Origin of the sequence: Sphingomonas parva (ex Maeng et al. 2020), assembly GCF_004564275.1 — a bacterium.
Lineage (GTDB): Bacteria > Pseudomonadota > Alphaproteobacteria > Sphingomonadales > Sphingomonadaceae > Allosphingosinicella > Allosphingosinicella parva.
Genome location: NZ_SPDV01000008.1, coordinates 112,915 through 166,804 on the forward strand (window position 1 = coordinate 112,915; position 53,890 = coordinate 166,804).

The window sequence follows — 53,890 nt, forward strand, 5'->3', positions numbered from 1 at the left end:
CCATTATGCCTGGGGCGGGCCGGGGGATGGCAGCCGCAGCCGAGAGGAGATGCGGGCGCTCGACGTGCTGGAGCTGGAGAGCGACGCCGGCTTTGAAGAGGTGAAGGCCGCCTATCGCCGCCTCGCCAAGCTCAACCATCCCGATGTCACGCCCGGCGATTCGGAGGCCGCCGCGCGTTTCCAGGCGATCCAGACCGCCTACGAGGTCCTGCGCAAGGCGGAGGAGCGGCGCGTCGGCTAGGTCGTGATCGTCCGAGGTGGAAGCGCAGGGCGCTTTCGGGAACGAACCATCGCGCGTCGTGTTGCCCGCATCATGACCGACACAGCCGATTACACGCCGCCCAAGATCTGGACCTGGGACCAGGAGAGCGGCGGCCGCTTCGCCAGCATAAACCGTCCCACCGCCGGGGCCACCCACGACAAGGCGCTGCCGGTCGGGAAGCACCCCCTGCAGCTTTATTCGCTGGGAACGCCGAACGGGGTGAAGGCGACGATCATGCTCGAGGAGCTGCTCGAAGCCGGTCATGAGGGGGCCGAATACGACGCCTGGCTGATCCGCATCCAGGAGGGGGAGCAATTCTCGAGCGGCTTCGTCGAGGCCAATCCGAATTCCAAGATCCCGGCGATGGTCGACCGCAGCGGCGCCGAGCCTGTCCGCGTGTTCGAATCCGGCGCGATCCTGGTCTATCTGGCCGAGAAGTTCGGCGCCTTCCTTCCCACCGAGCAGCCGGCCCGGGCCGAGACGCTGGCCTGGCTGTTCTGGCAGGTCGGCAGCGCGCCGTTTCTCGGCGGCGGCTTCGGCCATTTCTATGTCTACGCGCCGACGAAGATCGAATATGCGATCAACCGCTACGCGATGGAGGCGAAAAGGCAGCTCGACGTACTCGACCGACGCCTTGCGGAGAGCCGGTTCGTCGCCGGCGATGATTATACCGTCGCCGACATGGCGATCTGGCCCTGGTACGGCGTGCTCGCGCTCGGCGAGATCTACGAGGACGCCGCCACCTTCCTGCAGGTCCAGGACTATGGCCATCTGCAGCGCTGGGCCGCGGAGATCGCTGCCCGCCCGGCCGTCCGGCGCGGCAGGATGGTCAACCGTGTGACGGGCGAGCCGTCCAGCCAGCTCCACGAGCGTCACGACCGCGACGATTTCGAGACCCGCACCGAGGACAAGCTCCAGCGCGAGGGCGAGTGAGCATTGGCCGCGGAGGCATCGCGCGCCGCGTGATGCGGTGATTGCGGCTCGCAACTTGCCTGCCCTCGCCGAGCCTTGCTAGCCCTTCAGCCACGGACAGGCGGGGGGACCATGGCGCGCGCATCGGAATTGACGAAGACTTTTGGCGCCGTGCTGCTGGCGGTCTGCTCGACCGCGGCGCTGGCCGAGGAAGCGGCGACCTTTCGCTGCGTCAACAACGGCTTCAAGCAGGACTACAGGATCTCCTCCGAGGACTGGCTGGTGCGGGAGGCCGGGCAGGCGGACTGGAAGCCGATCGGCTGTGGCAAGGAGAGGCCGGACGCAGGGGCGGTGCTGCGGATCGATTGCTCGGTTCGGGACGGCAGCTTCGTCGTCGAACGGGTGAGCACCTATCCGGGCGGCAGCAGGATGGTGCTCCGCCGAACGGTCGACCCCTCGACGCTCGCTTATAGCGTCCAGTCCAACGCAGATGCCCCTGAAACGGGTGCCTGTGCGAAGCTGGAAAACGATGAGGCGCGGCCCGAGGATGGCTGGAGCCTCTCGCGCAAGCTCTCGCTCGGGTTGCCCTTCCTGCTCGTCACCGACGCAAGGAGCCTGCAGCTGCGGCCCGGCGAATGGACCTGGCCGAACGGCCGGTGGGTGATCATCGAGGGCAAGTATCACACCGACAGCGGCACCTGGGACGTCGGCGGCGTCGGCTTCAATCCTGGGCGGACCAACAGCGCGCACAGCTGCCCGCCGGACGCGCTGCGGGCGAAGACTCTGCCGCCGTGCGGGGGCATTCACCAGGCCGGCTACTCGATGGATCGCTGGTACCGGCCGGAGGAGCACGATCTGGTCGTCTACGGCCGCGTCTATCGCTACGACGAGGGCGGCGCCGTCTATTCCGAAGGCAAGCGCATCGGCCGGCTGATCGTCCCCGACCTTTGATTCGACCCGGGGCGGCGAAGCCTGCGCGTCAGCGCAGCTGGCTGTCCTTGCTGCCGCGGCGGTTGATGCCGATGCTTCGCGTCCTGCCGTCGCGCTCCCCCTGGCAGGGCACGCAGGTTCGTGCGCCCGGCAACGCGCGGCGCCGGCCCTCCGGTATCTCCTCGCCGCATTCCTCGCAGTGCGTCGTGCCTTCGCCGGCCGGCATGCGCGCGCGGGCGGAGAGCACTGCGTCGCTGACGGTATCGTCGATCTGGTCCTGAACCGCGCCGTCGCGCGCCCATCCTCCGGCCATGCTGCCCGATCCCTCTTTGCCGCGCCGCGGATCGATCCCGATCCGCAACGTCCTGAACGCGCCGGAGGCCGGGCAGGCTCCCAGGCGCCCTCCGGACGCTATTTGGTGAACATGAAGGTGCCGGTGACGTGCGCCACCGGATCGTCCGGATCGCCGTCATGCGCGACTCCCCGCACGAAGCCGATGCTGCGCGTGACGCGATAGCATTCTCCGCGTCCGACGATACGGCGGCCCGGCAGGGCAGGGCGGAGATAATCGACCCGCATGTCGAGAGTCGCCTGGTGTCGGAAGCGTCCGAGCTTCACCCAGATCGCCATGCTCGTCGCCATGTCCATCAGGCTGATGATCGGCCCGGAGGCGATGACTCCCGTCTCCACTACGCCGACAAGCTTCTCGGAATAACCGAGGCCGAGCTCGACCCAGTCTTCGCCATGATCGACATAGAGGATGCCGAGCGCGCCGCCGTGGCCGACCTGGCTGGCATATTGGGTGAACAGCTTCGGATCGAAGCCGGCCGAGAGGTCCGGTCGCTCGGTCACCCGGCGAGCCGCTCCGCGGTCTCGCGGATCAGGGCGATCATGTTGGGAATGCCCTGGGTGCGATTGGAGCTCAGCTGCGCGTTGAGGGCGAACGGTGCCAATTCCGCCTCGATGTTCGTGGCGACGATCTGCTGAGGCGTGCGGTCCTGCACGATCAGCAGGATCAGGGCGACGATGCCCTTGGTGATTGCCGCGTTGCTGTCGGCGAGGAAATGGAGCGTGCCGTCCTCGCGCGGGATCGGGTAGACCCAGACCGAGGCGGAGCAGCCGCGCACCAGCGTCGCGTCGGTCTTCAGTGGCTCCGGCATCGTCTCGAGGGCGCGACCGAGGTCGATCAGCAGGCGGTAGCGGTCGTCCGCCTCGAGCAGCTCGTAATCGGCATAGACATCGTCGATCTTGGTCATGGCAGCCCGCTACCAGAGCCGCCGCGGGCGGAGAAGCCCGTCAGGCGCGACCGTCGGCGATCGCCTCGAGCCGACGAATGCGGTCGCGTAGGGCCGCGAGCTCGGACCGGGCGCGGCTCGGCGCCTGGGGCGTCGAGAGCTCGAGCCGCTTCAGCTCCAGCCAGCCACGCCACCCGCGCAGCGCTGCCAGGCTGAAAAGCCCCGCGCCCAGAGTGCCGGCGCCCGCCACGGCGAGAAGGGAGAGCGGGTCGGTCACCGGTCCCTCAATTCCTCGATCTGGCGGGCAAGGCTGTTCTCGCGGTCGGTCGCGATCCGCTCGAGAACGGCGATCCGCTCCTTCAGCGTCTTGAGCTCCTCGCGCATCCGCAGCGTCTCGGCGCTCTCCTCATTCGTCATCCCCGGGCCGCTTTGGTGGCGATACCGCGCCTTGAGCACGGTCGCGACCATGACGATCAGAACGATCAGCACGACCATCGAATATTGGTTCATGTTCTTCTCTCTTTATCGGCTGCGGGCCGTGCATCGCTCAGTTGAGCGGCTCGTCGCGCAATTTCTCGATCTCGTCGGCGACGACGATGCCGCGATCGGTGACGATCCGCTCCAGCACCCGCACCCTCTGCTCGAGACGCTCGGTGTGCGCCGCATATTGCGCGGCCTTCTCGGCGGTCTGGTTGCCGAGCAGCTCCAGCTGTCGTTCCTTGAACTTCAGCTGGCGCTTGTAGACGTCGGCCAGGAGGCCCGCGACGACCGGAATCCCCACCACGATCAGGAAGAAGATCAGCATCGAATTCGGCATGGCGGGTTCCTCAGTTGCGCGGCGCGCGCAGCGCCTCGATTTCCTGGGTCAGGCGGTGGCCGTCGTCGGTGACGATCCGCTCGACCGTGGCAAGGCGATCCTTGATCGCGCCGAGCTCGGCGCGAAGCTGCGCATTTTCGCTCGACAGCAGCTTCACCCGCTCGGTCGTCTCCTCGCTGCTGCGCGGGTAGACAGCCTGGCCCCAGGCGCCGTCGAGAGGATAGCCGTGGCGGATCCTGAGCCACGTCGTGAGGATCCAGCCGCCGATGGCGAGCACGCCGAGAATGCCGATCAGCGGCGCCAGCTCGTGAAATTGAATGTCCATGTCTTTCCCCCTGGTTGCGGGCTCAGCGCAGCAGCTCGATCTCTCTCGACGTCCGCTCAGCCGGATCGACGGCGATCCGTTCGAGCACGTGCAGCCGGCTTTCGAGCTTGGCGACCTGCGCCTTCAGCGTCTCGTTTTCATTCTTGAGCGTCGTCACGGCGGCGGGCTGCAATTCCAGGGCCCGACGCTTGGTCCGGATCCAGCTCATCGAGATGGTGAGGATGAGGGCGGCGTTGATCGCGATCGCAAGGATCAGGAAAATCGCGAGATTGTCGTCCATTTTCCTGCCCTCCTAGCGGAGCTGCTCGATTTCGCGGGCGAGGCGCCCGTTCGAGCTGGTCACGTAGGTCTCGACCTCGGCGAGCCGGCGGTCGATCTCACGAAAACGCGAGCGAACGTCGCGGACGGTGCGGGCCGGCGAGGCGCGGACGCCCTGCCAGAACTTCGCCTGCTCCGGAGTCTCGTACTTGAGCTCGTGCGGCTTGGACGGCGCCATCCATGCGATGATGAAATAGGCGGCGATCGGCATGCCGGAGCCCATGAAGGTGAGCAGCAGCATGCCCAGGCGGATCAGGGTCACGTCGAGGCCGGTGTAATCGGCAATTCCGGCGCAGACCCCGAGCCACTTCTTGTTCTGCTTGTCGAGGTAGAATTTGGTGTGACGCGGTGTCATCGGCCGATCCTTCTCGGCTGGTTGGTGACGCTGGAATCGCTGCTCGTGCCGCCAAGCGCGGAGCGCCCGGTGCCACGATCCTCGAGGGCATCGGCGAGTGGGTCGCAGCCGACGGCGCGCCAGTTCGGATTCTCGGCGTTCATGATCCGCTCGATCGAGCAGAGACGATCGTCGAGGCGGCGCGCCATCTCGTGCAGCTCGTCGAGCAATTGCTCGTCCTCGCGGGTGAGGGTCGCCTGGCTCTTCCACCGCGTGATGTAGTGGAAGATCAGCCAGGGCAGGCCGATGAACAGGATCGGGACGATGACGATCGGAACGATGATGTCTTCCATCGCCTCAACCCTCCTGCGTCTTGCCGAGGCGGGCCTTCAGCGCCTCGAGCTCGGCATCGACCTTCTCCGCATTGCGGAGCTCGGCGATCTCCTCCTCGAGGGTCTTCGGCGGCGCCCCGAGGGCCAGCGCGTCGGCGCGGCCCTCGGCCATGTCGGCACGGCGCTCGAGCACGTCGAAGCGCGAGAAGGCGTCGTCGACCTTGGAGCCGGAATACATCTCGCGGAGGCGCATCCGGTTCTCGGCGCTCTCGAGCCGGCTCTGGATCGCGCTCTGCCGGGTCCGCGCCTCGCGGATCTTGCCCTGCAGCTTGGCGATGTCCGCCTCCGAGGCGCGCAGCGCGTCGTCCAGGACGTCGATCTCGGCCTTGAGGCTGTCGGCCATGTCGCCGGCCTTCTGCTTCTCGACCAGCGCCGCCTTGGCGAGATCCTCGCGGCCCTTGGACAACGCCAGCTCCGCTTTCTCGGTCCAGCTGTCCTGCAGCTTCTCGAGTCGGCCGATCTGCCGGCGCATCTCCTTCTGGTCGGCGATCGTGCGCGCGGCGGACGCGCGCACCTCGACCAGTGTCTCCTCCATCTCGAGGATGATCATCCGGATCATCTTCGCCGGGTCCTCCGCCTTGTCCAGGAGGTCGGCGAAATTGGCGGCGACGATGTCGCGTGTCCGCGAGAAAATACCCATTCGAAACTCCTTTGACCTGGCTCCGGCGGAAGCGACCGGGCGGCGCGGGGTGCTGCGCCGCGCCGGCCGTCCGCCCGGGATCAGGCGTAAGCCTGACCCGAAACCCCCGCCGCGACAAGACTGATCGGCGTGGTTTCGACCGCACGGGCCGGCCCGACCGCCGCGCCGACGGCGGTTGCCGTCAGCAGCAGGGCGGCGAGGGTGGCCACGGCGCTCTGTCCAATTCCGCTCAGTTTCATCTCGTATCTCCCTGTCACACATTCGCCCGTCCCATCGGGCTGTACGACCCAAGCTATCCAAGCTCCGTGCCAGATTGCGGAAGTGGCGGATTTCTGCGGTTTCTCGCTGACCGGGAGGTGGGGCAAAATCATAGTTCTTGCCAACAGCTAGGAAAAATGGCCAACAATCGGGAATGGAGCGCAGTACCCAGCTGGTCGGACAATCCTCGTCCTTTCTCGACGCGGTCGAGCGGGCCAGCCGCGCCGCGCCGCTCGACCGCCCGGTCCTGGTGATCGGCGAGCGGGGCACCGGCAAGGAGCTGATCGCCGAGCGTCTGCACCATCTGTCGGCACGGTGGGACGGCCCCCTGGTGGCGATGAACTGCGCCGCGCTTCCCGAGACCCTGATCGAGGCCGAATTGTTCGGCCACGAGGCGGGGGCCTTCACCGGCGCCGCCAAGGCGCGCGCCGGCCGCTTCGAGGAAGCCGACGGCGGCACCCTGTTCCTCGACGAGCTGGCGACGCTCAGCCAGGCCGCGCAGGAGCGCCTGCTGCGAGTCGTCGAATATGGCGAGGTCACCCGGATCGGGGCGTCGAAGCCGGTGCAGGTCGACGTCCGCATCGTCGCCGCCACCAACGAGGATCTGCCGAGACTCGCCGAGCGCAATCGCTTCCGCGCCGACCTCCTCGATCGTCTGTCGTTCGAGGTCGTCACCCTGCCGCCGCTGCGGCACCGCAGCAGCGACATTCCGATCCTCGCGGATCACTTCGCCCGGCGGATGGCGCTCGAGCTGGAATGGCCGCGCTGGACCGGCTTCTCGAGCCGCGCGCAGGATCGGCTGTTGGCCTATGACTGGCCGGGGAACGTCCGCGAGCTGCGCAACGTCGTGGAGCGCGCCGTCTATCGCTGGGAGCAGCCTGACGAGCCGGTCGACACCATCCAGTTCGATCCGTTCGAATCGCCGTGGCGGCCGAAAACCTCGCTGGCCGCCCCGACCGAGGCGTCGGCGGAGAGCGGGCCGGCGGCGCTGCCGCCGCCCGCGCAGGCCACGGCCTACGATCCTGCCTCTTGCGCCGATTTCCGTCTGGCGATCGCGGAATATGAGAAAGCGATTCTCGCTGCCGCGCTGGAGAAATGCCGCTGGAACCAGCGCGCTGCCGCGGCCGCGCTCAGCCTCAGCTACGATCAGCTCCGCCACGCCATGAAGCGGCACCAGCTCGCCGGCTGACCCGGCGGATTTACGGGCGCCCCTGCCGCGACTCGGCGCGATCTGCTAGACTGGCGGCTCCAGGAGGAGCTGGACCATGACCGGAAGATTCCTCTTCGCGCTGGCGGCGACCGCCGCCGCTTTTCCCGCCACCGCTGCCGTCACCGTGATCGGAAACAGCTCGGCACGCACCTGCTATCTCTCCGCCGAAAACCGTACGCGGCCGGGGCCTTCGGTGCTCGGCGATTGCGACCTCGCGCTGACGGCCGAAAACCTGGTGACCAGCGATCGCGTCGCCACCTTCGTCAATCGCGGCATCCTCAAGCTGCGCATGGGCCGCACCGATGCGGCGATCGCCGATTTCGATGCCGCGATCGCGCTCGATGGCGACGAGGGCGAAGCCTATCTCAACAAGGGGATGGCGCTGCTTCGGATGGACCAGGGCTGGCAGCAGGCGGTGGGCCTGTTCGACACCGCGCTGTCCAAGCGCACCCGCAAGCCCGAGGTCGCCTATTACGGGCGCGGGATCGCCAACGAGATCGGCGGCAAGATCCGCGCGGCCTATGACGATTATCGGCAGGCGAGCGCGCTCGCGCCGGAGTGGGCCGAGCCGAAGGCCGAACTCGCGCGCTTCACGGTGCGGCAGCCCTGACCACGTCGCGATTGCCCGAAGTTCGCGAGGCGAGGGGAGGCGACGCGCCTTTCCCCTTGCTCCCGGCGCGCTTTCCCGCTTGAGGCGGTAGCGCATCGCGGACCCGCCTGCGTCGTCCCGACTCCGCCCGAGCCGGAAACGCGCATGGGCCCGCGGCAGTGCGTTGTCGCGATCCAGACGAGGAGACACTTCCGATGCCGTTCATCCTTCCCGAGCTTCCCTTCGACAAAGGGGCCCTGGGCGACTTCATGTCCGCCGAGACGCTCGATTATCACCACGGCAAGCACCACAAGGCCTATGTCGACAAGGTCAACACGATGGTCGGCGACAAGGGGCTCGAGGGCGCGTCTCTGTCACAGGTGATCCGAGCGGCCGCCGATCGGGGCGACGCCGGGCTGTTCAACAATTCGGGCCAGATCTGGAACCACAATTTCTTCTGGCAGTGCCTTGCGCCGCCGCAGGGCCAGCGGCCGTCGGGCAAGCTCGCCGTGCTGATCGAGGAAGGCTTCGGCACCACCGAGGCGATGCTCGCCAAGCTGAAGGACGAGGCCGTCGGCCACTTCGCCAGCGGCTGGGCCTGGCTGGTGCTCGATCAGGACAAGCTTCGCATCACCTCGCTCCATGACGGCGACAGCCCGGTGACCCACGAGGGTATGAAGCCGCTGCTCACCGTCGACGTGTGGGAGCACGCTTATTACATCGACTATCGCAACCAGCGCCCGGCCTTCGTCGACGCGGTGCTCAACAATCTGATCAACTGGGAATTCGTCGCCCAGAACCTGGACGGCAACGGCATCGGCCGCGCCGACCAGCAAGGCTGATCCATTTCCTCCCCGAGCTTCGCTCGGGGAGGACCGCTACGATTTCAGCCGATAGCCGGTGCGGAAGATCCACCAGATCGTCGCCAGGCACAGCAGCAGGAAGGCGAAGGTCGCGGCGAGGCTCACCCCGACGCCGACGTCGGCGCTGCCGTAGAAGGTCCAGCGGAAGCCGCTGATCAGATAGACCACCGGGTTGAACAGGGTGATCGTCCGCCACGGCTCGGGCAGCACCTCGATCGAGTAGAAGGCGCCGCCGAGGAAGGTGAGCGGAGTCACGATCAGCATCGGGATGATCTGCAGCTGTTCGAAGCCCTTGGCCCAGATCCCGACGATGAAGCCGAACAGGCAGAAGGTCGTCGCGACCAGCACCAGGAAGGCGAGCATCCACCCCGGGTGGAGGATCGCGATGTCTACGAACAATGTCGCGGTGGCGAGGATGACCAGCGCCACCGACGTCGCCTTGGTCACGGCCGCGCCGACATAGCCGAGCACGATCTCGAACGGGGAGAGCGGCGCCGACAGCGGCTCGTAGATCGTCCCGAGGAAGCGCGGCATGTGGATGCCGAACGAGGCGTTGAAGATGCTCTCGTTGAACAGCGACAGCATCATCAGGCCGGGGACGATGAAGGCGCCGTAATCGACGCCGCCGATGTCGCTCATCCGCGATCCGATCGCCGATCCGAACACCACGAAGTAGAGGGAGGTGGTGATCACCGGCGTCGCGAGGCCGGTCCAGATCGTCCGCAGGAAGCGGTACATCTCGAACCGGTAGATCGCCCAGACGCCGCGATGGTTGAAGCTGCCGACGCTCATGCCGCGCGCTCCCTGCGATCGCTGGTCAGCGAGACGAAGATGTCCTCCAGCGAGCTCTGCTCGGTGGCGAGATCCTTGAAGCCGATCCCGAGGTCGCTCATCCGGCGCAGCAGCGACGGAACGCCGGTCCGCTCGGCATTGGCGTCGAACTCGTAGCGAAGCTCCGATCGGTCGTCGGAGAGGGTGAGGTCCCATTCGGAGAGGCCTTCGGGCACCGTCTCCATCGGCTCGGCGAGGTTCAGCGTCAGGCGCTTGCGGCCGAGCTTGCGCATCAGCGCATGCTTTTCCTCGACGAGGATCAGCTCACCCTTGGAGATCACGCCGACGCGGTCCGCCATCTCCTCCGCCTCCTCGATATAATGGGTGGTGAGGATGATGGTGACGCCGCTGTCGCGCAGCCGCCGGACGAGTGCCCACATGTCGCGGCGCAGCTCGACGTCGACGCCGGCGGTCGGCTCGTCCAGGAACAGGATGTCGGGCTCGTGGGCGAGCGCCTTGGCGATCATCACCCGGCGCTTCATGCCGCCGGAGAGCTCCTTGATCTTGGCCTTGCGCTTGTCCCAGAGCGACAGGTCGCGAAGGATCTGCTCGATCTTCGCGGAATCGGACGGCTTGCCGAACAGGCCGCGGCTGAACGCAACGGTCGACCAGACCGGTTCGAACGCATCGGTGTGGAGCTCCTGCGGGACCAGCCCGATCCTGGTGCGCGCTGCGCGATAGTCCCGCACGATGTCGTGGCCGTCGGCCTCGACGGTGCCGGCGCTCGGCGTGACGATGCCGCAGACGATGCTGATCAGCGTCGTCTTGCCGGCGCCGTTCGGGCCGAGCAGGGCAAAGATCTCGCCGCGCCTGATGTCGAGCGAGACATGCTTCAGCGCCTCGTGCCCGCCGGCATATCTTTTCGACAGGTTGCGGATCGAGATCACCGGCTGCATCGGGCGGCGGTCCTTCTTACTGCGTGGGAGGGATGGGCGGCTCTTCCTTGTCGTTGCCGAGCTGCAGGCCGTGGCGGACGAGCATCGGAACGTTGGCGGCAGCGAAGAGGAAGGTGGCCGGAATGAAGCCCCAGAGCTTGAAGCCGGCCCAGAAGCTGGTGCTGCTGTTGCGCCAGACGAGTTCGTTGGCCAGGGCCATGACCAGGAAGAAGATCGCCCAGTTGCGCGAGAGCAATTGCCAGCCGCGCTCCGACAGCCCCGGATAGGCGGTTCCCAGCGCCATCTTCAGCAGGTTGCGCTTCGTCGCCAGGCCGAAGGCGAGCAGGGCGGCGACGATCAGATAGTAGATCGTCGGCTTGATCTTGATGAACACCTCGCTGTGGAACCACAAGGTGGCGCCGCCGAGCACGATCACCATGACCGCCGAGAACCAGAGCAATGGCGAGACGTGGCGGTAGCGAGCCAGCGAAATTCCGACGGCGGCGGTGATCGCCACCATGAAGGCGCCCGTGGCGGCGAAGATGCCGAAGGCGAGGTTGGCGGCGAAGAACACCACCAGCGGCCCGAGATCGATCAGCAGGCGCTCGCCGGCGCCCGGCTCCTTGCGGGTCTCGCTCATGCCGGGAGCCCGGCAATCGCACGCGCCGTGACGCGCGGATCGAACGGGCGCAGGTCGTTCATCCCTTCGCCGATACCGATGGCGTGGATCGGCAGGCCGTAGCGCTCGGCCGCGGCAACCAGGACGCCGCCGCGCGCGGTGCCGTCCAGCTTGGTCATGATCAGTCCGGTCACGCCGGCCACCTCCTTGAACACCTCGATCTGGCTCAGCGCATTCTGCCCCGTCGTCGCGTCGAGGACGAGCACCACGTCGTGCGGCGCCGCCGGGTTGAGCCGGCCCAGCACGCGCCGGATCTTGGCGAGCTCGTCCATCAGATCCTTCTTGTTCTGGAGCCGGCCGGCGGTGTCGACGATCAGCGTGTCGATGCCTTCGGCGGTCGCCTTCTTCACGCCATCGAAGACGATCGCCGAGCTGTCGCCGCCCTCAGGTCCGGAGATGATCGGAACGCCGATCCGGTCCGCCCAGACCTTGAGCTGGCCGATCGCCGCAGCGCGGAACGTGTCGCCGGCGGCGAGCAGCACGCCGTAATCCTGCTCGAGGAAGAGATGGCCGAGCTTCGCGATCGTGGTGGTCTTGCCCGATCCGTTGACGCCGACGATCAGGATCACCTGCGGGCGCGGGAAGGCGTCGATCTCGAGCGGCTGCGCGACCGGCGCGAGGATCTTCTCGATCTCCTCGGCCACGATCTCGCGCACGGCGGTCTCCGTGAGGCCGAGCGGGAAGGTCTCGCCGGCCAGGCGGACGCGGATGCGCCCTGCGGTGGCGGGGCCGAGGTCCGAGGCGATCAGCGCCTCCTCGATCTCGTCGAGCGTCTGCTCGTCCAGGGCCGCACGGTTGAACAGCCCGGTGAGATTGTCGCCGAGCCGTTCCGAGGTCTTGCGGAAGCCCGCCTGGAGCCGGTCGAGCCAGGAAGCCTCGCTCATGCCGCTCTGCCCGTCAGCACGTCGCCGTCTATTCCGGTGATCACCACGTCCACGATCTGTCCTGCATCCTTGCTCTGGGCGAGGCGGACCGGTGCGAAGCTCTCCGCATGGCCCGGCGCGTCGCCGCGTTCGGTCAAAATTCTCTGGCGGCTGCCGACGAGGCCGGCCAGCCACGCGCGCCGCCGCCGCTCGCTGGCCTCGCGCAAATTCCGCGCCCGTTCCTTGATAAGGGGCGGCGGCACCTGCGGCATCCGGGCTGCCGGCGTGCCCTTCTTGGGCGAGAAGGGGAAGATGTGGCCCATCACGATGTCGCAATCGTCGATCAGCCGCAGGCTGTTCTCGGCCATCTTGTCGGTCTCGGTGGGAAAGCCCGCGATGAGATCGGCGCCGATCGCGATCTCCGGCCTTTTCGCCTTCAGCCGTTCCACGATCGCCACCGCCTCGCGGCGGCTGTGCCGGCGCTTCATCCGCTTGAGCACCATGTCGTCGCCCGCCTGGAAGCTCATGTGGAGGTGCGGCATGAAGCGCGGCTCGCCCGTCACGATCTCGAACATCCGGTCGTCGATCTCGATGCAGTCGAGCGACGACAGGCGCAGCCGCGGCAGCGCCGGCACGTGACGAAGGATCCTCTCGACCAGCAGGCCGAGCGACGGGGCGCCCGGGAGGTCCGGGCCGTAGCTGGTCACGTCGACGCCGGTCAGCACGACCTCGCGATAGCCCTCGTCGACCAGGCGCTTGATCCGGTCGATCACCAGGCCGGCCGGCACCGAGCGGCTGTTCCCGCGCCCATAAGGGATGATGCAGAAGGTGCAGCGATGGTCGCACCCGTTCTGAACCTCGACGAAGGCCCGCGACCGCTCGCTATAGGCCGCCGCGAGGTGCGGGGCGGTCTCGCGCACGGCCATGATGTCCGACACGCGGACGTCGGCGGGGGCGGAGAGGAGCGTCGCCACCGCGCCGCGCTGCTCCCGTCCTCTCGAGGGGGAGGCGGATTCTCGTGTGGGCGCAGAGGCCGGAGCAAATGAAGCAGCGTCGAGCTTCTCGCGATTGCCGAGCACGCGGTCGACCTCGGACATGGCGGCGAAGGTCTCGGGCTCGACCTGGGCGGCGCAGCCGGTGACGATCACGCGCGCATCGGGCCGGCTGCGCTTGGCGCGTCGGATCGCCTGTCGGGTCTGGCGCACCGCCTCGTTGGTGACGGCGCAGCTGTTGACGATGATCAGATCGTCCTGCCCGTGCGCGAGGCGCCGCATGGTCGCGCTCTCGGCGAGATTGAGGCGGCAGCCGAGCGTGATCAGCTCGGGCCCTTCCGCGGCAGCGGGCACGCCGCTCACAGTGCCACCTCGCCGGTGAAGACGTGAGTCGCCGCGCCGCGCATCCGGATGCTCTCGCCCGGCCGCCAGGAGATGGTCAGCGTGCCGCCGGGCAGCCGGATGTCGACCGGGCTCGCCGCCAGCTTGCGCCGGATCGCGGCGACGGCGGTGGCGCAGGCGCCGGTACCGCAGGCCTGGGTGAGGCCGGCGCCGCGCTCCCAGACGCGCAGCCGGATCGCTCCCCCGTCCAGTGAGGCAACGTTGACGTTCACCCGGTCCGGGAACAGCGGGTCCGTCTCGATGGCGGGACCGAGCCGCGCGAGATCGACGGCGCCGCTGTCGTCGACGAAGAACACGACGTGCGGATTGCCGACGTTCACGGCAGCCGGCCCATGGAGATCTTCCCAGCCGACCGGCATGGCGGCCGTGTCGAGCGGGTAAGCGAGCGGAATCTCGTCCCATCCGAAGCGCGGCGTGCCCATGTCGACCTCGGCCGCGCCGTCGAGCGCCTCGCCCTGGATCACGCCGCCGGCGGTCTCGATGCGGCTATGGCCGCCGGCGAGCAGGGCGACGCAGCGCGACGCGTTGCCGCACGCCTCGACCTCGCCGCCGTCGGCATTCCAGATGCGCATCCTGAGGTCGGCGATCTGCGAAGGCTCGATCACGATCAACTGATCGCAGCCGACGCCGGTGTGCCGGTCGGCGAGCGCGCGGGCGGTCGCTCCGTCCATCTCCAGCGGCGTCTCGCGCGCGTCGAAGATGACGAAGTCGTTGCCGAGTCCATGCATCTTCTCGAACCGCCGCTTCATCGCTGCCGGCAGATAGGGGGCGGCGGGAACGAAGTCCATCGCAGCGCTCGTCGGGCGCCGCGCGCTGGCCTCAGCGGCCGGCAGCCTCGGCGCAGCCCGATCGCCGCTCTCCCGAGACCTCCAGCTCCGCGGCGAGAGGGTAGCGCCGGTCGGACATGCCGTCGGAGCAGCCGGGGGCGGGGCGCAGGCGCAGCACGAAGCGGCGGCCGTTCAGCGCACCGGTCCAGATCTCGCCGCCGCCGCGCCTCTCGTAGCGGGTCCATAGCCGCGTCCCCGCCTGGTCCTCGGGATGGGAGTAGGTGACGCACCGGCCTTCGATCCGGGCATTCCAGAACGGCTCGGTGCCGACCGCGCGCAGCGCCGCGACGTCGAGCTGGCGCCCGTCCTGGATCAGGCACGGGCTCGCGGCCGCAGGATTCCTGGCAGGTGCGGCCGCGGGCGCGGGCGGGGCCGGCGCGCGGCAGGCGGCGACGAAGGCCGTCGCCGTCGCCGCCGGCGGCGCGGCGTGAGGACCGCTGGTCTGGGCGCCGTAGCTCGCCGAGACCGGACCGGCGATCAGGCTGGCGAGCTCGGCCTTCACCGCCCCGGATGCGGTGACGCCGCCGCGCTGCGGATCACCTTTGACGTCGGCGACAAGGGCCGCGACACTGCCGCCGCTGCCGAACGACAGGCGCTCCTCGCTTCCGATCGGCCGGAAAGCGGGCACGTTGACCAGCATCGTGTCGCCTCTTGCCGGACAGAGGATCCGGATCACCGGCGTCTGGCGAGCGTCGAGCAAGGCCAGCACGGTCTCCGCGCCGTTCGTCTGCAGCCGCCACGTGGCCGCTGCCGGCATGGCCGGGGCAGGGGCCTTGGCGGGTGCGGGAGCCGTTACGGTCTCAGGTTCGACGGCATTCCCTCGCGGGTCCTGCGGCTCGCCCGCGCAGCCGGCGAGCAGCACCGCCGCGGCGAGATGGATCGTCGTCGGAGAACGCATCATCGCTGCAGGGATAATCGTTGACCGGCGGCCGAGTCCACGCCCGCGGCGTCGGCTCAGCCGGCGACGCGCTTCGCCCACTCCTTGTTGATGGCCAGTGCCCCCAGGGTGCAGGCGACGCCCGACAGGAGGTAGAGGCCGACCGACCAGAGGCCGAAGCGGCTGGCGAGGAAAAGGGCGACCAACGGTGCGAAACCGGCACCGATGAACCAGGCGGAATTCGAGACGATCGCCGCGCCGGTGTAGCGGTAATAAGGTCGGAACGAGCTGTTCACCGCGCCCGACGACTGGCCGAACGACAGGCCGAGCAGGACGAAGCCGCCGAACATGTACACCGCTTCGCCGACCTGGCCGGCGGCGAGCAGCTGCGGCGCGAAGCCGCTGTACGCGCCGATCAGAGCGGCGGACACGCCGAGCACGGCACGCCGTCCGACCCGGTCCGCGATCACGCCGGAGGCGAGGATGGCGAGGACGCAGATCACCGACCCCACCGCCTCGATCACCAGGAAGCGCAGCGGATCGACATCCTCGTAGAGCCGCACCCAGGAGAGCGGGAAGACGGTGACGAGGTGGAAGAGGGCGAAGCTGGCCAGCGGCGCGAAGGCGCCGAGGATGATCGTCGGCAATTCGCTGAACAGGGTCTCGAACGGCGGAGACGGCTGGAGCTCGCGATTCTCGAACAGCCGCTGGAATTCCGGAGTTGCGACCAGCCGAAGGCGCGCGAACAAGGCGACGACATTGATCGCGAGCGCCACGAAGAAGGGATAGCGCCAGCCCCAGCGGAGGAAATCCTCGGTCGAGAGCAAGGCGAGGAAATAGGCGAACAGCGCGCTCGCCACCAGCAGGCCGAGCGGCGCGCCGAGCTGCGGGATCATCGCATACCAGCCGCGGCGATCCTCGGGCGCGTTCAGCGAGAGAAGGGATGGGAGACCGTCCCAGGCGCCGCCGAGCGCAATGCCCTGGCAGAGACGGAAGAAGCCGAGCAGCCAGGCGCTGATCACGCCGACCTCGGAATAGCCGGGCAGCAGCGCGATCGCCATGGTCGAGCCGCCGAGCAGGAACATGGCGATGGTGAGCTTCACGCCGCGCCCGTGCCGCTGGTCGATGGCGGTGAAGATCAGGGTGCCGATCGGCCGCCCGGCGAAGGCGAGCGCGAACAAGGCGAAGGAGAAGAGCGTGCCGGTCAGCGCGTCGAGATAGGGGAAGACGAGCTGCGGGAAGACCAGCACCGAGGCGATCGCGTAGACGAAGAAATCGAAGAACTCGCCCGTGCGGCCGATGATCACGCCGATCGCGATCTCTCCCGGCTTGATCGTGCCGTGGCGGGCGTTGACCAGCCGGGCGTCGCGTTCGAGCGGCGTCGAGTCGGACGCAGAGGCAGGGGCCGTCATCGCGCGGTCATCTCCAGAGAATGGAATTCCAGGTTCCGTGAGGCAACGCGCCACGGGTTTAGATGTTCTAGCCTCAAACCGCGAGCCGTCGGATTGGACAAAATGTCCAATGTCGGTCCTCGGGCGGAGGGCAATATAGGGCCATCATGCTGCAGCACATGTTCAGATCGGCGAGCCGGCTCAAGGTCCTGGCCGCCGTGCCTCTCCTGCTCCTGGCAACGGCCTGCGACCGGGTGGTGTTCGATCCGGCCGGAGACGTTGCGCGCCAGCAGCGCGACATCATCTACATCTCGACGGGCCTGATGCTGCTGATCATCGTGCCGGTGATGGTCCTGATCGTCGTCTTCGCCTGGCGTTACCGCAGGGGGAAGGGCGGCACCTACGATCCGAACTTCGATCATTCGACCGCGCTGGAGCTGGTCATCTGGTCCGTGCCGCTGCTGATCATCATCGTCCTCGGCGCGCTGACCTGGTCGAGCACCCATCTGCTCGATCCGTTCCGGCCGTTGAACCAGGTCGCGACCGATCAGGAAGCGAAGGCCCAGGTGGAGGCGCCGCTGCGCGTCCAGGTCGTCTCGATGGACTGGAAGTGGCTGTTCATCTATCCCGAGCAGGGGATCGCGACGGTGAACGAACTGGTCCTTCCGGTGGGGCGGCAGGTCCGCTTCGACATCACGTCCACCAACATGATGAACACCTTCTACGCGCCCACCATGGCCGGAATGATCTATGCGATGCCGGGCATGCAGAGCACTTTGCACGCGGTGCTCGACCGTCCGGTGGAGTCGCAGGGTTATTCGGGCAATTACAGCGGCCACGGCTTCAGCCACATGCGCTTCAAGCTGCGCGGCGTCGACGACGCGCAATTCGGCCAATGGGTGGCCGCCGCGCGCGGCTCCGGCAAGGCGCTCGATCTTGCCACCTACATGGAGCTGGTGAAGCCCAGCGAGCGCGTCCCGGTGATGCATTTCGCCGCCGTCGGGCCGGACCTGTTCCGGCGCATCCTCGAGCGCTGCGTCGAGCCCGGCAAGCCCTGCATGAGCGAGATCATGGCGCACGATCGTCAAGCCGGCGGCGGCCATCCGCACGAGATGCGGCCCGGTGCGGGAATGCCGCAGGGTCGCGACAGTGCGCCGCTCCACGGCGACAAGCCGGAGGGCGCGATCTTCAAGTCGCCCGAGGAGAGGGGCTCGGGACCGAACGTCACCAAGCCGGCCAATCCGAGCCGCGCACCGGGCGTCACCCGTCCCGGCGACCAGAAGAACCGGGACATGAGCGCCGTCATGCCCATGGCTCACCCATCAGCCCAGCCGGCGGCCAACGCCTGATCCTGCGGAGCGACTCGTGCCCGAATCTTCCATCTTCAAGACCATCTTCGGCCGGCTGACCTGGGAATCCTTCCCGGTGCACGAGCCGATCCTGCTCGTCACCTTCCTCGTCGTCGCCCTGCTCGGCATCGGCATCGTCGCAGCGGTGACCAAATACCGGCTTTGGGGCTGGCTGTGGCGCGAGTGGTTCACGACCGTGGACCACAAGAAGATCGGCATCATGTACATCATCCTCGGCATCATCATGCTGCTGCGCGGCTTTGCCGATGCGCTGATGATGCGGGCGCAGCAGGCGGTCGCCTTCGGGGCCAGCGAGGGCTATCTGCCGCCGCACCATTTCGATCAGGTGTTCACCGCCCACGGGACGATCATGATCTTCTTCGTGGCGATCCCGCTCGTGTCCGGAATCATCAACTTCGTGATGCCGCTGCAGATCGGCGCGCGCGACGTGGCCTTTCCGTTCCTCAACAGCCTCAGCCTCTGGCTAACCGTCGCGGGCGCATTGCTCGTCATGGTGTCGCTGTTCGTCGGCGAGTTCTCGACCGCCGGATGGCTGAACTACGTACCGGTCGCCAACCTCCAGAACAGTCCCGGCACCGGTCCGGATTATTACCTCTGGGCGCTGCAGATAGCGGGTCTTGGAACGACCCTGTCCGCGATCAACATGGTGACGACGATCATCAAGATGCGCGCGCCCGGCATGACGATGATGAAGATGCCGGTGTTCACCTGGACGGCCCTGTGCAGCCAGGTGCTCGCGGTCGCCATTTTCCCGGCCCTGACCGGCGCATTCGCGCTGCTGATGCTCGACCGCTACATCGGCACCAACTTCTTCACCAACGATCTCGGCGGCAACCCGATGATGTACTGGAACCTGGTGTGGATCTGGGGCCACCCCGAGGTCTACGTCCTGGTCCTGCCGGTGTTCGGCATATACTCCGAAATCACCTCCACCTTCACCGGCAAGAGGCTGTTCGGCTATTCGTCGATGGTCTACGCGACGGTGGTCATCACCATCCTCAGCTATCTCGTCTGGCTGCACCATTTCTTCACGATGGGCTCGGGCGCCAGCGTCAACAGCTTCTTCGGCATCGCGACGATGGTGATCTCCATCCCCACCGGGGCCAAGATCTTCAACTGGCTGTTCACCATGTATCGCGGCTCGATCCGCTTCGAGCTGCCGATGATGTGGGTGGTCGCCTTCATGCTGACCTTCGTCGTCGGCGGCATGACCGGCGTGATGCTGGCGATCCCGCCCGCCGACTTCGTGCTGCACAATTCGCTGTTCCTGGTCGCGCACTTCCACAACGTCATCATCGGCGGCGTCGTGTTCGGCCTGTTCGCCGGCATGCAATATTGGTTCCCCAAGGCATTCGGCTTCAGGCTCGACGATTTCTGGGGGAAGATCGCCTTCTGGGGCTGGGTGATCGGCTATTGGGTGGCCTGGACCCCGATCTACATCGTCGGGCTGATGGGCACGACGCGGCGCGTCAATCATTTCGACGATCCGACCCTGCAGCCCTGGTTCGTGGTGGCCGCGATCGGCGCCGTGATCATCGGCATCGGCATTCTCGGCTTCGTCATGCAGATCGCCGTCAGCATCAAGAATCGCGACAAGCTCCGCGACGTGACCGGCGATCCGTGGGACGGGCGCACGCTGGAATGGTCGACCTCCTCGCCGCCGCCCGCCTACAATTTCGCCTTCACGCCGCGCGTGCACGATCTCGACGCCTGGTACGACATGAAGCAGCGCGGCTACCGCCGTCCCCAGGGCGGCTACCGGCCGATCCACATGCCGCGCAACACCGGGACCGGCGTGATCCTGTCTGGCCTGGCATTGGTCCTGGGCTTCGCCATGGTCTGGTATATCTGGTGGCTGGCGGCTTTGGCCTTCGTGGCGCTGATCGCCACGGCGATCGGCCACACGTTCAACTACAACCGGGATTACTTCATCCCGGCCGGAGATGTGGAGCGGCAGGAGGGCGAGCGCGACCGTCTTCTGCCGGCGGAGGCCTGAGCCATGGCACAGCTTGAACAGGCGCAGGCCGCGGTCGATCCGACCTTCCATCTCGTCGAGGCAGACGATCACGATCACGAGACCGGCGGCGCGACGCTGCTCGGTTTCTGGATCTACCTGATGAGCGACGCGCTGATCTTCGCGGCGCTGTTCGCGACGTTCGGCGTGCTCAGCACCAGCTATGCCGGCGGACCGAGCCCGCGCGAGATCTTCGAGCTGCCGCTGGTCGCGCTCAACACCGCGATCCTCCTGGTCTCCTCGATCACCTACGGTTTCGCGATGCTGGCGATGGAGCGCGGCGCCGTCCGCACCACCCAGGCCTGGCTCGCGGTCACGGGGCTGCTCGGCGCGTCGTTCGTCGGCATCGAATTGTTCGAGTTCGGCGCGCTGATCGCCGAGGGCGCGACGCCGCAGCGCAGCGGCTTCCTCTCCGGCTTCTTCACCTTGGTCGGAACCCACGGCCTCCACGTCACGGTCGGAATCATCTGGATCGTCGTGATGCTGGTGCAGATCGGCCAGCGCGGCCTGATCCCCGCGAACAAGCGCCGCCTGCTGTGCCTCAGCATGTTCTGGCACTTCCTCGACGTCGTCTGGATCGGCGTCTTCTCCTTCGTCTATCTGCTGGGAATGCTGCGATGAGCTCCGCCGACACGCACCTCGATCCCGCCGTGCACGCCCATGGCGAAACCCAGGGCCATGGCTCGAAGCGAAGCTATCTGGTCGGCTTCGGCCTCTCCGCCGTGCTGACGGCCATCCCGTTCTGGCTGGTGATGGCCGATCCGCTCGGCAACGCCGGGCTGACCGCGGCCGCGGTGATCGTCATCGCGGTGCTCCAGATCCTGGTCCACACCTTCTGCTTCCTGCACCTCAACACCCAGGCGGAAGGCGGATGGACGATGATCGCCTATATCTTCACCGGGGTGATCCTGCTCCTCACCATCGGCGGCTCGCTGTGGATCATGTACCACCTCAATTCGAACATGATGCCGGGGATGATGACGGGCCAGACGAGCTACGCGCCGTGAGCGAGGGGGGAGCCAAGCGCGGCTTCCTCCTGATCCTCTGCTTCGCTGGCCTCCTTCTCTTCACCTCGCTGGGGATCTGGCAGGTCGAGCGGCGTGCCTGGAAGCTCGATCTGATCGCCCGCGTCGACGCCCGGATCCACGCCGCCCCGGTGCCGCCGCCGGCGGCGGCCGCCTGGCCCCGGCTCGATCCCCGCGACTACGAATATAGGCGCGTGCGCGTTCGCGGGCGCTTCCTCGCCAATTCCGAGACGCTCGTGGACGCCCTGACCGAGCGCGGCGCTGGATCCTGGGTGTTGACGCCGCTCCAGACCGGCGACGGCGTCATCCTGGTCAACCGCGGCTTCGTTCCCGACGCCTACGAGGCGCCCGGGAGGCGACCGGCGCAGCCCCGCGGCGCATTGATGGTCACCGGGCTGATGCGCGCGAGCGAGCCGGGCGGCCGCTTCCTCCGCCCCAATGAGCCGCGGCAGGAGCGCTGGTTCTCCCGGGACGTCGCCGCCATCGCCGCCGCCCGCGGGATATCGAATGCGGCGCCCTTCTTCATCGACGCGGATGCCGCGCCGCATGCAGGGCTGCCGATCGGCGGCCTGACCGTCGTCCGCTTCCGCAACGCGCACCTGCTCTACGCCCTGACCTGGTTCGGGCTCGCCGGCCTGTCGCTGGCGGGGCTGGTCCTGCTGCTCAAGCCGGCGCAGAAGCGCCGCTGATGGACACACCGCTTCTCGCTCTCACCCGCCGACGGCCGGAGGCGCTGCCGGGTCGCTCGCCCAATGCCGCGGCGGTCGAGAACATGCGGCAGCTGATCCAGCTGCGCTGGCTCGCCGTCATCGGCCAGCTCGTCGCGATCCTCGTGGCGCATTTCGCGCTTCGGGTGCCGCTGCCGCTCGCGCCCCTGCTCGCCGTGGTCGCTCTCCTCGCCCTCGTGAACGTCGCCTTCACGCTCACCCTCCGCCGGCTCTGGCTGGTCCCGGGCGAGCTGTTGCTCGCGCTCCTGCTCGACATGGCGGCGCTGACCGCGCAGCTCTACCTCAGCGGTGGCGCGACAAACCCGTTTCTCTCGCTCTACCTTCTGCAGGTCGTGCTCGGCGCGATCCTGCTCGGCCCCGCCATGGCGTGGCTGCCGGCAGTCGTCGCCATAGTCTGCTGGGCCTTCCTCAGCGTCCGGCATCTGCCCTTGCGGCTGCCGCCGGCAATCGGGACTGTGCCCGCCGACCTGCGGCTGATCGGCGAGTGGATCAGCTTCTCGATGGTAGCGATCCTGCTCGTCCTGTTCATTGCCAGGATCAGCCGCAACCTCGCCGCGCGCGAAGCCTATGTGGCGGAGCTGCGTCAGCGCGCCGCCGAGGAGGACGGGATCGTGCGCATGGGTCTGTTCGCGAGCGGCGCCGCGCACGAGCTCGGAACGCCGCTTTCGACGCTGTCGGTGCTGATCTCGGACTGGCAGCGCGATCCGGCGCTCGGCGCAAATCCGGGCTTTCGCGAGGAGCTTGAGGAGGCGCAATCGGAACTCCGTCGCTGTCGCCAGATCGTCTCCAACATCCTGCACTCGGCCGGCCGCTCGCGCGGCGAGGCGATGGCTTCGGTGCCGGCCCGCGCCCTGCTCGAAGACGTGGCGGCCGATTGGCGGGCGGTTCATGGCGACACACCGCTGGCGAGCCGGACCGATGCGCTGGCAGGGACGCACGTCGTCGCCGATCCGGCCCTGCGGCAGGTGATCTCCAGTCTGCTCGACAACGCCGCCGAGGAATCACCGGACGGCATCGCGTTGCTCGGCGAGGTCGTCGGAGATCAGTTGCGCATCTCAATCCTCGATTCGGGTCCCGGCTTTTCGGACGAGCAGCTCGCCCGGATCGGCACGCTCTACCAGTCGAGCAAGGGGCCGGGCCGCGGCCTAGGGCTGTTCCTCGCCAGCAACGTCGCCCGGAGGCTCGGCGGGAGCCTGGAGGCGGCCAATCGCGACGATGGCGGGGCGGTGGTCCGGCTGCTATTGCCGCTCGCCTCGGCGCTTCCGGAGGATTGAGCGCGTGGCCGACGACGAAAGATGCCTGCTCATCGTCGAGGACGATGCGAGCTTCGCCCGAACCCTCGCGCGCTCGTTCGAGCGGCGCGGCTACCGCGTCCATGTCGCGAGCAGCGTTCCGGCGTTCGACGCGCTGCTCGGGACGATCCGGCCAGGCTATGCCGTGGTCGATCTCAAGCTCGGCTCGGGCTCGGGCCTGAGCTGCGTCCGCGCGCTCCACGAGCGCGATCCGGCGACGAAGATCGTCGTCCTCACCGGCTATGCCAGCATCGCGACCGCCGTAGAGGCGATCAAGCTCGGCGCCAGCCATTACCTTCCCAAGCCAGCGAACAGCGACGACATCGAGGCGGCGTTCGGCAAGGGCGAGGGCGATGTCGAAGCCCCGATCGGCGCGCGGGCGACGTCGCTCAAGACGCTGGAGTGGGAGCGGATCCACGAGACGCTGGCCGACAGCGGCTTCAACGTCTCGGAAACGGCGCGCCGGCTCGGCATGCACCGCCGCACCCTGGCGCGGAAGCTGGAGAAGAGGCCGCTCCGGTAACGCTGCACGATAGGCCCGCGGCTCAGCGATAGCCCTGCGTCGAAAGCACGCTGGCGAGCGCTGCCGGAAAGGCTTCGGGTATGCGGGTAGCGTCGGCGCAATCCTCGGGCCGCGCGACCCGGCAGCCGCGCTGCACCTGCGCCTCGATCACCGTCCAGGCCTCGGAGAGGAGGCCGAGCCGTGCCGCATCGGCGGCATATGCGGCGCAGGCGCCCTGTGCTTCGTCCCTCTCCTGCTCGCACGCGTCGCGCATCGCGGCCATCTCGCGGCGGTAGAGAGGCGCCAGCGCCGGATCGCGCGAGACGTCGACGCTGTCGCCGTGCACGAATGCGATCACCCGCGGCGGCAGGCGGCTGGCCGCGCAGCTGGTGAAGCGGCAATGGAAGGCGGTGTCGCGCAGCACGAACTCCGCCCGGCTGCGCCCGGCGAGGTCTCGCGGCCATTCGAGCATCTCGGGATCGACCGCACAAAGGCTGTCGCTGCCCTCGGCGGCGAGTTTCGCCGAACGGAAAACTCGGCCTTCCGGGACCGCCAGGTCAATCGTGACGCAGCCGGCGCTGGCGCCGGAGTGGGAGATCAGGATCACCGAGGACATCTTCGCGTCCGGGGTAAGCTTCCCGATCCCGAGATAGGCCGCGCTCCCCGGCTGACCGACCAGTGTCGTCGTCGCCATCCTTCCGCCGCTGACCACCGCCACCAGATAGCGGCTGCCGGGGGAGCAGGCTTCGGAAACCGGCCGAGTCTCGCCGCAGCGGCGCATCACCGTCCGCACCCGAAGCCCACCGGCTTCGATCGTCTTGTTCCCCCATTCGGGCTGCCACTGGACGAAATGCTCGAGCGGCCAGGTGGCGGGTGGGGCGGCGGCCGATGCCGGTACGGCGAACAGGAACAGCAGGAAAAAGAGCGAGCGCAGCAACGTCGTTACTCCAGCGGGCATGCGGATGATGCTTGGAGCAGACAGCGACGGCAAGGGCTGGAAGTGCCCACGTCAGCCGATTTGGTGGCGTGCTAGAAGCGCTTCGCGATGCCGACGTAGAGCTCCAGGTCCGGAGCGTTGCCGTTCAGGCCGAGATTCACGCCCAGGTCGAACTGGAGGGACTCGCGCGCCGACCAGGCGAGCGACAGGCCGCCGAGCAGCTCCGTCCTGTGCTCTCCGGGTTCCTTGTCGCGGCGCGCGGCGATCTCGATCGCGGCGCCGAGATCCTGGGCGAGCGGCGCCTCGAGGCCGAGGACGCCGCCATAAGCGAGATGGTGGCCGGAACCGGCCTCGTCCGGTGCCGTCTCGATCTCCCCGGTTGCGGCGATCTGGAGCCCCTCGCCGAGCTCGTAGCTCAGCGGCAGCAGCAGGGCCGCCGACCAGTCCCCGTCGCCGAGCGGCTGGTCGCCGGTCGCCATCGTCAGTTGCGGCATGAGCGCGACCGACAGGCCGGAACCGTCGGGGTTGAGCAGGTTCGCGCGAAGCGCCAGCCGGACGTCGCCCACGCCCGTGCTGCGATCGACCCCGCCGGCGGCGTCGCGATGGCGCATCAGGCCCAGGGCCTGCCATCCGATCTGTGCCTCGATGCGATCGCTGAGGCCGTAGCGGACCAGCATGTCGCCCAGGACGACGGTATCGGTGCGCTCTCCCGAGCCTCTGTCGAGCGTCCAGTCTGCGAGTCCGATCTCCACGGCGGCATGGCCGCGGTCGATTGTGCAGGCGGGCGTTCCGAGTCCCGGGCGATCGGGGCAGAAGTCGCGCCGCGCCTGGGCCGAGGCCGAGCCAGTCCAGCAGCAGAGGATCGGCAGGAGCAGCAGGCCGGCCAGCCGGCTGGGCAGGTTGAGGCGGCCGGACGGCCCGCGGACAGGCTGGATCATGACCGGGTCATCGCATGCCTTTGTGCGCGTCGAAAGCGCGGATCCCGAAGAGCAGGGTCGCCTTGGCGTCGGGCCAGGCCAGCGGATCAGCGTCGGCTGAAAGGTCGATTTCATCTCCAGACCGACTTCGCACAGAAAACTGTGCCGCTTGTACAACAAGAGCGCGACAAACCGCCGTAACGGACAAGATTGGGGCAAGACGCGGGTGAAACGGTTCCGAAACGTGTTACACATTGCCAATCCGCCGCCGGCGGGTTGCCGGAGGCTCGACATGGGGAGAGCTTATGCCGCGTCACCTCCGCTTCGGCAGCACGTCGCTCGCAGTCCTTGCCGGCCTTCTCGCAACCCCCTCGACCGTCTTCGCGCAATCGACGCTGCCGCCGGACAATCCGCAGAGCGGCGCGACGGCCGCTTCCGACCAGCAGGAAGGGCCGATCGTCATTACCGGCTCCCGCATCCGGCGCGATCCGCTGTCGCAGGACGCTCCGATCGTCTTCGTGGATGACGAGGATATCGCCAAGACGGGCCTCAATTCGGTCAACGACGTCCTGCAGCGCCTGCCGAGCTCGGGCGGCGGCCTCAACGGCAAGTTCAACAACAGCGGCAATCTCGGCAATCCGCCGGACGGCGGCGGCGTCGGCGCCGGCGCCGCCGAGATCGACCTGCGCTACCTCGGCTCGCGCCGGGTGCTCGTCCTGGTTGACGGCATCCGCTACGTGAACGGCGCCTCGGCGAGCGGCGTGCCGGGCTCCACCGATCTCAACTCCATACCCGAGAGCGCGATCGAGCGGATCGAGGTGCTGCAGGACGGCGCGTCCGCCATTTATGGCTCTGATGCGATCGCCGGCGTCGTCAACATCATCACCAAGAAGACGCAGGACGGGCTTCGCGCCACCGGCCAGATCGGCATCATGGACGAAGGCGATGGCGGCACCCGCAACGTCCAGCTGAGCTGGGGCAACGGCGATCGCAGCCCGCTTCAGATCGTGATCGGCGGCAATTACGTCGATCAGGACGCCGTCTCGGCCGGGGCGCGCGACATCTCGCGCTTCCCCGCGCCATATTCCACCACCTGCGCCGACGGCGGCTGCTCCGGCTTCCTGCCGAACGGGCGCTACGGTGTTCTCGGGCAGGATCTCACCCTGATCGCGCCGGTGATCGGCCGCACCGCCACGCCCGCCGACTTCCGGCCGTTCGTCAGCCCCGACGACCGATTCAACTTCGGGCCGTTCAATTATCTTCAGATCCCGCTCGAGCGCTACGGCGTGTTCGGCAATCTGCGGTACGAATTCTCCGATGCGGTCAATTTCTCGCTCCGCGCCCTTTGGAACAAGCGCAAGTCGGCCAATCGGGCGGCGCCGCTGCCGTTCGGCGTCGGTCCGGCGGCGGGCATCACTCCGGTGCTCGACGGAACGCCGGTGCATGCGACCAATCCCTATAACCCGTTCGGGGTGACCCTCGACGCGACCAACATGGATTTCATCTTCCGACGCTTCGTCGAAGGCGGGCCGCGTCGGTTCTTCCAGACGGTCGACACCTATTACGGCGTCGCAACGTTGGACGGGGAGTTCGATCTCGGCGGCCGCAGCTGGTTCTGGGATCTGAACGGCGCATACGGCCGCAACAAGGCCGAGCAGCGCATGTTCGGCAACATCAACTCGGACAATCTGCGTCGTGCGCTCGGCCCCGTCTCCGCCTGCACTGCGCCCTGCGTTCCGTTCAACCTGTTCGGCGGCGCGGGCTCGATCACCCAGCCGATGCTGGACTATGTGACGTTCGTCCAGGAGGACAGCAGCCGCCAGACCACCTGGGATCTCACCGCCAACGTGACCGGCAGCCTGTTCGATCTTCCCGGCGGGCCCCTCGGAATCGCGTTGGGAGCGGAATATCGCGACCTCAGCGGCCGGTTCGATCCCGATCCGATCGTCGCCGCCGGCTTCAGCTCGGACATCCCCGCGCTGCCCACGAGCGGAAGCTATTCGGTGTGGGAAGCCTATGCCGAAGTCCGCGCGCCGCTTCTCTCCGACAGACCCTTCTTCGAGGAGCTCGAGTTGAACGGCGCGGTGCGCTTCTCCGATTATTCGACTTCCGGCTCGACCAGCACCTTCAAGGCCGGCGTGAACTGGAAACCGATCGAGGACCTGCTGTTCCGGGGCTCCTGGGCCGAAGGCTTCCGCGCCCCGTCGATCGGCGAGCTTTTCGGAACGCAGTCGCGCTTCGATCAGCAGCTCGACGATCCCTGCTCCTCCCATCCCGACAACCCGGCGCCGCGTCGCTTCGCCAACGATGACACGGTCCGCGCCAATTGCATCGCCGCCGGCGTGCCGGCCAACGGCAGCTACCAGCAGGCCAATCCCCAGATCTCAGTGCTGGTCGGCGGAAACGAGGATCTCGCGCCGGAGACGTCGGAGAGCTGGGTGTTCGGTGCGGTGTTCAGCCCGCGCTTCCTGCCGCGCTTCTCGATCGAGGCCAATTATTACGACATCAGGATCGATGGCGCGATCCAGACCATCGACGCCGAGGTCACGGTCGCAAATTGCGTGGTCAACAACGATCCGGCCGCCTGCGCATTGGTCACCCGCGCGGGCGCCGGGCAGCTTACTCAGGTCTCCGGCCTGCTCCAGAACATCGCGGGCATCAAGACCGATGGGATCGACGTCAACGTCTCGTTCCGAGGGATCGAGACCGGCTTTGGCCGGCTCGGCTTCACCTGGAACAACACCTTCCTGCTCAATTACGACGTGATCGTGCCGATCACCGATGGCGTCCAGGTGATCAGCCGCGAAGGCACGGAGCAGGGCAGCCCCTCGCAAGGCTTCCCCAAGTGGAAGTCCGTCGGAATCATCGACTGGGACCTGGCTGAGTTCGGTGCCACGGTGACCGGCCGATACGTCTCGAAGCTCGAGGAGGGGGGCGGCAATGTGATGAACGACCGCTTCTACACCGACGTCCAGCTGCGCTTCCTGCCCGGGGGCAGCGACGGCCGTTTCGGCTTCGCGCTCGCCGTGAACAATCTTTTCAAGACCAAGGCGCCGGGCTGCGTCACCTGCGATATCAACAATTTCGATCCGACCGTCTACGACGTTCCCGGCCGCTATTTCTACGCCAGGGCGAGCGTGCGGATGTAGGGCAAGAGGGGTTGAGCTGGGCAGTCGTACGCCTCGTTGCGCTGCCTTGCTCACATCTCCGAACCGCAGCACACTCTCAGGGATGGAACGAGTTCTTCTCCTGCTGCTCTGCGTGACGTCCGCGTGCTCCGGCGATGATTCCGGTAATGTCGTTCTGGCCTCGGTCGAGGACGGGGAGGTGCGTTCGCCAGCTTCGAGCGGCGTCCTTGAGCCCGAGCGCTGCCTTCGCAAAGACAGGGACTACTACCGGTTGAAGTTCAATGACGCGTGCATAGAACTTCAGCCCGCGCGAAGGATGTCCGGCGTGTGGATAGTCGGAAACGAGGAATCCAGCTTCATACCCGGTCCGCAGAAGGTCCCGGCTGCCGATAATCGGCTGAGGCTGAGGATATTCCTGGATACCAAAAGCATCGGTCGATTGGAGGCGGCAGACGCCGAGGGGGTCCGCTGGCTAGCCGTGTTCGCGATCGAGTTCATCGGTCGACGTTCGAAGGCACCTGGCCTTTACTACACCGGCGAGGGCGACCACCTGGTCGTCGCCGACCGCCTCATTTCTGCGCGCTTCATCGGCCAGGCGCCGCAAACGGACGTCGCCGCTGCATTAAAGGCCGGACGGAGGTTCGACAATTCCGAGCTTTCCCGGCCGCTGCCCGAGGACATTTGGAACTAGATTGGCGGGAGCGAGGACGGGACGGCGATCCGTGCTCGCGCCGCGTCGGACGCTGCAATGGCCAGGCGCGCGAGGGCGTCGGATGGCGTACAATCCGGCTTTCGGACTCGGAAGGACCCACGATGGGCGCGCGGGGAAGCTGTCACTGCCATTCGGTGCGCTTGCTGTTGACCGCGCTTCCCGAGCGGGTCGTGGCCTGCGACTGCTCGCTGTGCAGCCGGCGCGGGATGCTCTGGGCCCATTATGCGGATTCCGAGGTGGCGGTCGAAGGCTTCACCGAGGGCTATGAATGGGGCGACGAGACGATCAGCTTTCGTCACTGCCCGAAATGCGGCTGCACCACTCACTGGGAATCCCGGGTCCGCACCGGCGGAAGCGTGGCGGTGAACGCCCGGCTGATCGACGGTTTCGCCGAGGCGGGCGGCGCGAGCACGTCCACTTATTCCTTCCAGGGACGGCCCGCCGAGCTCCACTTTCTGCGCGGCGCGAACGGCTAGACGCGGGCAAAGTACGCTTGGCGTCGGGCGCAAGGTCGCGGCGGCATGGTGGTCGCGCTGCCGGCAACAAGGATCTGTTAACCATCGCCGCCTAGATCGGTTTCCGGGACATCCGTCGGGGAGCGGAGGACGAGGGGGACCGGAATTGGACGGGGAGAGTTCGCAGGTCGAGCTGCCGCGCGCGCGGCTGTGTCGCTGGCTGGTGGACAGCGGATGCGACGTGCCGCCCGCGATCCGCCGCGCGCTCGTCACCACCCTGTTCGGCGCCTCGACGCCGTTCGTGCTCGGCGAGATCAACAACGCCTTGCTCGCCTGCGTCGTGGCAGCGCGCATTCCGACCGCCCCCTTCCTGATCTGGACGGCGCTGCAGCTCGTCCTGGCGATGCTGCGCATCAGGCTGCAAGTGGGCGGGCGACGCGCGCTGGCGAGAGGCGAGATCGTTCGTCCCGACCTCTATCTTGCCGTCGCCCTGACTTGGGCCGCGACGATCGGCTACGGCACCTACATCAGCGTCGCCAGCGGCGACTGGGTGGCGGCGACGCTGGCGAGCACATCGGCCGCGGCGATGGTCGGCGCGATCTGCTTTCGCAGCTACGGCGTTCCGCGGCTGGTCATTGCCATGATCTCGCTGGTCCTCGGTCCGTGCGCACTTGCCGCGACGCTGTCGGGTGAGCCGATCATGCTGCTCGCCGGCCTTCAGCTGCCGCTCTACCTCGGAAGCATGGGTCTGACCTCCTTCGCCCTTCACCGGATGCTGGTCAGGACGATGCAGGCGGAGCGCCGCAACCGCCACCACGCCAGGCACGATCCTCTGACCGGACTGAAGAACCGCGGCGGCCTAGCCCATTGGGCGGCGATGCAGCTCGCGCCGCGGGCGGCCGCCGACCGCGCCTTCGTCCTCTTCTATGTCGATCTCGACGGCTTCAAGGCCGTCAACGATCGGCTCGGCCATGCCTGCGGCGACCTCGTCCTGGCCGAAGTCGCTGCGCGGCTCGGCGCTTTCGCCGGCAGCGACGATGCGGTTGCGCGGCTCGGCGGCGACGAGTTCGTCGTCATCGCCGCCTGCGGCGGCGGGGAGGCGGAGCGTCTGGGGGCGGGCATCGTGGAAGCGATCGCCGGCGCGCCGTTCCTCCTCGGCGATGTCGCCGCAACCGTCGGCGCGAGCGTCGGCGCGGCCGTCTTTCCCGCCCATGGCGAGACGCTCGAGGCGTTGCTGCACGTCGCCGACATGGCGCTCTACGAGGCAAAGGCTGCCGGCGAGCCGTGTTGCGTCATTGCCCCGGCCCGGACGGAGCCGGCGCGGCTCTGCGCATGAGGGATATGGCGTGCGACCCTTGCGAGCCGCACGCCGCCGGTCGTGTCACTTATAGGCGATCGCCGCACTCGCCGGGCCGGCGAGCGGAAGCACTTCGCAATGCCGGAAACCCGCCTCGAGGCACCATGAGGCGAAATCAGAGCCGGTGAAGTCGAACGCGTCCCCGAACTCGATCAGCATGTTGAGCGACATCAGCAGACCGAAGGCGTTCTCGCGCCGCGCATCGTCGATGATGTTCTCTATTGCGACGAACGCGCCGCCACGCGGCAGCGCGCGATAGGCCTTCGCGATCAGCGCCTTCTTCTGCTCCAGGTTCCAGTCGTGGAGGATCATGCCCATCGTGATCAGGTCTGCCGGCGGGAAGTCGTCCGCCAGAAAGTCGATCGGCTTCGCGGCGACGCGTTCGGCAAGACCGGCCTCGCTCAGCCGCCGCTCGGCGATCGGCGTGACGACCGGCAGATCGTAGGAGGTGCAGGCGAGGTGCGGATGGGCACGGGCCACGGTGGCCGAGAGCAGCCCGGTGGCGCCGCCGATGTCCGCCATCGAGCGGTAGGGCATGAAGTCGAAGCGATTTGCGAACGCCTCGAAGTTCGCGCGGGAGACGCCGGTCATCGCGTCCATGAACTGCTCGAGCCTCTTGGGCTCGGCATAGAGGGTCTCGAACATCGCCCGGCCGCTATGCTTGATCTCGTTCTGGGGCTTGCCGGTGAGGAGGGCCGGCGTCAGGTCGGCCCAGAAGGGATAGAGGCGGTCGTTCGCCATCTCGAGGATGCCGCCGACATAAGCCGGGCTCGCCTTGTCGAGGAATTGGGCCGCCTCGGGCGTGTTGTAATAGAGCGCTCCGGCGTCGTCGCCGGTGCGGTCCAGCATCTTGAGCGCAACGAGCGCGTCGAGGAAATCGCGGGTCGCGCGAGGATGGAGGCCGATCTCGTCCTCGATCTCGTCCGCGCTGAGCGGACCCTCGCCGAGCACGCTGAACAGGCGCAGCTCCACGGCGCTCAGCAGCGTCTTCGACGCCCAGAAGGCCATCCCCATTTCGAGGATGCGGGCAGGAGAGGGGGCAGCGGCCCGCTCGTGGTCGCGCTGGCTGTGGATCGGCAGTTCGGCATTCATCTTCGGCTCCTTCGGTGACCGCGGCGGCACGTCGGGAGCTCTCTGGCAGACGCGGGTGGCAGGCTGATGCCGCCGAGCGGCGCCGCACGTCGCAATTGTATCGGACGCAGCGTCGCCGGATCCGGGTCAGCGGCGCTTCAGCCGCACCAGCGCCTCGTCGAGCGCCTGGAGGAAGCGGGACCGATCGGTCTTGGCGAACGGTGGCGGGCCGCCTCCCGGACCATCCATCCCGGCGCGCAGGTCCGCCATGATCGCCCGGGTGGCGATCGCGGCCCCGATCGAGCTGGCCGTGAACGGCTTGCCGTTGGGGGCGAGCACCGCCGCGCCCTTCTTCAGCGCGCGGTCGGCAAGCAGGATGTCCGCGGTCACGACGACCGATCCGGCGTCCGCCGCCTCCGCGATCCAGTCGTCCGCCGCGTCGAAGCCGCCGTCGACGATCACCCGCTCGATCAGAGGGTGCGCCGGGACCCGGAACGGGCTGTTGCTGACCACCTTCACCCTCGCCTCATGACGGAAGGCGACCTTGTAGATCTCCTCCTTTACCGGACAGGCGTCTGCGTCGACGAGGATCGTGGGGCTCATGCGCGCCCCTTTGCCGCCGGACTGGCAGGAAGGGAAGCGACATCAGGTCATTCCGGCGAAGGCCGGACTCTCCGAGCGCGACAGGCGCAAGCGCTTCTGGAGTGCTCGATCTGCACCTTCGCGAACTCTCGCTGAGGCTCTGGCCTCGCCGGAGCGACGGCTTGGGGCAGGGAAGGGCGCGCACGGTGCTTGCCCTTGCCATCCCTTGCTGGCTCCTCTATGCGCGCCCACATCCCGGCTGGAGTCGGGAGACGCGCGTCCGGGACGGATGCACGCTGGCCGGCGAGTTTCGCCCGCCGGCGTTTTTCGTTTGGCGGCGTCAACCGAGAGGAATTTTGAATGTTCGAGAGCCTGAGCGATCGCCTGAGCGGGGTCTTCGACCGCCTGCGCGGCCGCGGCGCGCTCACCGAGGCCGACGTCCGCGCCGCGATGCGCGAGGTGCGCATCGCCTTGCTCGAGGCCGACGTCGCTCTCCCCGTCGTTCGAGACTTCGTCGACAGGGTGACGGAGCAGGCGGTCGGCCAGCAGGTGCTGAAGTCGGTCACGCCCGGCCAGCAGGTCGTGAAGATCGTTCACGACGCGCTGGTCGAGATGCTCGGCGCGGAGACGGCGGACCTGCGCATCGACGTCACGCCGCCGGCGGTGGTGATGATGGTCGGCCTCCAGGGCTCGGGCAAGACCACGACCACGGCGAAGATCGCCCGCCGGCTCGCCGAGAAGGACCGCAAGAAGGTGTTGATGGCGTCGCTCGACGTCGCGCGCCCGGCGGCCCAGGAGCAGCTCGCCGTGCTCGGCGAGAAGACCTCGACCGCGACCCTTCCGATCGTCGCGGGCCAGCAGCCGGTCGAGATCGCCCGCCGCGCCCTCCAGGCCGCGCGCCTTCAGGGTTATGACGTTCTCCTGCTCGACACCGCCGGTCGTCTCCACGTCGATCAGGCGCTGATGGACGAGATGAAGGCGGTGGCCGAGGTCTCCACGCCGAGCGAGATCCTGCTCGTCGTCGACGCCCTGACCGGCCAGGATGCCGTCAACGTCGCCAGGAGCTTCTCCGAGCAGGTCGATCTCACCGGCGTCGTCCTCACCCGTCTCGATGGCGATGCGCGCGGCGATGCGCGCGGTCACCGGCAAGCCGATCAAGTTCGCCGGCGTCGGCGAGGGCGTCGACGCGCTCGAGGCCTTCCATCCCAGCCGCGTCGCCGGCCGCATCCTCGGCATGGGCGACGTCGTCAGCCTGGTCGAGAAGGCGCAGGAGACGATCAAGATCGAGGAGGCCGAGGCGCTCGCCAAGCGCATGGCCAAGGGCCAGTTCGACCTCAACGATCTGCGGTCCCAGCTCGCGCAGATGCAGCGGATGGGCGGAATGACGGGCCTCGCCAGCATGCTTCCGGGCATGAAGAAGGTCCAGAACGCGATGGCGCAGAGCAACGTCGACAACAAGATCCTGGTCCATATGGACGCGATGATCGGCTCGATGACTCCGAAGGAGCGCGCCCGGCCGGAGCTGCTCAACGCCAAGCGCAAGATCCGCGTCGCCAAGGGCTCCGGCACCACCGTGCAGGACGTCAACAAGCTCCTGAAGATGCATCAGGAGATGGCGAACATGATGAAGAAGATCCGCAAGATGGGCGGGCTCGGCAAGCTCGGCGCCCTGTTCGGCGGCGGCCTTGGTGGCCTCGGCGGGATGGGCGGCATGGGCGGCCCCGCCGGTCCGGCCGGCGGCCTCCCGGGCGGCCCCGCTGCCGGCGGCCTTCCTGGCCTTCCCGGAGCGGGCGGCGCGCCGTTCGGCCTCCCGCCCGGCTTCGACAAGTTCATGAAGAAATAGATCGAACAGGCGTAAATCTCAGAAAGGACTATACAATGGCAGTTTCCATCCGTCTTTCCCGCGGCGGCGCGAAGAAGCGTCCCTATTACAAGATCGTCGTCGCCGACGCCCGCACCGGCCGTGACGGCAAGTTCATCGAGCGCATCGGCAGCTACAATCCGATGCTGCCCAAGGACAGCGCCGAGCGCGTGAAGCTCGACACCGATCGCGCCCGCCACTGGCTGTCCGTCGGCGCCCAGCCGACCGACCGCGTCGCCCGCTTCCTCGACGCCGCCGGCGTCCGCGAGCGCGCGGCCCGCAACAACCCGAAGAAGGCGGAGCCGGGCGAGAAGGCGAAGGAGCGCGCCGAGGAGCGCGCCGCGCGTGACGCAGAGGCCGCCGAGGCCGCTGCCGCCGCCGCTGCCGCGCCGGCCGAAGAAGCTCCGGCCGAGACCGCCGGCGGCGCCGGCGAGGCCACTCCGGCCGAGGAGGCTCCCAACCAGGGCGAGTCGACCGCCGAGCCGGCCGAGGGCGCGGAAGACGCCGCTCCGGCCGAAGGCGCCGACAAGGCCGAGTGATCGGACGTCGATGAAGGTCGCGGCACGCACTCCCTCCCCCTTGAGGGGGGAGGGTTGGGGTAGGGGTGGAGCTTCCACCGGCACTGCCTCCGCCGGTGAGGCAGCGGCCTGCATTGACACCACCCCCACCCAACCCTCCCCCCTCGAGGGGGAGGGCTTTGGCCACCGAGCTGCATGACCGAAGATTCACAGGTGACCCTCGCAGCGATTGCGGGCGCGCACGGCATTTCCGGCGAGGTGCGCCTGAAGCTGTTCGCCGAGGGGATCGACAGCCTCAAGCGTCAGCAGGTCGTGACCGTTGGTAGCCGGCCGCTGACGATCGCGGCGATCAAGCAGGGCGCGAACCCGATCCTGCGCTTTGCCGAGGTCGCCGATCGCAATGCCGCCGAGACCCTGCGCGGCCAGCTCCTCACCGTTCCCCGATCAGCGCTGCCGCCGCTCGAGGAGGGCGAATATTATCACGCCGATCTGATCGGTCTCTCCTGCGTGGATGCTGAAGGACGTCCCTTGGGCTCCGTGGCCGCGGTCGAGAATTTCGGCGCCGGCGACATCATCGAGATCGAGAAGCCGGACGGCAAGCGGGCGATGGTGCCGTTCCGCGACGGCGTCGCCGACCTGAAGGACGGCCGCATCGTCGTCGATCCCGCCTTCCTCGCCTGAGGCGGGGGGCTTCCCGAGCGGCGATCAGCCCGCCGTCGGCAGCCGCACGATTCGCGGCCTCCCGTCGTCGATCCACAACAACAGGCTCGGTTGTCCGGGCGTGACGATCTCGACGCCGCCCCTGAAGGCTTTTGCTTCGCCGGGCGCGCACGGCGCCGCGTCGCGATTCTCCTCCCGTTCGCAGGCGTAAAGATAGGCATTGGGCGCCGCCGCACGGAGCTTCGCCTCGACCAGCGGACCGGAAGGAGGCTGCTCGACCGCGATCAGATTGACCGGCGCTTTCCCTTCCGCGCCGAACACGATCTCGACGTCCAGACGCATCGAATGCGGCCGCATGTGGACCGAGAGGCGCTCGGCTTTGCCGTCCGCGTCGAGATCCGCAGCGAGGCTCTGGGCCGGTTCCGTAGCCGCCGGCTGCGGCGCTTCCGCGGCGATCACCTCCGCCACCGTTGCTGCCGTCCGTCCGCGTTTGGCGAGGACGTTCGACGTGCAGAGGACGCGCGCGATGTCGATCTCGGCCGAATGGGGAAGCACCGGTTCCACCTCGCCGATGCGGTCGACGAAGGCGAGCTGGCGGAGATCCTCGGTGAAGGCGGCAGTCGGGCCGCGTCTCATCCCGCCTTCGGACCCGCAATTGTAGGTGTTGAGCTGCAAGGTGATCGCCTGACCGGCGACGCGGGCGGCGCCATGGTTGATCCAGAGCTCGCGGACCGGCTTGCGACCCGTCTCCCGCGGCGCACCGTCGCCGATGATCGCCTCCTCGTTGATCCACAGCGAAGCGCCGGCTTCCCGGTCGGTACGCGGCTCGTAGCGGATCATCTGGCGCCAACCGGCCGTCGTCGCCAATGCCTCCGCCGCCGGGTTGGGAACCGGCGGTGGTATTTCCGCGGGCGGCTCGCCGCAGGTGGCGAGGCAGGAGGGCCGAGGATCGTCCAGGCCGCCGGCGCACCCTGCGATCATCGCCGCGAATGCCGCTGCCGCCACGACCCGGCCTGTCGTCCTGTTGCGCATCCCTCGTCCTCCCCGGGGTCCTTCTAGACCGGGATGCGCAATCCGCAACCGGCCTCAAGGAACGCGCCTGCCGTTCAGAACGCGTGCGCCGTGCTGGATGGTGACACGGTCGATGGCGCCGTTCTGCCGATGAAAGACCAGCCGCGATCGGGCACGGTCGATCATGAAGGCATCCTCCGCCACGGCTCGCATCGGCAGGGTGGGACCGTCCGGGAGCTGGAGGGTGAGCTGGCCGTTTTCGAAGGCGATCGTCACCACGGGTCCCTCGGTCGCATAGGTTCCGGCATAGGATCGCAGCGCCGAGGGCGCGATCGCGAAAGGCGCCGGGGCGTCGCCGGTGCGGACGGCGCGGTCCGGCGCGGCGAGATCGGCCCGATGCACCTCCACCACGTGCGCGCCGTCGGCCTTGCGGACGAAGCGGACCCAGGTGAGCTCGTCGGCGCCGAAGAAGAAGCGGTCGTCGCCGGCGGCGAAGGCTTCCATCTCGCCTTCTCCGCGCGCCATGAACAGCCTGCCGTCACGAGCGAAGAAGCGGCGCGGCGGCCCGTCGTCGGCGCCGCCGGGGCGGGGCTCATAGGTGCCGAACAGCGGCGCGATCGTTGTCAACGGCACGTCCGCGCGCACCAGCGTCGGGAACGGCTCGCCCAAAGCCAGCGCGGCGAGACGGCGGGTGAGGATGCTCGGATCGGTCGCCGGATCGTCGCTGTTGGCGAGCACGGCGACGAACAGGTCTTCGGACGGAAGGTAGACGCTGTCGGTGTCGAAGCCGGCGATCGCGCCGCCATGGACCAGCGCCGGGCGGCCGCGCAGCTGCCGCAGCCGAAGGCCGAACCCGTAAGGCTGTTCCGATCCGTCCCTGAGCCGCGCCGGGCGGATCATCTCCCGGTAGAGTCCAGGGCCGACGATGCGGCCGTGGTGCAGGGCCTGAGCCCAGGCGGCGAGATCGCGCGCACTCGCCGCCAGCCCTCCGGCGGCGTGGGGTACGCTCATGTGCGACGGAAGGACAGGCTGCTGCCGGCCGTGCTCCTCCGTATAGCCGCGCGCGATCGCCGGACCAGCTTCTCCGGTGACACCATAAGCGAGCGTGTGCAGGCCGAGCGGACTCGCGATCCGCTCCGTCACCGCCTCGTGCCAGGCCTTGCCCGTCACCTTTTCGACGATCGCCCCGAGGAGGACGTAGCCGCCATTGTTATACTCCCATTTCTCGCCCGGCGCCGCGGCCGCGGGCCTGTCGCGGAACACGGCGAGCAGCTCGGCGGTGGTGAACGGGCGGGTTCGGTTCGCGGCCAGCCAGCCGGGAATCTTGCTGAAATCCTGGATGCCGGAGGTGTGGTTGAGCAGCTGCCGGACGGTCGCAGCGGCCGTGGGCTGCGGATAATCGGGGAAGAAGCGCGAGACCGGATCGTCGAGCGAGAGCCTGCCTTCCTGGACGAGCTGGAGAACGACCGCGGCGGTGAATTGATTGGTGATCGAGCCAAGGCTGAAGACGGTGTCGGCGGTGACCTTGCGGCCCGTGTCGAGATCGGCAAGCCCGCGGCCCGCCGCATAGACGATCCGCCCGCCGCGCATCACGATCGCTGCCGCGCCCGGCCCGTTGGCCGGAATGGCCTGGAGGAGCGCATCGGCGCCTCGCTTCAGATCGTCGGAACGGGGCGCGGCCTGGGCGGCGGCACTCCCCGGGGCGGCGGCGACAAGCCCGGGCCACAGCATCGTGCACGCCACCCCGGCAGCCAAGGTCCTGAACCTCATCGGCGGATCTCCCCCTCCTGCGCACGGCCTTTATCGGCCGCGCATGGTCCTGGCGCATGGCCGTGCAGCCATCACGTTCTGGGCAAGGAGAATTGGTGCAGCCGCCGTGCCGGTGGCGCCGCTAGCGTCCTTCGCGCAGCCGCTCGCGCTTGATCGGGCGAACCTTTGCCATGTCGTTGCGGATCGTCGTCGCAGCGACTCCGCCTTCGCCCATCGCGTGGCTGATCTGGTCGAGGCCGAGCACGACGTCGCCGGCGGCGTAGAGGCCGGGAATGCTGGTGCGCTGGTGGGAATCGACGACCAGGTTGCCATCCTTCAGCGTGGCCCCGAGCTGGACGGCAAGCTCGACGTGGGTGTCCGAGCCGAGCGCCGGGTAGACGCTGTCGAACGTGTAATGGCCGTCGGCCGTGTCGACGACGATGCAGTCGGCATGCGCCGCCACCGCCGAACATGGCCCGTCTACGGTGGTGATGTCGAACTCGGCGAGCCGCGCCTTGTCTTCCTCGGAGATCGAGTGGGCCGTGTCCGGGGCGATCAGGGTGACGTCCTCGGTGAAGCCGCGCAGGAAGATGGCCTCGGCGACGCCGTGGCTGCCGCTGCCGATCACGCCCACCTTCTTGTCGGTGACCTCGTAGCCGTCGCAGATCGGGCAGTAGCGGATCAGCCCGCGCGCCAGCGCCTCGTCGTGCAGATCCTCGTCCATCGGCGGGCGCCGGTTGGTGACGCCGGTGGCGAGCAGCACCGTCCGCGCCTCGACCGAGCCCTCCCCCCATTCGGCGCGAAAACCGCCCTCGATACGGTCGATGCGGGTGACCCGGCCGGTGACGATCGAGGCGCCGTACATCTGCGCCTGCTCCTTCATCCGGGCGATCAGCTCCTTGCCCGAGATGCCGCCGGGATAGCCGGCATGATTGTGGGTGCACGGGATCAGGCCGGCTCGGCTTTTGCCGGCGTCGACCACTTTCAAGGAGAGATGGTAGCGTGTGAGATAGATAGCGGCGGTAAGGCCGGCGGGGCCGCCGCCGATCACCAGGCAGTCGAAGCAGGGTTCGCTCATCGGGCGCACAGCGCTTTCGGTGGCAAAGCGGTTCCGTTGCTTCCGCTTCGTCATGCATCGGCTAAGAAGACGGCAGGATCGTTGCAGGGAGAGACGGGGATGAGGATGCTGAAGCTCTTGGCGGCGGGCGTGCTGGCGCTGGCCGCACTGCCGGCCGATGCGGCGGATCTCGCCAGGATCGAGGCGGCGACGCCGCAGATCGACCGGATTTTCGAGAGCTTCCAGAAGGAGTCGCACGCGCCCGGCCTCGTCTACGGGATCGTCGCCGACGGCAAGCTGGTCCACGTCAAGGCGTTCGGCGTGCAGGACCTGAAGGAGAAGCGTCCGGTCGGCCCCGACAGCCTGTTCCGCATCGCCTCGATGTCGAAGGCGTTCACCGCCCTCGCCATCCTGAAGCTGCGCGACCAGGGCAAATTGTCGCTGGACGCCCCGGCGGAAACCTACGTCCCCGAGATGAAGGGCTGGCGCTACCCGACGTCGGACAGCCCGCGGATCAAGGTCCGTGATCTGCTCAACCATGTCTCCGGCTTCGTCACCGACGATCCCTGGGGTGACCGCCAGCAGGTGCTGAGCGAGGCGGAGTTCACCGCGATGCTCAAGCGAGGCGTGCCGTTTACCCGTGCGCCCCAGACCGCGTTCGAATATTCGAACTTCGGCTATGCGACGCTCGGCCGGATCGTCACCAACGTCTCGGGCATGCCCTACGATCAATATATTCGCCGCGAGATCCAGGCGCCGCTCGGCATGGCTTCGACCGGCTATGAGGTGCGCGACTGGCCACTCGAGCGCCGCGCGGTCGGCTATCGCTGGGAGAACGAGGCCTGGGCCGAGGAGCCGACCATGCGCCACGGCACGTTCGGGGCGATGGGCGGCGTGCAGACCAGCGCCAATGACTATTCCCGCTGGATCGCCTTCCTGCTCTCGGCCTGGCCGCCGCGCGACGACAAGGATGCCGGGCCGGTCGCCCGCGCGTCGGTGCGGGAGATGGCGCTCGGCTCCAACGTCCCGCGCCTGCGCCAGCGCTTCGGAAGCAGCCCGGTCACCCAGGCCGCCGCTTACGGCATGGGGCTGATCGCCGCCCAGGATCCGGAGCTCGGCAACACCTTGAGCCACGGCGGCGGCTATCCGGGCTACGGCTCGCACATGCTGCTGCTGACCGATCACGGCCTCGGCATCTTCGTGTTCAGCAACCGCACCTATAACGGCGGCTCGGGCGCCGCCTGGGACGCCGCGGTCGCACTGCTGAAGGCCGGCGCGCTGCCAGCGACGGTGCCGCCGGTCAGCCCCTCGCTGGCGACCGCCTATCGCGCCGCCGGGGCGATGTTCCGGGCCGGCAGCATCGCGCCGGCGCGGACCCTGCTGGCGATGAACTTCCTGTTGGACCGCTCTCCGGAGAATTGGGCGCGCGAGCTCACCCGGGTGAAGGGCGAGGTCGGCGAGTGCGAAACCGGGAGCGCGGTCACGCCGACCGGAGCTCTGTCCGGCACCTTCCGCTGGACGTGCGACAAGGGTGTGCTCGAAGGCCAGCTGCTGCTCGCCCCGACCAGTCCGGCGACGATTCAGGCGTTCCGCTACACTGTGGTGCCGACGCGCTGAGCGGCGCCCGGCGTGACAGGCGGCGGTGCATCGCCTAGGTTCGGTCCCTCGCAACCGGGGAAAGGGCTCGGTCATGATCGCGTTGAAAGCCTGGTCGTCCCGCCACTGGTTCCTGCTCGTCCTGCCGGTGCTGCTCGCGATCTCGTTCGCCGTGACGCGGAACGCGGCGGGCGGGCCGGTCGAGCTGGTCACGCTGATCGACTGGTGCGTCAGCGTGCCTCTCCTCTACTTCCTCTGCTACCGGAACCGTCTGTCGGGTTGGCAGATGGCGCTGCGCCTGCTCGCCATCGCCTGCGCCGGCCTCTGGGTGGCGGGGCGGCTGGTGCCCGCCGCGGCGCAGGAGATATTGCCGCAGCTCGGCTGGCTGCGGGGCCTCGGCCTCGCGGCGATCGCCCTGGTCGAGCTGAGGCTGCTCGTGCTTGGCGTCCGCCTTGCCTTCTCCGGATCGGCCGACGCCGCGCAGCTCAGCGCGCGGACCGGTGCGCCGCCCTTCCTCGCCAGGCTGATGCTGCTCGAAGCGCGCTTCTGGCGCTGGGTCTGGCGCCTTATCCGCCGCCGCTGACGAAGGTCGCCAAGCGACGGTCGGGCCGCTAGGAGGCGGCGCATGACCTGGTCCGCGACCATCCTCACCCTCTATCCGGAGATGTTTCCCGGGCCGCTCGGCCACAGCCTGGCGGGGAGGGCGCTGGGGGAGGGGATCTGGAGCCTCGAGGCGGTGCAGATCCGCGATTTCGCGACCGACAAGCACCGCTCGGTCGATGACACGCCGGCCGGCGGCGGCGCCGGCATGGTGATGCGCGCCGACGTGCTCGGCCGCGCCGTCGACGACGTGCTGACCCGCCGCCCCGACGCGCCGCTGCTGGCGATGACGCCGCGCGGGAGGCCGCTGACCCAGGCGTTCGTGCGCGAGCTCGCCGCCGGGCCGGGCGCCTCGATCCTCTGCGGCCGCTTCGAGGGGATCGACGAGCGGCTGTTCGAGGCGCGGCCGATCGTTCCGGTGTCGATCGGCGACTACGTACTTTCCGGCGGCGAGATGGCGGCGCTGACGCTTCTCGATGCTTGCATTCGGCTGCTTCCCGGCGTAATGGGCGCGCCTCTGAGCGGTGAGGAGGAAAGCTTTGAAAGCGGCCTTCTCGAATACCCTCATTACACCCGACCTCAAGAGTGGGAAGGGCGCACGGTTCCCGAAGAGTTGCGATCGGGGAATCATGCGAAGATCGCCGCTTGGCGCAAGGCCAGGGCGATCGAGGACACACGGCTAAGGCGGCCGGACCTGATCGCGCGTCACGGGGACGCGCGAAGGCAGTCGCCCTCTGGCGCGCAACGCGAAGAAGAGAGTTGAAGACATGAACCTCATTCAGCAGCTCGAGGCCGAGCAGATCGCGCAGCTCAGCGCGGCCCGCGCGATCCCCGACTTCCGTCCGGGCGACACGCTCCGCGTCGGCGTCAAGGTCGTCGAAGGCGACCGCGCCCGCGTCCAGAATTACGAAGGCGTCTGCATCGCCCGCGCCAACAAGGGCCTGGGCAGCAGCTTCACCGTCCGCAAGATCAGCTTCGGCGAGGGCGTCGAGCGCGTCTTCCCGCTCTACTCGCCGAACATCGATTCGATCGAGGTCGTCCGCCGCGGCGCCGTCCGCCGCGCGAAGCTCTATTATCTGCGCGGCCGCACCGGCAAGTCGGCCCGTATCGCCGAGCGCCGCGACCCGCGCCAGAACGCCGGCCAGGCGGCTGCCGCGACCGCGACTCCGGAAACCGAGACCGCCGAGGGCTGAGCCCGTCGCGCATTCGCGCCGAATTGAAGAGGCGGGGAGGGCAACCTCCCCGCCTTTTTCTATTCAGCGTCGGGCGATGTGCCTCCCATGATGCGATGCGGCCGCTACCACTCGCTGTAGCGGAAGCTGATCACGCCCGGCTCGAATTCGATCCAGTAGCGCCGATTTCCCTGGACCTTTTCCCAGCATCGGCTGCGCTCGCCGCAAGGTTGCTGCTCGAACGTGCCGTCACGCACCGCCCGCGCCAGCTCCGCGCGGCAATCCGCAGGCATGTGCAGCACCGAGCTCGCACGGTCCCGGCCGCCCCAGCTGCGGCCCATCGAATGGGTCTCGATCAGGAGGTCCCCGCAGAAGAAGCCGGGCGCCGCCTCGCGCAGCCGCTGCGCCTGCCTGCCTTCCACGCCGGCGAAGACAAGGAGGCCCCAGAGCAGGAGCAGTGCGCCTGCTCCCACCGGGATCCAGATCAGCCTGGTTCGCACGAGATAATCGAAGACGGGCGAGGGCCGGCGGGTCAGGTCGAAGTCTCTCATCGGCTCGGCTCCGTCGGCGGCGGGATCCTCCTGCCCTTGGCGCGGCTGGTGAGATGAAGCCGGCGGCGGCGGTCGCAGCGAAAGGGGCGAAGCGGCCCTCGGCAGCGTACCGCCGCGCCAAGCTGCACTTCGGCGAAGCGCTGCTTTAACGCGCAGATGCTCGATCCCGTCCGCATCATCGTCTCTTCCCGTGCCGCCGACCGCCTCCCGGCGGAGGGCATAGCCGATCTCCATCGTCCGGGGGAGGAGGTGCTTCCCCCGCGGCCGCCGAGCCATTACCAAGCGGCATGCGTAAACTCGTCCTGCCGCTCGCCGCCGCCGCCATCGCGCTCTCCGCAACCTCCGCTTCCGCCGCCGACCTGACGCTGGAGCGGCTGTTCGCCAGCCCGTCGCTGGCCGGGCCGAGCCCGCGCCTGCCCAAGCTGTCGCCCGACGGGCGGCTGGTTACCCTGCTGCGCAACCGCGCCGACGAGAAGGACCGCTACGACCTCTGGGCGATCGAAGCCGCGACCGGCGCGGCGCGGATGCTGGTCGATTCGAAGAAGATCGGCAGCGGCGCCGAGGTCTCGGAGGAGGAGAAGATGCGCCGCGAGCGGCTGCGCATCGCCGGCACCAAGGGGATCGTCGATTATGCCTGGGCGCCGGACGGCAAGTCGATCCTGGTGCCGATCGACGGCGACCTGTTCCTCGCGACGCTCGACGGCGAGGTTCGGCGGCTGACCGAGACGAAGTCGACCGAGATCGACGCCAAGGTCTCGCCGCAGGGGCGCAGCCTGTCCTTCCTCAGGGACCAGAATGTCTATGTCGTCGATCTCGCCTCCGGCCGCGAGACCGCGCTGACCAAGGACGGCGGCGGCACCCTGTCCTGGGGCGCGGCCGAGTTCGTCGCGCAGGAGGAGATGGACCGGCTGACCGGTTATTGGTGGTCGCCCGACGATCGCTGGCTCGCCGTCGCCCGGGTCGACGAGAGCCCGGTCGCCGTCGTCACCCGCGCCGCGATCGGCGCGGAGGGGACGCGATTGGTCGAGCAGCGCTATCCCGCCGCCGGCACCAGCAACGCGATCGTCGACCTCTATCTGATGGCGCCCGACGGCAGCCGCCGGGTCAAGGCCGATCTCGGCGCCGACAAGGACGTCTATCTGACCCGCGTCGACTGGGCGAAGGACGGCAAGAGCCTCTACGTCCAGCGAATGAGCCGGGACCAGAAGAGGCTCGACGTGCTGCGCGTCGATCCGGCGACCGGCGCCTCCACAATCCTGTTCAGCGAGACCTCGCCGACCTGGCTCAACCTCACCGACAATCTCAAGCCGCTGGCCGACGGCAGCCTGATCTGGTCGTCGGAGCGCTCCGGCTTCTCGCACCTCTATCGCTGGAAGGCGGGCACATGGACCCAGCTGACCAGAGGCGACTGGGCGGTCGAGGAGGTCGCCGGCGTCGACGAGCGGACCGGGCGCGTCTATTTCACCGGCACCGCGGAGACGCCGCTCGAGCAGCAGCTCTACTGGGTGCGCTACGATCGGCCGACCAAGCCGGTGCGGGTCACCGAGGCGGGCTGGTGGAACGAGGTCAAGATGGACGAGAAGGCGACGCACGCCCTCGTCACCCGCTCCAATCCGTCTCAGCCGGGGCAGGTCTATCTCACCGACGGCGACGGCAAGCGGATCGCCTGGATCGAGCAGAACGATCTTGCGGCGGCGGACCATCCCTATGCGCCCTATCGCGCCAGCCATGTCGCGCCGGCCTACGGCACGCTGAAGGGGCCGGACGGGTCCGACCTTCACTGGCGGATGCTGTCGCCGCCGCGCGAGCCGGGCCGGAAATATCCGGTGTTCGTCGCGGTCTACGGCGGGCCGCACGGCCAGCGGGTCACCCGCGGCTGGTACAAGGACCTGCCGCTCCACCAATATCTGGTCGATCAGGGCTGGATCGTGTTCGCGCTCGACAATCGCGGCACCAACCGGCGCGGAACCAGGTTCGAGAGCGCGATCTACCATGCGATGGGCGCGGCCGAGGTCGAGGACCAGCTCGCCGGCGTCGAATGGCTGAAGCGCCAGGACTATGTCGATCCCGCGAAGGTGGCGGTGATGGGCTGGTCCTACGGCGGCTACATGACGCTGAAGCTGCTCGAGAAGGCGCCGGGCACGTTCGCCGCCGGCGTGGCCGGCGCGCCGGTGACCAAATGGGAGCTTTACGACACCTTCTACACCGAGCGTTACCTCGGCAATCCGGCGATCGATCCCGCGCCCTATCGCAGCTCCGACGCGCTCGACGAGGCCGGCAAGATCGCCGATCCCCTGCTGCTCCTCCACGGCATGGCCGACGACAATGTCGTGTTCGAGAATTCGACCGCGCTGATCGCGCGCCTCCAGAAGGAGAAGACGCCGTTCGACCTGATGGTCTATCCGGGCGCGACCCATGCCGTCTCGGGCGAGGGCAACCAGATCCACCTTTGGAAGACGATCACCCGCTTCCTCGACCGCGAGGTGAAGGGCGCGCCGGATTGACCGGCCGCGGCCGACCTCGCGAGATCACAGCCGCAGCTTGACCGAGACGTAGCGGGTGTCGGGCGCGTAATGCGGCGTCGCGTCGGCCGGGCGGGCGCGGAGCAGCGGCGCGGCGGCGGGCGGCAGGCCGCTGCGCAGGGCGACCAGATCGGCGTCGACCGGACGCGGCGAGGCGATCTGCACCGTCACGACCAGCCCCTCGCAGGCGCGGCCCATGCAGCGCAGCAGGAAGGGCTCGTCCTTCGCGCCGGCGCCGAAGCGCGCGGCGGAGCGGCCGGATCGTGCCGACAGCATTGGGGTATCCGGAGCGAAGCGGAGCAGGAGGCTCTCGGCGCCGGCGCCGCGCAGCCGCAGGGTGACCAGCCGGCCGCCGCGTATGGAGCGGCGTTCGAGCATTTCGGCAGACGGCGCGGCGAGCGGGACGGGTGGTGCCGGCGCGCCCAGGCGCTTGCCCGGCGCCCAGGGCACCTCGGCGTTGCGGCGGAAGCCGGCGAAGGCGGCGGGGAGGGGGCCGCCGTCGTGATTGACCAGCCACTGGCCGCGCCGCGCCGCCGGATCCCAGGCGTAATCGATGCGGAAGTTCTGCTTGGCCGCGGCGTCGTAAGCGGGCGCGGCCGCGGCGACCGCCCAGCCGCCGGCGAGCAGGGCGGCGGCCGCCGTGAGCCCCGCCGAGGCCGGGACATCGCCGAGCCGCGGCGTCAGCTCGATCAGCACGGGCAGGACGAGCAGGGCCGCGATCGGCGCGAACAGCCAGGCGGCCGAGAGTCCGAGCAGGACCTGGGCGAGGTGGAGGAGCGGCGCCCAGCTCAGCAGCAGCAGGATCCAGGCGGCCAGCGCGCCGACCCGTTCGGCCCGCGGCCATCGCGGCGCCAGGGCCATCCCGAGCAGGGCGACGGCCGGCGGCGCGAGGAAGAAGATCGAGGCGCCGGGCATGGTCAGCGCGATCAGGGTCCCGAAGGCGAGGAAGAGCAGCCAGAAGGCGGCGCGCAGCGCGCGGCGATCGGCGGGCCGCCGCCACGCGAACAGCGCCAAAGCGGCGGCGAGCGCCGAGGCGTCGATCGCCGCCGAGGTCAGCTCCGGATGGGCCAGCCAGAAGGCGCCCGGCTTCACCATCCAGACCGCCGCCTGGCCGAGCAGAGTCGCGACGACCGCCGCCAGCAGTGCGCCGGCGAGCAGCGCCAGCGCGCCGGCAAGGCCGCGCCGCCGCCGCCAGGCGACCAGCGCGGCGCCGGCGAAGAGCACGATCACGCCGCCGACGGCCAGCGGCTGGGGGAGGCGGAGGAGGGCCCGGCCGAGCAGGTCGGCATAGACGGTCTCGCCGCCACCGCCGACGGGAAGGGCGGGGCTGGTCGCGAGCCGGGCCGCCGCGGCCAGCGCCTGTATCCCCATGTGCCGCACGCTGCGCGGATCGAGGTTGGCGAGGCGATCGTCGCGGCTGTGATAGCGGCTCTCGTTGCCGATGATCGCATAATTGAGCATCGTCCACGGCCGCTCGTGGAAGAAGGTGACGTCGGTCGCATTGGGGATGTTGGAATAAGCGTCGGCGGTGAGCGAGCTCGCCACCGGCCGCACCGCGCCGGCGGCGAAGGCGGCGATCGCGGGGCCGTTCGGACGGCTGGTCTCGAACATGATCGCCGGGCCGGTGACGCCCCGCGCCTCGAGGTTGATCGCCGCGCCGACCCGGGCGGCGAGCGGGTCCTGATCGAGGAAGAAGCGGGCGCCGAGCAGGCCCGCTTCCTCGCCGTCGGTGAACAGCAGGGTGACCGGCCGGGCGAGGCGGCGCGCCTTGAGCAAGGCGGCGGTCTCGAGCGCGACGGCGACGCCGAGGCCGTCGTCGGCGGCGCCTGGTCCGGTGGGGCTCGAATCGTAATGCGAGGCGATCAGCAGGTGCCGCCCGGTGGCCGGCCCGAACGTGGCGCGGACATTGCGCACCCGGGCGCAGGTGACGAAGCGCATCCGCGGGAAGCCGCTGCAGGCGATCCCGTCGGTCACCACCGGCGCGAGACCGAGGGCGCGCAGCTCGGCGACCAGGCGCGCGCGGACCGCGTCGTTGGCCGGACTGTCGACCGGATGCGGCCGCTCGTCGCCGAGGATGCGGGCAAGGCGGGCGAGGGCGCGGCCGGTGTCGAACGCCCCCGGCGCCGCCTGCGCCGGCACGTCGGGGACCTGGACCATCGCGCCCTTGAAGCCGAGGGCGACGAGCAGGAAGAGAAGCGCGGCCGCAGCCGCCCAGGTCCGTCTCATTGTCCCTCCCGCTTTTGTGCGCGCGGTTCATAGCAAGCTCGGCGGGTGCGGCCAAAGGGGGCCGGGCAATGCGCCCGATCGCGCGAGCGGCGGGATCCCAAGCAGGCTCGGTGCCGCGGATCGGCCACGGGCACATGGAAATCGACGCGGGTGGTATGGGATCCAATACTCTGCGATTGTATCTCGCGCGAATGTGACTAACTGGGGCGAACGGATTCCAGGAGATCGAAATGGGTTATCGGGTGGTGGTCGTCGGCGCGACCGGCAATGTCGGGCGCGAGATGCTGAACATCCTCCACGAGCGGCAATTTCCGCTCGACGACATCGCCGTGGTCGCCTCGCCGCGCTCGACCGGCAGCGTCATCGATTTCGGCGACAGCGGCCGCGAGATCCGGGTCAAGAACATCGAGCATTTCGATTTCGCCGGCTGGGACATCGCTCTGTTCGCCGCCGGATCGGCCGTGTCGAAGGACTATGCGCCCAAGGCCGCCGCGGCGGGCTGCACGGTCATCGACAACAGCTCGCTCTACCGGATGGACCCGGACGTGCCGCTGATCGTGCCCGAGGTGAACGCCGAGGCGATCGACGGCTATCGCCGCAAGAACATCATCGCCAACCCGAACTGCTCGACCGCCCAGCTCGTCGTCGCGCTGAAGCCGCTGCACGAGCGCGCCCGGATCAAGCGGGTGGTGGTCGCGACCTACCAGTCGGTCTCCGGCGCGGGGAAGAGCGGCATGGATGAGCTGTTCGAACAGAGCCGCAACATCTTCGTCGGCGACGCCAACGAGCCGGTGTTCTTCACCAAGCAGATCGCCTTCAACGTCATCCCGCACATCGACGTCTTCCTCGACGACGGATCGACCAAGGAAGAGTGGAAGATGGTGGTCGAGACCAAGAAGATCCTCGACCCCTCGATCAAGCTGACCGCGACCTGCGTGCGCGTGCCGGTGTTCGTCGGCCACAGCGAGGCGGTGAACATCGAGTTCGAGGACGAGATCTCGGCCGAGGAGGCCCAGGCCATCCTGCGCGAGGCGCCGGGGGTGATGCTCGTCGACAAGCGCGAGGACGGCGGCTACGTCACCCCGGTGGAGGCGGTCGGCGAATATGCCACCTACGTCAGCCGCGTCCGCGAGGACCCGACGGTGGAGAACGGCCTCAGCCTGTGGTGCGTGTCGGACAATCTGCGCAAGGGCGCCGCGCTCAATGCGGTGCAGATCGCCGAGCTGCTCGGCCGGCGGCATCTGCAGAAGGCGGCGTAAGAGCGCCAGGCACTCCTCATCCTCCCTGTCGCCGCAGGCGATGGGGAGGGGGACCGCGCGTAGCGCGGTGGAAGGGCCAGGGCATAATCCGAGCGTCCTGCCCCTCCACCAGCGTTCGGCTGGTCCCCCTCCCCATGGGCTTCGCCCACAGGGAGGATTGTTCCTTCAGTAGCCCGTATACCGCCCCGGGCGGTGCCAGGCGATCAGCACGCCGCTGATCGCGGCGGCGCTCGCCACCGAGAGCAGGAATTGCGTCGGCGCGAGCACGGGGAGGGAGGCGGCGAGGATGATCGCGTCGCCGATCAGCGAGGTGCGGCCGGCGTTCCAGCCGCGGCGGCGCTGGAGGGCCAAGGCGACGATGCCGAGCCCGCCGACGCCGGCATGGTGGCGGGCGAGGGCGAGGATGCCCATGCCGATGATCGTGCCGCCGAACAGGGCCGCGAACAGGCCGTTCACGTCCTCGAGCCGGAAGGCGAGGGGCGCGAGCAGGGCAAGGCCGGTGATCGCCAGATTGGCGAGCACGGTGCGCACCATGAAGCCGTTGCCCATGCTCCGCCGAGCCAGCCAGAAGAAGGGCAGGTTGAGCAGGGTGAACAGCAGGCCGGCGGGCAGCGGCAGGAGGTAGGAGAGCAGCAAGGCGATGCCGGCCATGCCGCCGGTGACCAGGCCGGCGCTCTTCAGCCAGACCAGGCCGAGGGTGACGAAGGCGCAACCGATCGCGAAGGCGTAGACGTCCTCGACCAGGCTGTGCGGCTTGCCCGCGGCGAGCGCGGGATCGGGGGCGTTCATGCGTGGCTCCGGCGGTGGCCGGCATCCTCTCGTCCCGTCTGGCGCGGGGTCGCGGCGGGTTAGGCGGGAAGCGGCGCGGAGACAAGGGCAGTGGCAGCTCGCTCGCACCCGCCGCAGCGGGAGCGCGTGTATTTCGCTTCACCTGTCAAGGACCGAGGACGCGACGAGCTGGGCCTGGCCAGCAACAGGGAACGTAACGGGAACATAGGGTGCGTGTCAATGAAGGATGCACCCTCGTCGTCGTGGCAAGGAGGCGAGGGGCCCAACGGCTGACGGATCCTCCCCTACGAGGGAAGGTGGCAGGCGAATGTGCGGGCCATTTTGCCCCCGGCACGACTCCGGACTGCCGGGAGCAGTCCGCACCCTCATTGACGGAGGGGTGTCAGCATCTTCGGAGGGGCTGTGCAGACGAGGAGCGCTGACACCCCACCACCGCGCTGTGCGCGGTCCCCCTCCCCTTACAGGGGAGGATGGTCCTTTTCTTCCCCGCGCGTCTGTCCCAAGCTTCACCCTCAATCACAGGAGCGAGACGATGGCCGATCGGATGGAGGGCGGGTGCGCCTGCGGGCGGGTGCGGTATGTGGCGGAGGTCGACAATGACGACGCCTATCTCTGCCATTGCCGGATGTGCCAGAGAGCGACCGGCAGCGTCTCGATCGCGTTCAAGGGGATCAGGAAGGACGCGGTGACCTGGGCGCAGGCGCCCGATCTCTACACCTCGTCGCCGATCGCCCGCCGGCCCTATTGCCGCGAATGCGGCACCTCGCTCGGCTTCGAATTCCCCGACAGCGAGACGATGGACCTGACCGTCGCCTCGTTCGACGATCCGTCGCGCTTCGTGCCGCGCCACCATTTCGGCGCCGAGAGCCTCCACCGCGCCTGGCTCAACACCGAGGGGCTGAAGGAGATCAGGACCGAGGAGCACAAGACCCTGGTCGAGCGCTGGGTCAAGGCGACGGGCTCGGCGCCGGTTTGATTATTCCTCCCCGGAACGGGGAGGGGGACCGCACGAAGTGCGGTGGAGGGGGCTCGTCATCTGGCCGAGCGTTGGCCAACCGCCCGGCGCGCAGTGCGGGTCTCTGGACCCCCTCCACCACGTCGCTCCGCGCCGCGGTCCCCCTCCCCGCAAGCGGGGAGGATCTTGGAACCGGGTCCATGCGTCGCTAGGGCGGCCCGCGCGTTGGCCGGGCGAGGAGCACAGGACTTGGAAGCGACACGACACGAATTCGCCGCGCCGGACGGGGTGCGGCTGAGCTGGGCGGAGATGGGCCCCGCCGAGGGCCGGCCGGTGGTGCTGCTCCACGGCCTGTTCTCGGACGCCGAGACCAACTGGCTGAAGTTCGGCCATGCCGCCCAGATCGCCGCGCGCGGCTTCCGGGTGATCATGCCCGACCTCAGGGCCCATGGGATGAGCGGCAAGCCGCACGAGGCGGCGGCCTATCCGCCCGACGTGCTCGCGCACGACGGGCTGGCGCTGGTCGACCATCTCGGCCTCGGCGATTACGACCTCGGCGGCTATTCACTGGGCGGGCGGACGGCGGTGCGGATGGTGATCCTCGGCGCGCGGCCGCGGCGGCTGATCGTCGCCGGCATGGGGCTCAGGGGGCTGCTGAACACCGGCGGCCGCGCCCACCATTTCCGCAAGATCCTGACCGGCCTCGGCAGCCACAGCCGCGGCTCGCCCGGATGGCTGGCCGAGGCCTTCCTCAAGACCACCGGCGGCGATCCCGAGGCTTTGCTGCCCCTGCTCGGCAGCTTCGTCGATTCGACCGAGACGGAGATCCGGGGGATCGCGGTGCCGACCCTGGTGCTGGCCGGCGCCGAGGACCAGGACAACGGCCCGGCGGTCGACCTCGAGGCGGTGCTGCCCGACGCGCGCTTCGTCGAAGTGCCCGGCAACCACATGAGCGCGGTGACCAAGCCGGAGCTGGGCCGGGCGATCGCGGGGTTCCTGGCGGAATGACAGTCCTCCCCATCAGCGCGGAGCGCTGATGGGGAGGGGGACCGCGCGTAGCGCGGTGGAGGGGCCGGGCAGACCGGCAAGGAGCACCCGGCCCCTCCACCAGCCTGCGGCCACCGGCTGCTGCGCAGCCGGGTTCCGCCTTCCGGCATGCCCCCGGCGTGCCGCGGCTACACCCCCCTCCCCATCCGCTGCGCGGACAGGGAGGAACGAGGGGGACCGTCGCCGAAGGCGGTGGTGGAGGGGGGCCTCCATCCACACCGGCCCAGGGGCGGGTCCACGCCAGCGTCCGAGTTATAGCCGAAGCGACCTGCAATGGGCCCCCTCCACCATGCTTCGCATGGTCCCCCTCCCCATCGCCTGCGGCGACAGGGAGGACTGTCGAGCGAGTCGGCGCCTCATCCTCCCTGTCCGCAAAGCGGATGGGGAGGGGGACCGCACGAAGTGCGGTGGAGGGGGCTCGTCATCTGGCCGAGCGTTGGCCAACCGCCCGGCGCGCAGTGCGGGTCTCTGGACCCCCTCCACCACGTCGCTCCGCGCCGCGGTCCCCCTCCCCGCAAGCGGGGAGGATCTTGGAACCGGGTCCATGCGTCGCTAGGGCGGCCCGCGCGTTGGCCGGGCGAGGAGCACAGGACTTGGAAGCGACACGACACGAATTCGCCGCGCCGGACGGGGTGCGGCTGAGCTGGGCGGAGATGGGCCCCGCCGAGGGCCGGCCGGTGGTGCTGCTCCACGGCCTGTTCTCGGACGCCGAGACCAACTGGCTGAAGTTCGGCCATGCCGCCCAGATCGCCGCGCGCGGCTTCCGGGTGATCATGCCCGACCTCAGGGCCCATGGGATGAGCGGCAAGCCGCACGAGGCGGCGGCCTATCCGCCCGACGTGCTCGCGCACGACGGGCTGGCGCTGGTCGACCATCTCGGCCTCGGCGATTACGACCTCGGCGGCTATTCACTGGGCGGGCGGACGGCGGTGCGGATGGTGATCCTCGGCGCGCGGCCGCGGCGGCTGATCGTCGCCGGCATGGGGCTCAGGGGGCTGCTGAACACCGGCGGCCGCGCCCACCATTTCCGCAAGATCCTGACCGGCCTCGGCAGCCACAGCCGCGGCTCGCCCGGATGGCTGGCCGAGGCCTTCCTCAAGACCACCGGCGGCGATCCCGAGGCTTTGCTGCCCCTGCTCGGCAGCTTCGTCGATTCGACCGAGACGGAGATCCGGGGGATCGCGGTGCCGACCCTGGTGCTGGCCGGCGCCGAGGACCAGGACAACGGCCCGGCGGTCGACCTCGAGGCGGTGCTGCCCGACGCGCGCTTCGTCGAAGTGCCCGGCAACCACATGAGCGCGGTGACCAAGCCGGAGCTGGGCCGGGCGATCGCGGGGTTCCTGGCGGAATGACAGTCCTCCCCATCAGCGCGGAGCGCTGATGGGGAGGGGGACCGCGCGTAGCG

Annotated in this window: 58 protein-coding genes and 1 pseudogene (1 of these 59 cut by a window edge); 29 read left to right on the plus strand and 30 right to left on the minus strand. The window is 68.6% G+C overall.

What is annotated here, in order from left to right; translation table 11 throughout:
- The 3 genes from E2493_RS05590 to E2493_RS05600 all read left to right on the plus strand — a co-directional run.
- Window positions 1-241, plus strand: the final stretch of a protein-coding gene (locus E2493_RS05590) for a J domain-containing protein (RefSeq protein WP_135084576.1). Its footprint begins 287 nt before the window's first position; 241 of the gene's 528 nt are visible here — the last part of the coding sequence; its start codon lies off the left edge, out of view; the stop codon is at window positions 239-241.
- A 72-nt stretch (window positions 242-313) separates the two neighbouring features.
- Window positions 314-1,195, plus strand: coding sequence for a glutathione-dependent disulfide-bond oxidoreductase (gene yghU / locus E2493_RS05595; RefSeq protein WP_135084578.1), 882 nt, complete (start codon window positions 314-316; stop codon window positions 1,193-1,195).
- Between the two features lie 111 nt (window positions 1,196-1,306).
- Window positions 1,307-2,125, plus strand: coding sequence for a hypothetical protein (locus E2493_RS05600; protein ID WP_135084580.1), 819 nt, complete (start codon window positions 1,307-1,309; stop codon window positions 2,123-2,125).
- 28 nt (window positions 2,126-2,153) lie between these two features.
- Here the strand turns inward: E2493_RS05600 and E2493_RS05605 are convergent, their stop codons facing one another.
- The 12 genes from E2493_RS05605 to E2493_RS21080 all read right to left on the minus strand — a co-directional run bounded on the left by E2493_RS05605 (window position 2,154) and on the right by E2493_RS21080 (window position 6,404).
- Window positions 2,154-2,417, minus strand: a complete 264-nt coding sequence (locus E2493_RS05605) for a DksA/TraR family C4-type zinc finger protein (protein WP_135084582.1) — start codon at window positions 2,415-2,417, stop codon at window positions 2,154-2,156.
- 98 nt (window positions 2,418-2,515) lie between these two features.
- The gene (locus tag E2493_RS05610) at window positions 2,516-2,956 is read right to left on the minus strand and encodes a PaaI family thioesterase (RefSeq protein WP_135084584.1); all 441 of its coding nucleotides are present in this window, start codon (window positions 2,954-2,956) and stop codon (window positions 2,516-2,518) included.
- On the minus strand, window positions 2,953-3,360 hold the full coding sequence (locus E2493_RS05615; protein ID WP_135084586.1) for a SufE family protein: 408 nt from the start codon (window positions 3,358-3,360) through the stop codon (window positions 2,953-2,955). Before E2493_RS05615 ends, E2493_RS05610 begins: the two co-directional genes overlap by 4 nt.
- Before the next feature lie 40 nt (window positions 3,361-3,400).
- A complete protein-coding gene (locus tag E2493_RS05620; RefSeq protein ID WP_135084588.1) occupies window positions 3,401-3,616 on the minus strand; it encodes a hypothetical protein in 216 nt (71 codons plus the stop codon).
- Complete coding sequence (locus E2493_RS05625; RefSeq protein WP_135084590.1) at window positions 3,613-3,849, minus strand: hypothetical protein; 237 nt, start codon at window positions 3,847-3,849, stop codon at window positions 3,613-3,615. The genes E2493_RS05620 and E2493_RS05625 overlap by 4 nt, the downstream gene beginning before the upstream one ends.
- A 37-nt stretch (window positions 3,850-3,886) precedes the next feature.
- Entirely contained in the window at window positions 3,887-4,156 is a 270-nt protein-coding gene (locus E2493_RS05630) for a hypothetical protein (protein ID WP_191992971.1), read from the minus strand.
- Window positions 4,157-4,166: 10 nt separating this feature from the next.
- Window positions 4,167-4,481: a hypothetical protein gene (locus E2493_RS05635; RefSeq protein ID WP_135084592.1), complete on the minus strand. Its 315-nt coding sequence runs from the start codon at window positions 4,479-4,481 to the stop codon at window positions 4,167-4,169.
- A gap of 22 nt (window positions 4,482-4,503) precedes the next feature.
- Window positions 4,504-4,761, minus strand: a complete 258-nt coding sequence (locus E2493_RS05640; protein WP_135084594.1) for a hypothetical protein — start codon at window positions 4,759-4,761, stop codon at window positions 4,504-4,506.
- 12 nt (window positions 4,762-4,773) lie between these two features.
- A complete protein-coding gene (pspC, locus tag E2493_RS05645) occupies window positions 4,774-5,154 on the minus strand; it encodes an envelope stress response membrane protein PspC (protein WP_135084596.1) in 381 nt (126 codons plus the stop codon).
- Window positions 5,151-5,486 (minus strand): envelope stress response membrane protein PspB, encoded by a 336-nt coding sequence (gene pspB, locus E2493_RS05650; protein WP_135084598.1) that lies wholly within the window; start codon window positions 5,484-5,486, stop codon window positions 5,151-5,153. Before pspB ends, pspC begins: the two co-directional genes overlap by 4 nt.
- Before the next feature lie 4 nt (window positions 5,487-5,490).
- A complete protein-coding gene (gene pspA, locus E2493_RS05655) occupies window positions 5,491-6,165 on the minus strand; it encodes a phage shock protein PspA (protein WP_135084600.1) in 675 nt (224 codons plus the stop codon).
- An 80-nt stretch (window positions 6,166-6,245) separates the two neighbouring features.
- Entirely contained in the window at window positions 6,246-6,404 is a 159-nt protein-coding gene (locus E2493_RS21080; RefSeq protein ID WP_167737395.1) for a hypothetical protein, read from the minus strand.
- Window positions 6,405-6,577: 173 nt separating this feature from the next.
- On the opposite strand from E2493_RS21080, the gene pspF reads away from it, so the two are divergent.
- From pspF to E2493_RS05670, 3 genes are all read left to right on the plus strand, one after another.
- Window positions 6,578-7,612 carry a phage shock protein operon transcriptional activator gene (gene pspF / locus E2493_RS05660; protein WP_135084602.1) on the plus strand — a complete coding sequence of 345 codons (1,035 nt, stop codon included), beginning with the start codon at window positions 6,578-6,580 and terminating at the stop codon, window positions 7,610-7,612.
- Between the two features lie 76 nt (window positions 7,613-7,688).
- Complete coding sequence (locus E2493_RS05665; RefSeq protein ID WP_135084604.1) at window positions 7,689-8,243, plus strand: tetratricopeptide repeat protein; 555 nt, start codon at window positions 7,689-7,691, stop codon at window positions 8,241-8,243.
- Between the two features lie 194 nt (window positions 8,244-8,437).
- Window positions 8,438-9,064 (plus strand): superoxide dismutase, encoded by a 627-nt coding sequence (locus E2493_RS05670; protein ID WP_135084606.1) that lies wholly within the window; start codon window positions 8,438-8,440, stop codon window positions 9,062-9,064.
- Between the two features lie 36 nt (window positions 9,065-9,100).
- Here the strand turns inward: E2493_RS05670 and E2493_RS05675 are convergent, their stop codons facing one another.
- The 8 genes from E2493_RS05675 to E2493_RS05710 all read right to left on the minus strand — a co-directional run bounded on the left by E2493_RS05675 (window position 9,101) and on the right by E2493_RS05710 (window position 16,843).
- Window positions 9,101-9,877: an ABC transporter permease gene (locus E2493_RS05675; protein ID WP_135084608.1), complete on the minus strand. Its 777-nt coding sequence runs from the start codon at window positions 9,875-9,877 to the stop codon at window positions 9,101-9,103.
- On the minus strand, window positions 9,874-10,812 hold the full coding sequence (locus E2493_RS05680) for an ABC transporter ATP-binding protein (RefSeq protein ID WP_135084610.1): 939 nt from the start codon (window positions 10,810-10,812) through the stop codon (window positions 9,874-9,876). The genes E2493_RS05675 and E2493_RS05680 overlap by 4 nt, the downstream gene beginning before the upstream one ends.
- Before the next feature lie 16 nt (window positions 10,813-10,828).
- The gene (locus E2493_RS05685) at window positions 10,829-11,431 is read right to left on the minus strand and encodes an inner membrane-spanning protein YciB (protein WP_135084612.1); all 603 of its coding nucleotides are present in this window, start codon (window positions 11,429-11,431) and stop codon (window positions 10,829-10,831) included.
- Window positions 11,428-12,354, minus strand: coding sequence for a signal recognition particle-docking protein FtsY (gene ftsY, locus E2493_RS05690; RefSeq protein ID WP_135084614.1), 927 nt, complete (start codon window positions 12,352-12,354; stop codon window positions 11,428-11,430). The genes E2493_RS05685 and ftsY overlap by 4 nt, the downstream gene beginning before the upstream one ends.
- Window positions 12,351-13,607: a tRNA (N(6)-L-threonylcarbamoyladenosine(37)-C(2))-methylthiotransferase MtaB gene (mtaB, locus tag E2493_RS05695; protein WP_135084694.1), complete on the minus strand. Its 1,257-nt coding sequence runs from the start codon at window positions 13,605-13,607 to the stop codon at window positions 12,351-12,353. Before mtaB ends, ftsY begins: the two co-directional genes overlap by 4 nt.
- A 77-nt stretch (window positions 13,608-13,684) precedes the next feature.
- A complete protein-coding gene (gene dapF, locus E2493_RS05700; RefSeq protein ID WP_135084692.1) occupies window positions 13,685-14,476 on the minus strand; it encodes a diaminopimelate epimerase in 792 nt (263 codons plus the stop codon).
- A 70-nt stretch (window positions 14,477-14,546) separates the two neighbouring features.
- Window positions 14,547-15,452, minus strand: a complete 906-nt coding sequence (locus E2493_RS05705; RefSeq protein ID WP_135084616.1) for a COG3650 family protein — start codon at window positions 15,450-15,452, stop codon at window positions 14,547-14,549.
- A gap of 56 nt (window positions 15,453-15,508) precedes the next feature.
- Window positions 15,509-16,843, minus strand: coding sequence for an MFS transporter (locus E2493_RS05710; RefSeq protein ID WP_135084618.1), 1,335 nt, complete (start codon window positions 16,841-16,843; stop codon window positions 15,509-15,511).
- A gap of 197 nt (window positions 16,844-17,040) precedes the next feature.
- On the opposite strand from E2493_RS05710, the gene cyoA reads away from it, so the two are divergent.
- From cyoA to E2493_RS05745, 7 genes are read left to right on the plus strand one after another with little or no spacing between them, the layout of a single operon-like run.
- The gene (gene cyoA / locus E2493_RS05715) at window positions 17,041-18,171 is read left to right on the plus strand and encodes a ubiquinol oxidase subunit II (RefSeq protein WP_263854057.1); all 1,131 of its coding nucleotides are present in this window, start codon (window positions 17,041-17,043) and stop codon (window positions 18,169-18,171) included.
- A 16-nt stretch (window positions 18,172-18,187) separates the two neighbouring features.
- Window positions 18,188-20,188: a cytochrome o ubiquinol oxidase subunit I gene (cyoB, locus tag E2493_RS05720; RefSeq protein ID WP_135084620.1), complete on the plus strand. Its 2,001-nt coding sequence runs from the start codon at window positions 18,188-18,190 to the stop codon at window positions 20,186-20,188.
- 3 nt (window positions 20,189-20,191) lie between these two features.
- Window positions 20,192-20,827 (plus strand): cytochrome o ubiquinol oxidase subunit III, encoded by a 636-nt coding sequence (gene cyoC / locus E2493_RS05725; protein WP_135084622.1) that lies wholly within the window; start codon window positions 20,192-20,194, stop codon window positions 20,825-20,827.
- On the plus strand, window positions 20,824-21,213 hold the full coding sequence (gene cyoD, locus E2493_RS05730; protein ID WP_135084624.1) for a cytochrome o ubiquinol oxidase subunit IV: 390 nt from the start codon (window positions 20,824-20,826) through the stop codon (window positions 21,211-21,213). Before cyoC ends, cyoD begins: the two co-directional genes overlap by 4 nt.
- Entirely contained in the window at window positions 21,210-21,920 is a 711-nt protein-coding gene (locus tag E2493_RS05735; RefSeq protein ID WP_167737389.1) for an SURF1 family protein, read from the plus strand. Before cyoD ends, E2493_RS05735 begins: the two co-directional genes overlap by 4 nt.
- Window positions 21,920-23,233, plus strand: a complete 1,314-nt coding sequence (locus tag E2493_RS05740) for an ATP-binding protein (RefSeq protein ID WP_135084628.1) — start codon at window positions 21,920-21,922, stop codon at window positions 23,231-23,233. The genes E2493_RS05735 and E2493_RS05740 overlap by 1 nt, the downstream gene beginning before the upstream one ends.
- On the plus strand, window positions 23,229-23,774 hold the full coding sequence (locus E2493_RS05745; RefSeq protein WP_404828295.1) for a response regulator transcription factor: 546 nt from the start codon (window positions 23,229-23,231) through the stop codon (window positions 23,772-23,774). The genes E2493_RS05740 and E2493_RS05745 overlap by 5 nt, the downstream gene beginning before the upstream one ends.
- Window positions 23,775-23,796: 22 nt before the next feature.
- Here the strand turns inward: E2493_RS05745 and E2493_RS05750 are convergent, their stop codons facing one another.
- Window positions 23,797-24,711 carry a hypothetical protein gene (locus tag E2493_RS05750; protein WP_135084632.1) on the minus strand — a complete coding sequence of 305 codons (915 nt, stop codon included), beginning with the start codon at window positions 24,709-24,711 and terminating at the stop codon, window positions 23,797-23,799.
- A gap of 71 nt (window positions 24,712-24,782) precedes the next feature.
- A complete protein-coding gene (locus E2493_RS05755) occupies window positions 24,783-25,628 on the minus strand; it encodes a transporter (RefSeq protein ID WP_135084634.1) in 846 nt (281 codons plus the stop codon).
- A gap of 284 nt (window positions 25,629-25,912) precedes the next feature.
- Here E2493_RS05755 and E2493_RS05760 point away from each other — a divergent pair, with 284 nt between their 5' ends.
- From E2493_RS05760 to E2493_RS05775, 4 genes are all read left to right on the plus strand, one after another.
- Window positions 25,913-28,756: a TonB-dependent receptor domain-containing protein gene (locus E2493_RS05760; RefSeq protein ID WP_135084636.1), complete on the plus strand. Its 2,844-nt coding sequence runs from the start codon at window positions 25,913-25,915 to the stop codon at window positions 28,754-28,756.
- Window positions 28,757-28,838: 82 nt separating this feature from the next.
- On the plus strand, window positions 28,839-29,426 hold the full coding sequence (locus tag E2493_RS05765; RefSeq protein ID WP_135084638.1) for a hypothetical protein: 588 nt from the start codon (window positions 28,839-28,841) through the stop codon (window positions 29,424-29,426).
- Window positions 29,427-29,548: 122 nt separating this feature from the next.
- Window positions 29,549-29,923 (plus strand): GFA family protein, encoded by a 375-nt coding sequence (locus E2493_RS05770; protein WP_450097533.1) that lies wholly within the window; start codon window positions 29,549-29,551, stop codon window positions 29,921-29,923.
- Between the two features lie 145 nt (window positions 29,924-30,068).
- Complete coding sequence (locus E2493_RS05775; protein ID WP_135084640.1) at window positions 30,069-31,238, plus strand: GGDEF domain-containing protein; 1,170 nt, start codon at window positions 30,069-30,071, stop codon at window positions 31,236-31,238.
- 45 nt (window positions 31,239-31,283) lie between these two features.
- On the opposite strand, the gene E2493_RS05780 is transcribed toward E2493_RS05775, so the two are convergent.
- Window positions 31,284-32,351 carry a methyltransferase gene (locus tag E2493_RS05780; protein ID WP_135084642.1) on the minus strand — a complete coding sequence of 356 codons (1,068 nt, stop codon included), beginning with the start codon at window positions 32,349-32,351 and terminating at the stop codon, window positions 31,284-31,286.
- Between the two features lie 126 nt (window positions 32,352-32,477).
- Window positions 32,478-32,933: a YaiI/YqxD family protein gene (locus E2493_RS05785; protein ID WP_135084644.1), complete on the minus strand. Its 456-nt coding sequence runs from the start codon at window positions 32,931-32,933 to the stop codon at window positions 32,478-32,480.
- A 339-nt stretch (window positions 32,934-33,272) separates the two neighbouring features.
- On the opposite strand from E2493_RS05785, the pseudogene ffh reads away from it, so the two are divergent.
- The 3 genes and pseudogenes from ffh (at window position 33,273) to rimM (ending at window position 35,972) form a co-directional block, all read left to right on the plus strand.
- A pseudogene (gene ffh, locus E2493_RS05790) lies at window positions 33,273-34,755 on the plus strand (signal recognition particle protein).
- A gap of 35 nt (window positions 34,756-34,790) precedes the next feature.
- Window positions 34,791-35,312 carry a 30S ribosomal protein S16 gene (rpsP, locus tag E2493_RS05795; protein ID WP_135084646.1) on the plus strand — a complete coding sequence of 174 codons (522 nt, stop codon included), beginning with the start codon at window positions 34,791-34,793 and terminating at the stop codon, window positions 35,310-35,312.
- 174 nt (window positions 35,313-35,486) lie between these two features.
- A complete protein-coding gene (gene rimM, locus E2493_RS05800) occupies window positions 35,487-35,972 on the plus strand; it encodes a ribosome maturation factor RimM (protein WP_135084648.1) in 486 nt (161 codons plus the stop codon).
- Window positions 35,973-35,996: 24 nt separating this feature from the next.
- On the opposite strand, the gene E2493_RS05805 is transcribed toward rimM, so the two are convergent.
- From E2493_RS05805 to E2493_RS05815, 3 genes are all read right to left on the minus strand, one after another.
- Window positions 35,997-36,983, minus strand: a complete 987-nt coding sequence (locus E2493_RS05805; RefSeq protein ID WP_135084650.1) for a hypothetical protein — start codon at window positions 36,981-36,983, stop codon at window positions 35,997-35,999.
- A 54-nt stretch (window positions 36,984-37,037) separates the two neighbouring features.
- Entirely contained in the window at window positions 37,038-38,732 is a 1,695-nt protein-coding gene (locus E2493_RS05810; protein ID WP_135084652.1) for a serine hydrolase, read from the minus strand.
- Between the two features lie 121 nt (window positions 38,733-38,853).
- Window positions 38,854-39,789 (minus strand): NAD(P)/FAD-dependent oxidoreductase, encoded by a 936-nt coding sequence (locus E2493_RS05815; protein ID WP_135084654.1) that lies wholly within the window; start codon window positions 39,787-39,789, stop codon window positions 38,854-38,856.
- A gap of 105 nt (window positions 39,790-39,894) precedes the next feature.
- On the opposite strand from E2493_RS05815, the gene E2493_RS05820 reads away from it, so the two are divergent.
- The 4 genes from E2493_RS05820 to rplS all read left to right on the plus strand — a co-directional run bounded on the left by E2493_RS05820 (window position 39,895) and on the right by rplS (window position 43,157).
- The gene (locus tag E2493_RS05820) at window positions 39,895-41,385 is read left to right on the plus strand and encodes a serine hydrolase domain-containing protein (RefSeq protein ID WP_225421168.1); all 1,491 of its coding nucleotides are present in this window, start codon (window positions 39,895-39,897) and stop codon (window positions 41,383-41,385) included.
- Window positions 41,386-41,458: 73 nt separating this feature from the next.
- Window positions 41,459-41,947 (plus strand): hypothetical protein, encoded by a 489-nt coding sequence (locus E2493_RS05825; RefSeq protein WP_135084658.1) that lies wholly within the window; start codon window positions 41,459-41,461, stop codon window positions 41,945-41,947.
- Between the two features lie 42 nt (window positions 41,948-41,989).
- Window positions 41,990-42,727, plus strand: coding sequence for a tRNA (guanosine(37)-N1)-methyltransferase TrmD (gene trmD / locus E2493_RS05830; protein WP_135084660.1), 738 nt, complete (start codon window positions 41,990-41,992; stop codon window positions 42,725-42,727).
- Between the two features lie 4 nt (window positions 42,728-42,731).
- Window positions 42,732-43,157 (plus strand): 50S ribosomal protein L19, encoded by a 426-nt coding sequence (rplS, locus tag E2493_RS05835; protein WP_135084662.1) that lies wholly within the window; start codon window positions 42,732-42,734, stop codon window positions 43,155-43,157.
- A 104-nt stretch (window positions 43,158-43,261) separates the two neighbouring features.
- Here the strand turns inward: rplS and E2493_RS05840 are convergent, their stop codons facing one another.
- The gene (locus E2493_RS05840; protein WP_135084664.1) at window positions 43,262-43,687 is read right to left on the minus strand and encodes a hypothetical protein; all 426 of its coding nucleotides are present in this window, start codon (window positions 43,685-43,687) and stop codon (window positions 43,262-43,264) included.
- Window positions 43,688-43,974: 287 nt separating this feature from the next.
- Here E2493_RS05840 and E2493_RS05850 point away from each other — a divergent pair, with 287 nt between their 5' ends.
- Window positions 43,975-46,191 (plus strand): S9 family peptidase, encoded by a 2,217-nt coding sequence (locus E2493_RS05850; protein ID WP_135084666.1) that lies wholly within the window; start codon window positions 43,975-43,977, stop codon window positions 46,189-46,191.
- Window positions 46,192-46,215: 24 nt separating this feature from the next.
- Here E2493_RS05850 and E2493_RS05855 read toward each other — a convergent pair whose 3' ends face one another.
- The gene (locus tag E2493_RS05855; RefSeq protein WP_135084668.1) at window positions 46,216-48,435 is read right to left on the minus strand and encodes a M20/M25/M40 family metallo-hydrolase; all 2,220 of its coding nucleotides are present in this window, start codon (window positions 48,433-48,435) and stop codon (window positions 46,216-46,218) included.
- A 230-nt stretch (window positions 48,436-48,665) separates the two neighbouring features.
- On the opposite strand from E2493_RS05855, the gene E2493_RS05860 reads away from it, so the two are divergent.
- A complete protein-coding gene (locus tag E2493_RS05860; protein WP_135084670.1) occupies window positions 48,666-49,694 on the plus strand; it encodes an aspartate-semialdehyde dehydrogenase in 1,029 nt (342 codons plus the stop codon).
- 165 nt (window positions 49,695-49,859) lie between these two features.
- Here E2493_RS05860 and E2493_RS05865 read toward each other — a convergent pair whose 3' ends face one another.
- Entirely contained in the window at window positions 49,860-50,483 is a 624-nt protein-coding gene (locus E2493_RS05865) for a YitT family protein (protein ID WP_135084672.1), read from the minus strand.
- Window positions 50,484-51,015: 532 nt separating this feature from the next.
- Here E2493_RS05865 and E2493_RS05870 point away from each other — a divergent pair.
- From E2493_RS05870 to E2493_RS05880, 3 genes are all read left to right on the plus strand, one after another.
- Window positions 51,016-51,459 carry a GFA family protein gene (locus E2493_RS05870; protein WP_135084674.1) on the plus strand — a complete coding sequence of 148 codons (444 nt, stop codon included), beginning with the start codon at window positions 51,016-51,018 and terminating at the stop codon, window positions 51,457-51,459.
- 288 nt (window positions 51,460-51,747) lie between these two features.
- Window positions 51,748-52,446 (plus strand): alpha/beta fold hydrolase, encoded by a 699-nt coding sequence (locus tag E2493_RS05875; protein WP_135084700.1) that lies wholly within the window; start codon window positions 51,748-51,750, stop codon window positions 52,444-52,446.
- Between the two features lie 692 nt (window positions 52,447-53,138).
- On the plus strand, window positions 53,139-53,837 hold the full coding sequence (locus tag E2493_RS05880) for an alpha/beta fold hydrolase (protein ID WP_135084700.1): 699 nt from the start codon (window positions 53,139-53,141) through the stop codon (window positions 53,835-53,837).
- Window positions 53,838-53,890: the final 53 nt, after the last annotated feature.

Coding starts and splice junctions, on each gene's coding strand:
- yghU (WP_135084578.1), top strand. CDS start 314: ATGACCGACACAGCCGATTACACGCCGCCCAAGATCTGGACCTGGGAC.
- E2493_RS05600 (WP_135084580.1), top strand. CDS start 1,307: ATGGCGCGCGCATCGGAATTGACGAAGACTTTTGGCGCCGTGCTGCTG.
- E2493_RS05605 (WP_135084582.1), bottom strand. CDS start 2,417: ATGGCCGGAGGATGGGCGCGCGACGGCGCGGTTCAGGACCAGATCGAC.
- E2493_RS05615 (WP_135084586.1), bottom strand. CDS start 3,360: ATGACCAAGATCGACGATGTCTATGCCGATTACGAGCTGCTCGAGGCG.
- E2493_RS05625 (WP_135084590.1), bottom strand. CDS start 3,849: ATGAACCAATATTCGATGGTCGTGCTGATCGTTCTGATCGTCATGGTC.
- E2493_RS05630 (WP_191992971.1), bottom strand. CDS start 4,156: ATGCCGAATTCGATGCTGATCTTCTTCCTGATCGTGGTGGGGATTCCG.
- E2493_RS05635 (WP_135084592.1), bottom strand. CDS start 4,481: ATGGACATTCAATTTCACGAGCTGGCGCCGCTGATCGGCATTCTCGGC.
- E2493_RS05640 (WP_135084594.1), bottom strand. CDS start 4,761: ATGGACGACAATCTCGCGATTTTCCTGATCCTTGCGATCGCGATCAAC.
- pspC (WP_135084596.1), bottom strand. CDS start 5,154: ATGACACCGCGTCACACCAAATTCTACCTCGACAAGCAGAACAAGAAG.
- pspB (WP_135084598.1), bottom strand. CDS start 5,486: ATGGAAGACATCATCGTTCCGATCGTCATCGTCCCGATCCTGTTCATC.
- pspA (WP_135084600.1), bottom strand. CDS start 6,165: ATGGGTATTTTCTCGCGGACACGCGACATCGTCGCCGCCAATTTCGCC.
- E2493_RS21080 (WP_167737395.1), bottom strand. CDS start 6,404: ATGAAACTGAGCGGAATTGGACAGAGCGCCGTGGCCACCCTCGCCGCC.
- pspF (WP_135084602.1), top strand. CDS start 6,578: ATGGAGCGCAGTACCCAGCTGGTCGGACAATCCTCGTCCTTTCTCGAC.
- E2493_RS05665 (WP_135084604.1), top strand. CDS start 7,689: ATGACCGGAAGATTCCTCTTCGCGCTGGCGGCGACCGCCGCCGCTTTT.
- E2493_RS05670 (WP_135084606.1), top strand. CDS start 8,438: ATGCCGTTCATCCTTCCCGAGCTTCCCTTCGACAAAGGGGCCCTGGGC.
- E2493_RS05675 (WP_135084608.1), bottom strand. CDS start 9,877: ATGAGCGTCGGCAGCTTCAACCATCGCGGCGTCTGGGCGATCTACCGG.
- E2493_RS05680 (WP_135084610.1), bottom strand. CDS start 10,812: ATGCAGCCGGTGATCTCGATCCGCAACCTGTCGAAAAGATATGCCGGC.
- E2493_RS05685 (WP_135084612.1), bottom strand. CDS start 11,431: ATGAGCGAGACCCGCAAGGAGCCGGGCGCCGGCGAGCGCCTGCTGATC.
- ftsY (WP_135084614.1), bottom strand. CDS start 12,354: ATGAGCGAGGCTTCCTGGCTCGACCGGCTCCAGGCGGGCTTCCGCAAG.
- mtaB (WP_135084694.1), bottom strand. CDS start 13,607: ATGCGGCGCCTCGCGCACGGGCAGGACGATCTGATCATCGTCAACAGC.
- dapF (WP_135084692.1), bottom strand. CDS start 14,476: ATGAAGCGGCGGTTCGAGAAGATGCATGGACTCGGCAACGACTTCGTC.
- E2493_RS05705 (WP_135084616.1), bottom strand. CDS start 15,452: ATGCGTTCTCCGACGACGATCCATCTCGCCGCGGCGGTGCTGCTCGCC.
- E2493_RS05710 (WP_135084618.1), bottom strand. CDS start 16,843: ATGACGGCCCCTGCCTCTGCGTCCGACTCGACGCCGCTCGAACGCGAC.
- cyoC (WP_135084622.1), top strand. CDS start 20,192: ATGGCACAGCTTGAACAGGCGCAGGCCGCGGTCGATCCGACCTTCCAT.
- cyoD (WP_135084624.1), top strand. CDS start 20,824: ATGAGCTCCGCCGACACGCACCTCGATCCCGCCGTGCACGCCCATGGC.
- E2493_RS05740 (WP_135084628.1), top strand. CDS start 21,920: ATGGACACACCGCTTCTCGCTCTCACCCGCCGACGGCCGGAGGCGCTG.
- E2493_RS05750 (WP_135084632.1), bottom strand. CDS start 24,711: ATGCCCGCTGGAGTAACGACGTTGCTGCGCTCGCTCTTTTTCCTGCTG.
- E2493_RS05755 (WP_135084634.1), bottom strand. CDS start 25,628: ATGATCCAGCCTGTCCGCGGGCCGTCCGGCCGCCTCAACCTGCCCAGC.
- E2493_RS05760 (WP_135084636.1), top strand. CDS start 25,913: ATGCCGCGTCACCTCCGCTTCGGCAGCACGTCGCTCGCAGTCCTTGCC.
- E2493_RS05765 (WP_135084638.1), top strand. CDS start 28,839: ATGGAACGAGTTCTTCTCCTGCTGCTCTGCGTGACGTCCGCGTGCTCC.
- E2493_RS05770 (WP_450097533.1), top strand. CDS start 29,549: ATGGGCGCGCGGGGAAGCTGTCACTGCCATTCGGTGCGCTTGCTGTTG.
- E2493_RS05780 (WP_135084642.1), bottom strand. CDS start 32,351: ATGAATGCCGAACTGCCGATCCACAGCCAGCGCGACCACGAGCGGGCC.
- E2493_RS05785 (WP_135084644.1), bottom strand. CDS start 32,933: ATGAGCCCCACGATCCTCGTCGACGCAGACGCCTGTCCGGTAAAGGAG.
- rpsP (WP_135084646.1), top strand. CDS start 34,791: ATGGCAGTTTCCATCCGTCTTTCCCGCGGCGGCGCGAAGAAGCGTCCC.
- rimM (WP_135084648.1), top strand. CDS start 35,487: ATGACCGAAGATTCACAGGTGACCCTCGCAGCGATTGCGGGCGCGCAC.
- E2493_RS05805 (WP_135084650.1), bottom strand. CDS start 36,983: ATGCGCAACAGGACGACAGGCCGGGTCGTGGCGGCAGCGGCATTCGCG.
- E2493_RS05810 (WP_135084652.1), bottom strand. CDS start 38,732: ATGAGGTTCAGGACCTTGGCTGCCGGGGTGGCGTGCACGATGCTGTGG.
- E2493_RS05815 (WP_135084654.1), bottom strand. CDS start 39,789: ATGAGCGAACCCTGCTTCGACTGCCTGGTGATCGGCGGCGGCCCCGCC.
- E2493_RS05820 (WP_225421168.1), top strand. CDS start 39,895: ATGCTGAAGCTCTTGGCGGCGGGCGTGCTGGCGCTGGCCGCACTGCCG.
- E2493_RS05825 (WP_135084658.1), top strand. CDS start 41,459: ATGATCGCGTTGAAAGCCTGGTCGTCCCGCCACTGGTTCCTGCTCGTC.
- trmD (WP_135084660.1), top strand. CDS start 41,990: ATGACCTGGTCCGCGACCATCCTCACCCTCTATCCGGAGATGTTTCCC.
- rplS (WP_135084662.1), top strand. CDS start 42,732: ATGAACCTCATTCAGCAGCTCGAGGCCGAGCAGATCGCGCAGCTCAGC.
- E2493_RS05840 (WP_135084664.1), bottom strand. CDS start 43,687: ATGAGAGACTTCGACCTGACCCGCCGGCCCTCGCCCGTCTTCGATTAT.
- E2493_RS05850 (WP_135084666.1), top strand. CDS start 43,975: ATGCGTAAACTCGTCCTGCCGCTCGCCGCCGCCGCCATCGCGCTCTCC.
- E2493_RS05855 (WP_135084668.1), bottom strand. CDS start 48,435: ATGAGACGGACCTGGGCGGCTGCGGCCGCGCTTCTCTTCCTGCTCGTC.
- E2493_RS05860 (WP_135084670.1), top strand. CDS start 48,666: ATGGGTTATCGGGTGGTGGTCGTCGGCGCGACCGGCAATGTCGGGCGC.
- E2493_RS05865 (WP_135084672.1), bottom strand. CDS start 50,483: ATGAACGCCCCCGATCCCGCGCTCGCCGCGGGCAAGCCGCACAGCCTG.
- E2493_RS05870 (WP_135084674.1), top strand. CDS start 51,016: ATGGCCGATCGGATGGAGGGCGGGTGCGCCTGCGGGCGGGTGCGGTAT.
- E2493_RS05875 (WP_135084700.1), top strand. CDS start 51,748: ATGGGCCCCGCCGAGGGCCGGCCGGTGGTGCTGCTCCACGGCCTGTTC.
- E2493_RS05880 (WP_135084700.1), top strand. CDS start 53,139: ATGGGCCCCGCCGAGGGCCGGCCGGTGGTGCTGCTCCACGGCCTGTTC.